A 56,685-nucleotide genomic window follows, 5' to 3' on the forward strand; every position below is an offset into this window, starting at 1 on the left:
GGCGTTGACGGATGTCGGCGAGCTGGTGTGGCGATGGCGCAACGACCATCTGGTCGCGACGCGGCGCGCCATGGGCTCGAAGACCGGCACCGGCGGCTCCGCGGGTGTCGCCTGGCTGGAGAAGCGGGCGCGCAAGAACGTCTTCCCCGAGCTGTGGACGGCGCGGTCCTATGTCTGATCTCGCGATACGGGCCGGCGAACTGGACGCGGCCGACGAACTGGCCAAGTTGCGCGAGCAGTTCGTCCTCGACGCTGCGTCCGATCATGCGGCTGACGCCGCGGGGGTCTACCTGGACGGCAATTCGCTGGGCGCGCTGCCGACGGCCGTACCCGCGCATGTCGCCGATGTCGTGGCGCGCGAGTGGGGGCAGCTGCGGATCCGGTCCTGGACCGAGTCCGGCTGGTGGGAGGCGCCCGAGCGGATCGGCGATCTGATCGCACCGCTCGTGGGTGCGGCGCCCGGCCAGATCGTCGTCGGCGACTCCACAAGCGTCAACGTTTTCAAGGCGGTTGTCGGTGCCGTACGGCTCGCGGGCGAGGGACGCGACGAGATCCTCGTCGACGAGGGGACCTTCCCGACGGACGGCTACATCGCCACGTCGGCGGCGCGGATGACGGGCTGCACGGTGCGGCCCGTACCGATGGACTCGCTCGCCGACGCCGTGGGGCCGCGCACGGCGGCCGTGCTCATCAACCACGTGGACTACCGCTCCGGACGCCTGCACGATCTGCCCGCGCTGACCGCCGCGGTGCAGGCCGCGGGCGCCCTGGTGGTCTGGGACCTGTGCCACAGCGCGGGTGCGCTGCCGGTCGGGCTCGACGCGCACGGGGTCGACCTCGCGGTCGGCTGCACGTACAAGTTCCTGAACGGCGGCCCGGGTGCGCCCGCCTACCTGTACGTGGCCGCACGCCACCAGGCCGCCTTCGACTCCCCGCTGCCCGGCTGGAACTCCCACGTCGAACCCTTCGGCATGCGCCCCGAGTTCGTCCCGGTGGACGGCGCGCGCCGCGGACGGGTCGGCACGCCGGACATCCTGTCCATGGCCGCCCTCGAAGCGGCGCTCGGCGTGTGGGACGGGGTGTCGGTCGAGGCCGTCCGCGCCAAGTCCCTCGCCCTGACGGACTTCTTCCTGGAGTGCGTCCAGGCGTACGTGCCCGCGGGCCGCGTGACCGTCTTGACGCCGCTCGACCATGCCGCGCGCGGCAGCCAGGTCGCGCTGCGGTGCGCCGACGCGTCCGCGGTGATGGAGGAGCTGATCCGCCGTGGCGTGGTCGGCGACTTCCGTGCCCCGGACGTCCTCCGCTTCGGCTTCACACCGCTCTATCTGGGCTTCGCCGATGTGGAGCGGGCGGCCAGGGTGCTGGCCGAGGTGCTCTGACTCTCCCGCTCTCAGTCTCCCGCTTGGGGTGGGAGACGGAGAGCGTTTCGGGGTACTCCTGCCTGACCGGGGGAAACGGAAGGTGGTCCCCATGAGTGATCAGGCCTGGGTGCTTGTACTGCTCGCGGCAGTCGTCCTCGCCGTGGTGGCGGGCTTCGCCGTCGTGCTGCTCGTCCGGCTTGTGCGCGCCAGGCGGGTGCTGCGCAGGGCGGGCGTCCCCGTGGAGAACACGCTCGCCTTCTGGGGCGCCCTGATCTACGTGATCTCCCCGGTGGACCTGCTCCCGGATCCGGTCTACCTGGACGACATCGGCGTCCTGCTGCTCGCGCTGCGCTCCTTGCACGCGGCGGCGGAACGGTCGGGTCTGCGCGAGCGCTGAACATTTCAGCCCACTTCCAGCCCCTGCGGCGTTTGAGCAGATCCGCACGAAGTGCGGATGCGGGGGCCCGGGGGGCGGAGCCCCCCCGGTTTCGGGAAGGGGCGGGGAGGGGGAAAAATCAAGCCACCCGCACCACCCCGAACCCGCCAGCACCGCACACCGCATCGCCACCGAAAGGCCGGACATGTCCGACGACACCGCCAAGAGAGCAGCCGAAGAAGAACACTCGGCGTTCTCGCACCCACCGGTGGAGCCGGACGCCACCGCCGCATACGGCGACCACCCCGACCAAGTCGTCGACTTCTACGCACCGAAGGGCCGCCAGGGGCCGTCCGGCGTCCCCCTCGTCGTCATCCTGCACGGCGGTGCCTGGCGGGCCCCATACGACCGCAGGCACCTCACCCCCTTCGCGGGCTTCCTCGCCCGCCAGGGCTTCGCCGTCGCCAACGTCGAGTACCGCAGGGGAAGTTCTATCCCCGCGCAGGGCGGGACCGGTCCCGTCGCGGGCCGGTGGCCGGACACCTTCGACGACGTGGCCGCCGCCCTCGACGCCCTGCCCGCACTCGTGAAGGAGCACCTTCCGGGGGCCGACCCGCGGCGCACCGTCCTCACCGGCCACTCCGCCGGCGGTCAGCTCGCGCTCTGGGCCGCGTCGCGGCATGTCCTGCCCGAGGACTCCCCGTGGCACGCCCCGTATCCCACGCATCTGCGCGGTGTCGTCGCCCTCGCTCCCATCGCCGACTTCGCGCTCTCGCGCGAGCTGAAGGTCTGCAACGATGCGGTGGTCCAACTGCTCGGCGGGGACGCCAGGTTCGAGGAGCGGGCCGCGCACACCGACCCCGCCGCTCTGCTGCCCACCGGCATCGCCACCGTCCTCGTGCAGGGCCGGGACGACGCCGACGTCCCGTACACGGTCGCCGAGGCGTACGCCGATGCCGCCGCGAAGGCGGGTGAGGTCGTCGGGCTCACGCTGCTCGAAGGCGTCGGGCACTTCCCGCCCATCGACCCCGCCGCCGACGCCTGCGCGGTCGTCGCGGAGGAGATCGCCCAACTGGCGTTCTAGGCGAGGAGATCGCTCGGCGGACGATCCAGCCGATGAGATCACCCGACTGGTGTTCCCATCGGGCGGTTACGATCGGCGCATGCCGCTGACGCTGACCGACGTGGACCGATTCGAGGCCGCGCGCCCCCGCCTGGAGGCCATCGCCTACCGGATGCTGGGCTCGGCGGCCGAGGCCGAGGACCTCGTACAGGAGACGTATCTGCGCTGGCAGGCGGCCGACGTCGAGCGGATCGAGGTCCCCGAGGCCTGGCTCACGAAGGTGCTCACCAACCTCTGCCTCAATCAGCTGACTTCGGCCCGCGCCCGGCGCGAGACGTACGTGGGCCAGTGGCTGCCCGAGCCGCTCCTCGAAGGCGACCCGATGCTCGGCCCCGCCGACACGGCCGAGCAGCGTGAGTCGGTCTCGTACGCCGTGCTGACCCTGATGGAGCGGCTCACGCCCAACGAGCGTGCGGTGTACGTCCTGAAGGAGGCCTTCGCGTACGGGCATCGCGAGATCGCCGAGATCCTGGACATCAGCGAGGCGTCCAGCCAGCAGATCTTCAGCCGGGCAAAGAAGCGCCTCGCAGACAGAACAGACGGCAAGGCCCGTACGGAGATCGACGAGGCGGCGGCCAAGCGGATCGTCGAGGAGTTCCTGGCGGCCGCGACCAGCGGGCAGACCGAGCCGCTGGTGAAGCTGCTGACCTCCGACGCGATCGCGATCGGTGACGGCGGCGGGAAGATCCCGGCGAAGGCGACCCCGTTCGAGGGCGCGATCGCGGTGGCCAAGTTCCTGCGCGGGATGTTCAAGCCGGCCGAGAGCAAGCGCCGCATGCTCGGCGGCGGCACCCCCGAGGCCTACGCGACCACGGCCAACGGCTCTCCGGCCCTGGTCATCACGGTCGACGGCCGGGTCTTCGGCGTCATGTGCCTGGAGCGCGGCGAGGACGGCATCGTCGCGGTCCGCACCCAGGTCAACCCGGACAAGCTGGAGCGCGCCACGCAGGTCTGGGCCTCGGCCGAGCACGGAGAACCGCTGGTCCTGGCCGACTGGTAGCCGCATGAAGAAGGTGTGACGCAGGTCACATCCCGCACCTGTCAGGAATCCCGGAGCTGCCCGGTTCAAGGGGCGTAACCGCGAAAGAGCGGATCCGGAAGCGGCCCCCGCCGCGCTAGACAGGAGCAGGAACATGACTGCTGGAAGCACCCGCAAGCACCGCATCCTCGTCCTCGGCGCCGGCTACGCCGGGACCGCCGCCGCGGGCCGCCTGGTCAAGCGGCTGCACCGCGACGACGTCACCGTCACCCTCGTCAACGACGAGCCGGACTTCGTCGAGCGGGTCCGCAACCACCAGCTCGCCGTCGGACAGGACCTGAAGCACCGGCCCTTCGACGCGATGTTCGAGGGCACCGGCATGGAGCTGAAGCTCGCGAAGGTGGCCGCCGTCGATGTGGACCGCAAGAGCGTGCGGGTCGTCTCCACCGCCGGCGAGGAGGAGCTCGCCTACGACACCCTCGTCTACGCGCTCGGCAGCCGCTGGAACGACCACGGTGTCCAGGGCGCCGTCGAGCACGCCGACGAGATCGCCAGCCGGGCCGGTGCGCTGCGGCTTCGCGCCCGCCTCGAATCTCTCGCTCCCGGCGGGAAGGTCCTGGTCGTCGGCGGCGGACTCACCGGTGTCGAGGCCGTCACCGAGATCGCCGAGACCCACCCGCACCTCGACGTGGCGCTCGCCGCCCGCGGCGAGCTCGGCGACTGGCTGAGCCGCAAGGGCGCCGCGCACCTGCGCAAGGTCGTCGACAGGCTCGGCATCACCACGTACGAGAACACCTCCGTCATCGCCGTGGCGGAGGACCAGGTGAAGACGGCGGACGGCGAGGCCATCGCGGCCGACGTCACGGTGTGGACCACCGGCTTCGCCACCCACCCGATCGCCGAGGCCAGCGGTCTGCAGGTCACCGAAGGCGGCCAGATCGTGGTCGACGGCATGATGCGCTCGGTCTCGCACCCGGACGTGTACGCCGTGGGCGACGCCGGCTACGCGATGGGCGACGCGGGCAAGCCGCTGCGGATGTCCTGCGCCACCGGCACCCCGATGGCCTGGCAGGCGGCGGACGCGATCACCGCGGACCTGACCGGTCTCAAGCAGCCCAAGATGCCGCTGCACTACTTCCAGCAGTGCGTCTCGCTGGGCCGCAAGGAAGGCCTGATCCAGTTCGTGCACGCCGACGACACCGCCAAGGAGCGGGTGCTCACCGGCCGCATGGCGGCCCGCTACAAGGAGCTCATCTGCAAGGGTGCGGCCTGGGGTGTGGCCAACCCGGGGGCGATGATGTTCTCGAAGGGCCGTCGCGTGGTCGGCGAGCAGGCCGCGGTGGCCCCGGCGGCCGCCTGATCCGGCCGCCGTCCGATGCGCCACGGGTCAAGGGCGCCTCCCTCGGTTCTGCGAGGTGGGGCGCCCTTTCCCTTACGCGTGCGCGTGCGTCCTGTCCCGTGCGTGTGTCCGCGGGCCCTTTCCCGTACGCGTGTCCGTGGACCCTTTCCCGTACGCGTAGTCCTTGAGGCGGACCCCGAAGGATCCGGCTCGCAGGTGACGACGCCGCAGGCCGCGCCGCATACCGTCATCAGCGTGACCGAGAGAGCAGAGAAGACCCAGGCCGCGCAGACGCACGGCGCCCCCACCGAGGCCCGCATGATCCGCGGCGGCCTCGGCGCCCTGCGTGCCGACCTGTTCAGCGGCGCGTTCGCGTTCCGCCCGCTGCCCCCGCTGCCGGCCGACCACCGGTTCCTCAAGCGGATACCTGCGCGTTTCCGTGACCGGGGGCGGTGGCTGCCGCATGCTTCGGTCGTTCTGGCGGCCGTACTGGTCTTCCTGCTCGGGCTCGCGGACGGCGGCTCGTCGGGCGACGACTTCGTGGGTCTGCTCCAAGGCTTCGCCGGAGCCCTGCCGGTCCTTCTCACACTGACCCGGCCCATCGCGGCCTTCTGGCTGTCCATGGCGATCAGCGTGTTCGGCGTGGCCATCGGCGGCGTCACCTACGACGGCGCCTTCCCGTGGACCGCCGCCGGCTTCCTCGGCCACCTGGTCGTCATGACCCAGGTCGCCCTGCGCAGCCGCCCTCGCGTGGCGGCCGAGATGTGGCTGATCACCGCGGCCTTCGGCGCCATGGTCGTCGGATACGAGGGCAACGGGGACGACGCCCTGGTCGCCATGGTGATCCTCTCCGCCTTCGCCCTCGCCGCGGCCGTCTCCCTCGGCGGCTGGAACTCCGCCCGCCAGGAAGTCGCCGTGAAGGAGGCCGAAGTGGCCGCCAAGGAAGAGGACACCCTGGCCGAGCGCTCCAAGCGGACCCGTCTCGAAGAGCGCACCAACATCGCCCGCGAGCTGCACGACGTGGTCGCGCACCACATGAGCGTCGTCGCCATCCAGGCCGAGGCCGCCCCGTACCGCGTCGAGAACCCGCCGCCCGAACTGGAGCAGGCCTTCGCGACCATCCGCGAGAACGCGGTGGCCGCGCTCACCGAACTGCGCCGCGTGCTCGGTGTCGTACGGGCGGAGGACTACGAGGCGCCGGACGCGCCGCAGCCGACGCTGGCCGACCTCGAAGGGCTGCTCGCCAACGTCCGCGAAGCGGGCCTGCGGGTGGGCCGGACCATCACCGGCTCGGTGCGCGAACTGCCGCCGGGCGTCGAGCTCTCCGCGTACCGGATCGTGCAGGAGGCCCTGAGCAACACCCTGCGGCACGCACCGGGCGCCTCGGCGAAGGTCGAAGTGTCCTATGTACTGGGCGGGTTGGGGATCCGTGTGGTCAACGGCCCCGCGACGGGTCTGATCAAGGCGTCGCCCGGCGCCGGACACGGCATCACGGGCATGCGGGAGCGGGTGGCGATGCTGAGCGGTGCGATGACGGCGGGCGAGACCGCGGACGGGGGCTACGAGGTGAGCGTGTTCCTGCCGGTCGAGCAGGCCTCGCCCGAGAGCGCCACGGGAGAGGGCGCATGAGCGCGATCCGTGTCGTCATCGTCGACGACCAGATGATGGTCCGCGAAGGCTTCTCCGTGCTTCTCAACGCGATGCCCGACATCGAGGTGGTCGGCGAGGCGGTCAACGGCCGCGAGGCCATCGCCCGCGTCGCCGAACTCCGCCCCGACGTCGTCCTGATGGACATCCGTATGCCGGAGCTCAACGGCATCGAGGCCACCCGCGAGATCGTCGCCTCCGACGCCGACACGAAGGTCCTGGTCCTGACGACCTTCGACCTCGACGAGTACGTCTACGAGGCGCTGCGGGCGGGAGCGTCGGGGTTCCTCCTGAAGGACGCCTCGGCCCGCCAACTCGCCGAAGGGGTACGGGTGGTGGCGCAGGGCGAAGCCCTCCTCGCCCCGGCCGTCACGAAGCGCCTGATCGTCGAGTTCACCAGACTGGGCAGCTCATCGGGCCTGAAATCCGCGTCCCAGTCCCAGATCGGCGAGCTGACCGAACGCGAGACGGAGGTCCTGGTCCTGATCGCCCAGGGCCTGTCGAACCACGAGATCGCCGAGCACTTGGTGGTCGCCGAGTCGACCATCAAGACCCATGTGTCCCGGGTCCTGGTGAAGCTGGGCCTGCGCGACCGGACCCAGGCGGCGGTGTTCGCGTACGAGGCGCGGCTGGTGACGCCGGGGTAGCCCCGACAGTGAGGCCCTCGAAGGGGCTGTGGTGCGGAACCGGCCCGCCTAGGGTCACGGTATGACGCCGTCCGCACCCAGTTCCTTCGCCCCGCAGTCACCGGCCTTCGCCGCCGATCCGTACCCCGTGTACGCCGAACTCCGCGCCGCGGGGCGTGCGGTGTGGTTCGAGGGGTCGGGGCAGTGGCTGATCCCGCGGCACGCGGATGTGTCCGCGCTGCTCAGGGACCGGCGGCTCGGGCGGACGTATCTGCACCGCTACTCGCACGAGGAGTTCGGGCGGACTCCGCCGCCCGCCGCGCACGAACCCTTCCACACGCTCAATGACAACGGGCTGCTCGATCTGGAGGCGCCCCGGCACACCCGGATCCGGCGGCTGGTCTCCAAGGCGTTCACGCCGCGTACGGTGCAGCAACTTCAGCCGTACGTGGAGGAGTTGGCCGGTGATTTGGTGGGGCGGCTCGTGGCGAACGGGGGCGGGGATCTCGTCGCGGAGCTCGCCGAGCCGCTGCCCGTGGCCGTGATCGCCGAGATGCTCGGTGTCCCGGAGAGCGACAGGGCGCTGCTGCGGCCCTGGTCGGCGGACATCTGCGGGATGTACGAGCTGAAGCCGTCCGAGGAGACGGCCCGGAAGGCGGTCGCGGCCTCGGTCGAGTTCTCCGCGTATCTGCGCGAGTTGATCGCCGAGCGGAGGAAGGAGCCGGGGGAGGATCTGATCTCCGGGCTGATCGCCGCGTATGAGGAGGACGAGCGGCTCAGCGAGCAGGAGATGATCTCCACGTGCGTGCTGCTGCTCAACGCCGGGCACGAGGCGACGGTCAATACGACCGGGAACGGCTGGCTTGCCCTGTTCCGTAACCCCGGGCAGCTCGAGGAGCTGAGGGCCGCTTACCGCTCCGCTCCGGAAAAGTTGTCCACAGCTGTGGAAGAACTCATGCGGTTCGACACCCCGCTCCATCTCTTCGAGCGCTGGGTCCTGGAGGACATCGAGGTGGGCGGGGTTCGCATTCCGAGGGGATCGGAGGTCGCGCTGCTCTTCGGGTCCGCGAATCACGACCCGGCGGTGTTCGAGGAGCCCGAGCGGCTCGACCTGACCCGTGCGGAGAACCCGCATGTCTCGCTCGGTGCCGGGATCCACTACTGCCTGGGCGCGCCGCTCGCCCGCCTCGAACTCACCGCTTCCTTCGGCCAGTTGCTGCGCCAGGCGCCTGCGCTGCGGCTCGCGGGGGAGCCGCAGCGCAAGGACGGGTTCGTGATCAGAGGCTTGGAGTCCCTGCCGGTGGAGCTCTGAGCGAACGGGATTGCCGACGAGCGGGATTACCGACGAGCGGCATGCCGGCGAACGGGATTGCCGACGAGCGGGATTGTCAGTGGGGGCCGATACCCTTGAAAGGGCTTCGGCCCCCAGGGAGGGCGGGGACTGTCCGGGCTCAGGACTGCATGTCCCGCCGCCGCAGCCCCACCAGACCCGCCACCGTGAACACCACCGCAAGCGCGAGCTGGACGAGCACCGGTGTCCACTCCATCGCGTTGCCCGGCAGCTTCGGCAGGTGCTCGAACGGGGACAGGTTCATGACGGCTGACGGCAGGTTGAGCGCGGCGCCCAGCCAGCCGAGGGCCAGGGACAGGCCCGCGTAGGCCCAGCCGAGGGCGGCGGCCTTCGGGAACAGGCCGTAGACCAGCACCGCGAACGAGCCGAGCAGCCAGACCGCCACGGACTGCACGAGCACCGCGCCCAGGATCGGTCCGAAGTCCTTGCCGTAGCCGGCCGCGAGGCCCGCGCCGCCGAGCAGCATGATCAGGGCCGCGCCGCCGAACGCCACGTACAGATGGCCCGCCGCCCAGGTGGTCCGGCCGACCGCGCCCGCGAGGATCGGTTCGGCGCGCTGCGAGGTCTCCTCGCCGTTCAGGCGGAGCACCGACTGCACGGCATACAGCGCGGCGAGCATCGCCAGCATGCCGATCATCGCGCCCAGGAAGGCGTTGGTGATGCCGGCCTGGCCGCCCATACGCTCCAGGATCTCGCGGGTGTTCTCGTTGTCGCCGACGAGATCCGCCGCGCCCTCCGTCATCGCGCCGAACATGATCCCGGCGAGCAGGAAGCCGATGCCCCAGCCGAGCAGCGAACCGCGCTGCAGCCGCCAGGCCAGCGAAGTGGCCGTGGCCAGGCGCCCGTTGGCGGGTCCGGGCCGGGCCGGCAGGAAGCTCATGCCCACATCGCGGCGGCCCGCGAGGTGGTACGCGACGGCGCCCTGGATCACGATCACGGCCGCGAACAGGAGCGCCACCCACCAGCGTTCACCGGCGAAGGCGCGGATGTTCTCGGCCCAGCCGATGGGCGAGAGCCAGGTCAGGACGTGCGAGCCGTCGGTGGAGGCCGCGTCGCCGGCCGCCTTGAGTGCCCAGGCCAGACCCAGTACGGCGGCGGTCAGGCCCTTGGCGAGCCGTGCGGTCTCGGTGAGCTGGGCCATCACGGCCGCCATGGTCGCGAAGGCCATGCCGACCCCGCCGATCGCGAGCCCGAGTGCGAGGGCGCCGGACAGGCCTTCGCTTGCGAGGCCGAGCGTGGTGAGCAGCGCGATCCCCGCGTTGGCGATCAGTGCCACCAGGAGCGCGGCCGTGAGCGGCGCGCGCCGCCCCACCATCGCGGACGACAGCATCTCCTGCCGGCCGGTCTCCTCCTCCTCGCGGGTGTGCCGTACGACGAGCAGCAGGCTCATCACCGCGGCGAACGCGCCCATGAACGCCACGTACCGCCAGGAGACGAGCGCACCGAGCGAGTCGTTGAAGACCGGTCCGTACAGCGAACGCAGCGAACTGTTCGTCTCCATCGAGGAGATGACGTTCGCCCGCTCCTCGGGGGTGTTGTAGACGGAGCCGAGCGAGCCCGCGGCGCCCGCCGTGGTCCCGCCGATGGCGAGCACCCACAGCGGCAGCATGATCCGGTCGCGGCGCAGCGCCAGCCGGAGCAGGGCGCCCGTGCCCGCGAGATGACGGTTGCCGCCGGTGCGCGGGGCGAAGTGTCCCTGGGCGGCTCCGCCGTGCGGGGTGGCCACGGCAGTCATCGCGCCATCGCCTCTTCCGTGCGTACGTCGTCCTGGTAGTGCCGCATGAACAGCTCCTCCAGGGTCGGCGGAGTGCTCGTCAGGGTCCGTACGCCGGAGTCGGTGAGCGACCTGAGCACCGCGTCGAGCTTGTCCGAGTCGACCTGGAGACGGACCCGGTTGCCCTGGATGTCCAGGTCGTGGACGCCCGGCAGCTGCGCCAACCCGTTGGGTGCGCCGGTGAGTTCGGCGCTGATGGCCGTACGGGTCAGATGACGCAGATCGGCCAGCGAGCCGGTCTCCACCGTCGCGCCCTTGCGGATGATCGACACCCGGTCGCAGAGCTCCTCGACCTCGCTGAGGATGTGGCTCGACAGGAGCACGGTGCGGCCGCGGGACTGCTCCTCGCGTACGCACTCCTGGAAGACCTCCTCCATGAGGGGGTCGAGCCCGGAGGTGGGCTCGTCGAGGATCAGCAGGTCGACGTCCGACGCGAAGGCCGCGACCAGGGCGACCTTCTGCCGGTTGCCCTTGGAGTACGTACGGCCCTTCTTGGTCGGATCGAGTTCGAAGCGCTCGATCAGATCGGCCCGCCGGGCCTTGTCGAGTCCGCCGCGCAGCCTGCCGTACAGGTCGATGACCTCGCCGCCGCTGAGGTTGCGCCACAGCGTCACGTCACCGGGGACGTAGGCGATACGGCGGTGCAGCTCCACCGCGTCGTGCCACGGATCCTTGCCGAGCAGCTGGGCGGCGCCCGAATCCGCACGCAGGAGGCCGAGCAGGACGCGGATCGTGGTCGACTTGCCGGCTCCGTTCGGGCCGAGGAAGCCGTGGACCTCACCGGTCTCGACCTCCAGGTCGAGGCCGTCCAGAGCGTGTGTCTTGCCGAACGACTTGTGCAGTCCGGAGACGGTGATTGCCTTCGTCATGTTTTTGAACGTACGGTACTTTCAGAAATTTGTGAAGTTAAGGAAGCGTATAAACTCAGAGCCGGGCCGGTGAGCAGGGGAGATGATCGGGACATGGCTGCAGGGAACGACCTCGAGAACGAGCCGGGCGTGCGGGACGAGCGGGTGGACCGGTTCGTGGAGACCTTCGCCGCGCAGCTGGCGGAGGCGGGGATGCAGCGGATGCCCGCGCGCGTTTTCGGTGCCCTGCTGTCGTCCGAGTCCGGCGCCATGAGCTCGGCCGAGCTCAGCGAGCGGCTCAAGGTCAGCCCGGCGGCGATCTCCGGTGCGGTCCGCTATCTGGCGCAGGTGCACATGGTCACGCGGGAACGTGAACCCGGTTCGCGCCGTGAGCGCTACCGGGTCCACGCCTCCAGCTGGTACGAGGCGCTGACCAACCGCGACCAGGTCCTGAAGCGGTGGGAGGGCACCCTCAGGGAGGGCGTCGAAAGCGTCGGCGCCGATACGGCGGCGGGGCGGCGGATGTCGGAGACGCTGGAGTTCTTCGAGTTCCTGGAGCAGGAGCTGGCCGGACTCCTGGAGCGCTGGCGGGCGCACAGGGATTCCGTGTTCGGCGCCTAGACGCTGCCGTGTCCGGCGCCTAGTGGGTGTTCGGCAGCGTCAGCGCCCAAGCCCCCGCCCGTACCGTCCACGTCCGTGTCCGTACCGGCCCCGCCGTCAGCGCGTCCGCGCGGTAGCGGAAGTCCGGGCCGGAGACCGTGACCGTGCGGGCGCGGGCGTGCAGCGCCTGAGTTGCCGCGCCCACCGAGGTCGGATGGACCTCGACCCGGGCGAAACCTCCCCGTGAGGTCGTCACGCAGACGTCCTCGACCGGCTGGTCCAGATCCACCAGCGTCACCCCGTCCGCCTCCACACGGAGCCGCGAGGGCCCGGGCGAGGACTGCGGAGAGGGCCGTACGAGCGTCCGTACGAGCGACTGGCAGGTCCGCAGCGGCGGCGCCCACCAGGGGTCCGGCCCGTGCGCGGAGGCCGGGAGCGCGGGGATCCGCAGATCGCCGACCACCACACCGTCGCTGTCGTCGACCAGGAGATCCAGCTGCCGGGCCTCGCCGTCCAGGACCGCGGAGGCCGCCGCGACCGTGCCTGCGGGCACCCCCAGCCCCAGTGCGAGCCGGGTCAGCGTGCCCACGGGGACGAGCGAGAGGACCGACGAGGCCAGCTCGCGCTCGCGGTGCAGGACGGAGACCGCCCGCAGCAGGGCACGGTCGTCGCCGACGACCACGGGTCTGCGCGAGCCCCGGCGCCGCAGCGCCCGGGCGAATTCCTCCGGTCCGTCCGGCAGACAGATCTTCACCGGTCCGCAGGCCCGTGCGCACAGCACGTCCTTGGCGATCCGCACGGACTCGCCGTCCATGCGTCTGGCGGCGGGATCGATGACGACAAGGAGCGGCTGGGAGCTCTTCGCAGCGGGCGCTGGAGCCGACACCTCGGTCCTTCCTCAAGGTACGGGGTAGCATCTTTGTGCAAGAGCCCCTTGCGCTATTGCGCCAGGGGCTTCGTCTATTCCGGGGCAACCGGTCCGACGGGTGCGGCCAACGAGGGTCGCGGTGTACGTATTCGCGTACGCCCCTGACCTTGGACATGCCCCGCCCGGAAGGGGTGTACGCCTGTGCCCGCACTTGTGCTGCTCGGTGCTCAGTGGGGTGACGAGGGCAAGGGAAAGGCCACCGACCTGCTCGGTGGCTCCGTTGACTATGTGGTGCGTTACCAGGGCGGCAACAATGCCGGTCACACGGTTGTCGTAGGCGACCAGAAGTATGCGCTCCACTTGCTCCCCTCCGGCATCCTCTCGCCTGGATGTACTCCGGTCATCGGCAATGGTGTCGTCGTCGACCCGGCCGTCCTGCTCTCCGAGCTGAGCGGACTGAACGACCGCGGTGTCGACACGTCCAAGCTCCTGATCAGCGGCAACGCGCACCTGATCACGCCGTACAACGTCACGGTCGACAAGGTGACGGAACGCTTCCTCGGCAAGCGGAAGATCGGCACCACCGGTCGCGGCATCGGCCCGACCTACGCCGACAAGATCAACCGCGTCGGTATCCGCGTCCAGGACCTGTACGACGAGTCGATCCTCACCCAGAAGGTCGAAGCGGCGCTCGAGGTCAAGAACCAGCTGCTCACCAAGCTGTACAACCGGCGTGCGATCGAGTCCGGCAAGATCGTCGAGGAGATGCTCCAGTACGCGGAGCAGATCAAGCCCTTCGTCGCGGACACCACGCTGATCCTGAACAACGCCATCGACGAGGGCAAGGTCGTCCTCTTCGAGGGCGGCCAGGGCACGCTGCTCGACGTGGACCACGGCACGTATCCGTTCGTCACGTCCTCGAACCCGACCTCGGGCGGCGCGTGCACGGGTGCCGGTGTCGGCCCGACGAAGATCTCGCGGGTCATCGGCATCCTCAAGGCGTACACGACGCGTGTCGGCGCAGGACCGTTCCCGACCGAGCTCTTCGACAAGGACGGCGAGGACCTGCGCCGCATCGGCGGCGAGCGCGGTGTGACCACCGGCCGTGACCGCCGCTGCGGCTGGTTCGACGCCGTGATCGCCCGGTACGCGACCCGCGTGAACGGCCTCACGGACTTCTTCCTCACCAAGCTGGACGTGCTCACCGGCTGGGAGCAGATCCCGGTCTGCGTCGCGTACGAGATCGACGGCAAGCGCGTCGAGGAACTCCCGTACTCCCAGACGGACTTCCACCACGCGAAGCCCATCTACGAGTACCTGCCCGGCTGGTCCGAGGACATCACCAAGGCGCAGACCTTCGCCGACCTGCCGAAGAACGCGCAGGCGTACGTGAAGGCGCTCGAGGAGATGTCGGGCGCGCCGATCTCGGCGATCGGCGTGGGCCCGGGCCGGACCGAGACGATCGAGATCAACTCGTTCCTGTAGGAGCCTGATCGGTAAGCGATCACTTGCTCACTCGAAGGGGTGGGTCGCACTGGGATGCGACCCACCCCTTCCGCGTGTCCGGACACACTGGCGCCCGTCAGGAAGGGAGTGCAGCATGACGGTTATGGCTGAGCGCACGGCACAGATGGACGTGGAGGAGTTCGAGCAGATCGCCTCCGCCGCGCCCGAGACCGTCACGTTGGAGTTCATCGACGGACGGATCGGAGTGAAGGCTGTGCCGGACGGGGATCACGAAACGATCGTGACGTGGCTGGCCAAGCGGTGCATGGCCGCCCGTCCGGATCTGGACCTGTACACCGGGCAGGGACTGATCGTCGAGGGATACCGCAAGGGGCGTGCCCGCCCGGACGGCTCGCTGGTGCCTGAGGCTCATTTCGCCGGGCAAGGGGAGTGGGCGGACCCTGACGGCGTACTTATGGCGGTCGAGATCACCTCGTACGACTCCGACACCGACAACCGGGACCGCGCGGAAAAGCCCGATGCCTACGCAGGCGCCGGAATCCCGGTCTATCTGCTGATCGACCGGGACAAGGGCGCACTCATCGTCCACACCGACCCGGATACCGAGCACGGTGGCTACCGCATCCAGCACACCGTCCACTTCGGTGGAACGGTTGCCCTCCCCGACCCCGTAAACATCACCCTCGACACCGAGATCCTCAAGAACTACGTCCGCTGACGCGCGGGCGCCCGCACCCCGGACGGGTACGGGCCCCACCGCCGCGAGCCTCACGCGTCGAACGTCGTCTCCCGCCCCACCTTGTCCCACGCCGTGAGGTCCGCGCGGACCTGGTCCAGGTGGGCGTGGATCGTGTCGATCGAGTCGGCGCCGAGGGCCAGACGCAGGGGAGTCTCGTCGGTGTCGAGGGCGGCCAGGACCGCGGCCGCGGCCTTCGCCGGGTCGCCCGCCTGGGTGCCGCCGCCCGTCTCGACGTAGGCGCGGGTCGCGCCCACCGTCTCCTCGTAATCCTCGATCGAGCCGGCGCTCAGACTGTGGTTGCCGAACAGGCTTGTGCGGAACGCGCCGGGTTCGACGATCAGGACGTCGATGCCGAGCGGCTTCACCTCCGCCCGCAGTGCTTCCGAGAGCCCTTCGAGGGCGAACTTCGTCGCGCTGTACGCGCCGAAGCCGGCCATCGACATCTGACCGCCCACACTGCTCAGCTGGACGATTGCGCCCGAGCGCCGGGCCCGCATGTGCGGCAGGACCGCGCGGGTGAGGGCCGCGGGCCCGAAGAAGTGGAGGTCGAAGAGCGAGCGGAGCTCCGCGTCGCCGTTCTCCTCGACCGAACCGACGTGCGTACGGCCCGCGTTGTTGATCAGGACGTCGATGCGTCCGTGGCGCTTGACGACATCCGCGACCACCGCGTCGATCGCGGGGAGGTCCGTCACGTCCAGCGTGACCGCCTCGACCTGGTCGGGGTGGGCCGCCACCAGATCGTCCAGCGTGTTGATACGCCGGGCCGCGGCCACGACCACATCGCCCGCGCCGACCGCCGCCTCGGTGAACGCCCGCCCGAAGCCGCTGTTCGCTCCCGTGATCAGCCAGACCTTGCTCATGGTATTCCCCCTCGAAGTGGCCTTCTCTGTAACGGAGTTCAGCCTCTCCCGGCAGCCCCTTCCCCGTCCAAGATCTGTCGTGATAGCCATGGGTTATGGATGTCCACGGACGGGATCTGCGCTACTTCGTGGCAGTGGCCGACGAGCTGCACTTCACGCGCGCCGCCGAGCTGCTCTACGTATCGCAGCCCGCGCTGAGCAAGCAGATACGGGCGCTTGAGAGGCAGTTGGGGGCCGAGCTGTTGGAGCGCGACCGGCACGGGGTGCGGCTCACGCCGGTCGGCGCTGAACTCCTGCCGCACGCAAGGCGGGTGCTCGCCGCGTGGGAAGCGGCCGAGGCGGCGGTCGAGGTGGCCAAGCGGCGCAGCCGCGCCACGCTGGTCGTCGGCATGAGCCACAGCCCGGCGCGCGGCGGTCTGCGGCCCGCGATCCGGTCGCGGTTCACGGAGGCGTATCCGACGGCCGAGGTGCAGATGCGTCAGGTCGGCTGGGAGGACCCGACGGCGGGGCTCGCGGACGGGTCCAGCGATATCGCCTTCGTCTGGCTGCCGCTCGCGGATCCGGCGCGCTACCGGTGGGTGGTGCTCGCGACCGAGCCGCGGCAGGTGGCGCTCCCCGAGGGCCACCCGCTGGCGGCGCGCGAGCGGATCGCCTTCGCCGACCTGCTCGACGAACCCTTCCTCGCCCTGCCGCGCGAGGCCGCCGAACTCCGGTATTACTGGCTCGCCTTGGACGAACGCGCCGGCCGACCGCCCCGTATCGGAGCGGAGATCGCGAGCGTCGACGAGACGTACGAGGCGCTGGTGGACGGGCGCGGGATCTGCCTGATCGCGACGGGGAACATCCCGCTGGTGGCGCGCGGCGGCGTGGTGACGCGGCCGGTGGACGGCGTGACGCCGAGCCGGTTCGCGCTGGCGTGGCGGGCCGATGACGCGCGGCCGCTGGTGAAGGGGTACGCGGAGGCGGCGCGGGCGGCGGTGGGGGTGTCTGCCTGAGCGGACACCCCCGGCCCCGAGTTCAGCTGCCCGTCCGCACCCGGAACGTGCTCAGCACGCACTTGTGGTCCGTCGGCCAGGTCCAAGTGGTCGGCTCCACAAAGGGATCGTCGCCCGTCTCCTCGACCCGCTCGTTGCGCACGATCGTCGTCGAAGGACCCACGATCACGCTGTCGACCAGGCGCAGCCGCCCGTCCGGGTGGTAGAAGACGAAGTCGATACGGTCCCGCTCGTCCGCCTTGGGCGCCCAGGTGAGCTGGCTCGGGTCCGCGCCCGCGTTGTCGCTGGGCCAGGTGAAGCCCGGCGTGCGGACGGGGTCGGGGTGGATCTCGCGGTAGCTGTCGCGGAACCCGGCGTCCTCGATGGCCTTGGTCGTCGACCACTCGATCACCGTGCCGTTGTGGTCGAAGAGGTTGCGGGTGCGGCCCGTCCAGTCGCGGTGCGAGGGCTCGTTGAAGTCTCCGGCGAGCACGACGAGGCGGCCCTTGGCGCGCTCCTTCGCGGCGTCCTCCAGCATTGTCTTCGTCACGGCAGTGCGGCCCGAGGCCTCGTTGAGGCGCGTGATGAGGCCGACGTCGGTGATCGGTCCGGTCGGGATCTCGTTCCAGCCGTACTCGGAGGTCTCGTACGGAGCCGGCACGCCGCCGCCGTAACCGCGCGGCAGGTAGTTGACGTAGAACGTGTACTTGAGGTGCCCGGAGTACGCCGCGATCTGGGTGCCGTCGACGTCGATGACGGCCTTCGACCAGGACGTGAACCCCTGCTGCTCGATGATCGGGTAGCGCGAGATCACCGCCGGGTCGGCCGCGTTCTTGTTGTCGTAGAAGGTCAGCCCGCGCTCGGCGAGATCGGCGAGCAGGTTGGCCACCCGCTCCGGGTTCGACTCGCTGAGCATCACCACGTCCGGCTGCGTGGCCACGATGGTGTCCGCGATACCGGCCCGGCCGCCCTCGACGCGGCTGCCGCCGAGCCAGATGTTGAACTGCAGCACCTTGAGCGTTTTGGTCGAACCGTTGGGCCCGCTGCGCGCGAGGGCGGGGGCCGCCCCTGCGATCCCCGCGCCCACTGCGGCCCCTGCCAAACCGAGCAACTCCCGCCGCCTGACTGCCATATGCAGCCTCCCCAGACTCAAACAGAAACCAAAAGATGCGCCCAAGATCGGACGTCATTCGACCAGGGGTGTACGGGAGTGTCCAGGGATTCGACCAACATGATCGAAACGAAAGCGGAACGGGGAACGAACCGCGCAGGACCTCAGCGCTGCGGGGTCGGAAACGCCACCGGACTGCGCAGCCCCGAACGCCCCACCGCCCGTACGCCGAAGAACACGTTGTCCTTGGACAGGTCGATCTCGTGCCGGGTCACATCACCCACCCGTACGAGATGGGTCCACTCGGGGGCCGTCGTCTCGCGCCACACCACCTCGTAGCCCGCGAGGTCCGCGTCCGTGCCGCGGTCCCAGACGAGTTCGGTGGAGTTGGTGAGGTTTGTCGTCACGATCTTCGTGCTCTTCGGTGTGCCGGGCGCGTTCGCGAGCGTCCACAGCGCGGCGCCGTTCACGCGGGCCACGCGCGCGATGAACGGGAAGTCGCAGAACTCGGGCAGGTCCCCGTACTGCTTGCCGTCCTCGACCCGTACGTCCTGGTGCTGGTGCGCGAAGTCCTCGGCGGGCTCGGTGAACCGGCAGGCGGCAAAGCCCCGTTCGAGGAACGGAATGTGGTCGCCGCCGCGCAGATAGCGGTCGCGGCGGTAGATCACGCGGACGTGCATACCGGTCGCGTCGTTGTCGGCGGTGTCGCGTACGAAGCGGGCGAGCTGGCGGGTGGCGGAGTCGTTCTCGCCGCCCACCGAGCGGCGCAGGGCGGCCTGTTCGGGGGTCTCGGAGCTGGGCACCCCCTCGGTGAACAGCCGGATCGTGTACGGGTCCGACGTCCCGTCGTCGGCCTTGGAGCTGCCGACGATGTCGTTGGTGAACATCCCCTGCAGATCGGCCCCGGCCGCCTTGAACCGCTCGGCCATGTGCGCCGCCCCGAACAGCCCCTGCTCCTCGCCCGCGACCGCGGCGAAGACGATCGTCGCGGCGGGGCGGCGTCTCGCCATCACGCGCGCGAGCTCCATCGCGACCGCGACCCCGGAGGCGTCGTCGTCGGCGCCCGGTGCATCGGATACGGCGTCCATGACGTCGGAGGCGCGGCTGTCGTAGTGCCCGGAGACCACGTACACGCGGTTCGGGTCGGTCGAACCCCGCAGCGTGGCGAGGACGTTGGTGATCCGCGTGGCGGTGGGGATCCGCGGGGTCGGCTCCTGCACGTACGACTGCAGCTCGGCGGTCATCCGGCCGCCGGACGCGGCGGCGTACGTTCTCAGCTCGCCGAGGATCCAGTCCCGCGCGGCGCCGATGCCGCGCGCGGGGTCGTCCTGGCTGGAGAGGGTGTGCCGGGTGCCGAAGGAGGCGAGTTTGCGGACGGTGGCCTCGATGCGAGCGGGGTCGATCTCCCTTAAGAGGGAGCGGAGTTCGCGGCTCGGAGGCTGAGTGGTGGCGGCGCGGCTGCCGGTGCCTTCGGCCGCCTGGGCGGGGGAGGCGGCGAGGGCGCTCGCGGTGGCGGCGGTGGCCGCGGTGGCGGTGGCGGTCGTGAGGACGGTGCGGCGAGTGGGCATGGGCGGGCTCCCTGATCCGTGGAACGGTGGGTGGTGCCTCTGCCCGTCCATCGTCATGGACATGTCGTACGGGTGGGAAGGGGGCGTTCCGGTCCCTCAGCTCCGGGACCGCACAGGCTCCGCCGCGTCGCTCCGCGCGGTGACCAGCAGGCCCGTCAGGGCGCCGAGCACCATGACGCCGGCCGAGATGTGCAGGGCCTTGCCGTAGGAGTCCGTCAGGTACTGGGCGAATTGGTCCCGGCCGAAGGAAATCCCGTCGGCGAGAAAGCCGCTCACCAGCGCGATGCCGAGGCCCAGACCGAGATCCCGCGCCGTGAGCGCGACCGCCGCGCCGCCCGCCGTGTCCTGCGGCCCGAGACCGCCGGTGGCAGCGGTGAACAGCGGGGCGAGTGCGAGCCCGAGGCCGAGACCGGACAGCACCAGGCTCGGCAGGATGCCGACGCCGTACGAGCCCGACGGCGTGAAGTTCCCGAGCAGGAACAGGCCGAGCGCCGCAAGGAGCAGTCCCGGCACGATGAGCCCGCTCGGCGCGACACGGACCTGCAGCCGGGGCGCGACCAGGAGACCGCCCAGAGCCGCCGCACCGACCAGAGGCAGCAGGAAGACACCGGTCTGCAGCGGAGAAGACCCCTGGACCTCCCGTAGATACGTGGCGGCTGACGGGAGCAGTGACGCCGCCGCGCCGCTCGCGAGCAGCAGGGTGAGCAGCGCGCCCTTGCGGCTGGGGTCGCGCAGCGCGTACGAGGGCAGGAGTGCGGAGGCCGACCGGGTCTGAGTCCACAGGAAGGCGAGCAACAGCACGCCACCGAGGGCGATTCCGCCCAGCGGGACGGCGGTCCATCCGCCCACCGAGACCTGGTCGAAGGCGAGGGCGAAGACGGACATGGCGAGCGTGCCGAGCAGCACGCCCGGCAGATCGAACCGGGCGCCCCGGCGCAGCGGCAGATCGTATACGGCCTTCGCGGCGACGATCAGCAGGACCAAGGCGAGTGCGGCGAAGGCGTACCGGGTCAGCCGCCAGGTGAACAACTCCTGGATGCTGCCGGCCGCGAGCCACCCGAGCGCCCCGCCGCCGGCCACGACCATGGCGTACACGCCGAAGGCGCGGGCGCGCTCGCCCGGTGCGGTGAAGTGCGCCGACACAAGCCCGAGGGCCGCCGACGAGACGAGCGCGGCACCCGTGCCGAGGAGCGCGTGGGCGCCGATCAGCATCCCGGCGCCGGGCGCGGTCGCGGTCAGCGCGGAGGCTCCGGCCAACGCGCTCAGGCCGCTGATCAGCAGCGGCTTGCGGCCGACGAGGTCCGCGATGTGCCCGGCGGGGAGCAGCAAGGAGGCGGAGGTGAGCGTGTACGCGAAGAACATCCAGCGGCCGGCGTCTCCGGAGAGGCCGACGTCGGCGTAGAGCTCCGTGTACGTCGCGCTCGTGAGCGCTATGTCGAGCAGGACGAGGAGCTGTGCGAGCGCGGCGACCACGAGCGCAGCCCAGCGCCGTGGGTGCGCGCCCGGCACGGCGGCCGGGGTGAGGGGTGCGGGCGGCACGGGGAACGGTGGTCCGTACCCCTGAGGTGGAGCCCCGAACCCCTGGGGCGCCGAGCCCGCGTGGGCCGTCGGCGTGTAGCCGGGCGGCGGGGGCAACGGCCCGGCGTCCGCATCATGTTGGGGGATTCCGGGGGAGCCCTGTGGGCCCGGGGTCGTGGGACCGGCCTGCGGTCCGGGCGTAGCGGGACCGCCCGGCGCCCCAGTGCTGCCCGGCCACCCCGGTGCCCGCGTCTCCGGCGCAAAATCCAGCAACTGCGCCGCATGCCGCCCCAGTTGCGCAAGCACCGCCCCCGGCAGCCACTCGTCCGCCCCCATCACGGCCGTCCGCTCCATGATCTGCGCGGGCGTGGGCCGCTGCGACGGATCCTTGGCCAGACATTCCCGTACGAGCGGAAGAAGTGAATCCGGTACGCCCGCAAGATCGGGCTCCTCCTCCGCGATACGGAACAGATGCGCGTTCAGGCCCGTCGTCCCCGCGCCGAACAGCATCCGGCCCGTGGCCGCGTACACGAGCACCGCGCCCAGGCAGAACACATCGCTCGCCGGAGTGAGTTCGAGACCGCGCACCTGCTCCGGCGACATGAAGCCGGGCGATCCGATCAGCATCCCCGTATGCGTGAGCAGACTGTCCGCGGTGAGGCTGTCCATCGCGCGCGCGATGCCGAAGTCGATCACGCGCGGGCCGTCCACCGTCACCAGGACGTTGGAGGGCTTCAGGTCGCGGTGGATCAGGCCCGCCGCGTGCACGGCGGTCAGCGCCTCGGCGAGCCGGTGCGCCAGGACCCGCACCGATGCCTCCGGCAGCGGGCCGAAGTCCTTGGCGACCACGGAGGTGAGATCGGGACCCGGGATGTACTGCGTGGCCACCCACGGCACCTGGGCATCCGTATCGGCGTCGAGCACCGCCGCTGTCCACGCACCGCCGACCCGCCGCGCCGCCGCCACCTCGCGCGCGAACCGCCGCCGGAACTCCTGGTGCGCGGCATGCTCCGCCTGCACCACCTTCACGGCCACGGTCCGGCCCGCTTCCGAGCGGCCGAGATACACCAGGCCCATGCCGCCGGCGCCGAGCCGGGCGATCAGACGGTAGGGGCCGATGTGGGTCGGGTCTTCCGTGATCAGCTGGTCCACAGAAAGGAAGGTAGACCAGGTGGCTGCGTCAAGAACCCTTGTTGCAGGGACAGTTCAGAGCACGGGGCCGCGGAACCGCTCACTCCGCCCGCACCAGCTCCGCCGGTTCGCTCCCAAGACCCCGCCAGTCCTCGACGAGCAGCTTGCCGCCCGCGTACGGCGTGACGCGCTCGCTGCCCCGGGCCCCGCAGTCGCCGCCGCTCGGCTTGGACGAAGGCCCGTACACCAAGCCCTTGTCCACCGAGGCGAGCACCTGGGTGGTCGTGCACGCGGTGCCGTAGCGCTTGTCGACGACGGTGATACGGGCCGTGCCGACCGCCCCCGCCTCGATCGTGAACCAGATCTTGTTGCGGTTGCCCTCCAGGTCGAGGGCCTGCCATTCGCCGACGTACGAGGAGGGGACGGACGTGCCGGCGCGACTCAGGCGCACGCTGCCCGCGGAGCTCTTGAGGTCGAGGACGTCGGCCGAGCCGATGGTCAGCGACATCTCGGTCGGGAACGCGCACTTGGCGGGATTGCGCTGCAACGGCACGTCCCCGCCGTTCAGTTCCAGGGTGGAGGCGTCGGCGGAGACGGCCACCGACTTCCGTACGCACATCCAGTCGTTGCCGACGTCCACGGACGTCGCGACCGTATCGCCCTCGCCGCCCGCGCCGATGTCGAGCCGCAGGATGCCGCCCCCGCCCGGGAGTTCACCCTCCCAGCCGCCGATGAACCCCTCGGCGACCTTGCCGCTTTCCCCGCCGCCGCCACCGCCGGAGGCGCCGCCCTTGCCGGACCCGGAGGCGGACGGATCCGGCGACTTCTTTCCCTTGTCCTTGTCCTTCTCGCCGGACTTGGACGGCGTCGGCGAGGGCGTGCCCGTCCCGCCGGGGGACTGGGTGACGCCTCCCGCGCCCTTGGCGTTCGTCCGCTCCCCGCCGTCGCCGGGATTCAGCACGTACGCGAGGGAAGCCACCGCGCACACGGCGAGCACGGCACCGGTCGCGACGAGCGCGGTCCGCTTCTTCCTGGGCGCCCGCGTGCGGGCGGGCTCCTGGGTGGGGGCGGGCTCCTGCGGGCGGGGCGGTGCCTCCGCCGAGAGGAGCGCCGACGCGTGCTGGGCCAGCAGCGCGAGCACCGGCTCGGGCAGCCAGGGGCCCAGCGGGGCCGGGTTGGTGAGCTCCAACAGCCGTTCTGCGTCCGGCCGTTCAGCGGGCTCCTTGATCAGACACTCCCGTACGAGACCGAGCAGCCCCTCCGGTACGCCCTCCAGATCGGGCTCCTCGAACGCCACCCGGAACATCAGCGCGTGCGCCCCGCTGTCCGCGCCCTCGAAGGGCCCGCGCCCGGTGGCCGCGAACACCAGCGCGCACCCGAGCGAGAACACATCGCTCGCCGGCGTGAGCCGCTCGCCACGCACCTGCTCGGGGCTCATGAACCCGGGTGAGCCGAGCACGGCGCCCGTCTGCGTCAGGTTGCCGCCCGTGACGGTGTCCAGGGCGCGGGCGACACCGAAGTCGATGACGCGCGGGCCGTCGGCGGTCACGAGAATGTTGGACGGCTTGAGGTCCCGGTGGATCAGGCCGGCGTCGTGGATGGTGCGCAGGGCCTGGGCGAGATGGTGCGCGAGGGTGCGCAGGGAGTCCTCGGGCAGAGGCCCGAACTCCCTTGCCACCAGCGCCTGGAGCGACATCCCGGCGATGTAGCCGGTGGCCACCCATGGCACGGCGGCGTCCGTGTCGGCGTCGATGACGGGCGCGGTCCACTCCCCGCTGACCCGCCGCGCGGCGGTCACCTCGCGCGCGAACCGCTCACGGAACTCGGCCTGCCGCGCGAGCTCACCGTGCACCAGCTTGAGCGCGACGGTCCGCCCACCGTCGGCCCGGGCGAGATACACCCGCCCCATGCCCCCGCTGCCGAGCCGCCCGATCAGGGTGTACGGGCCGACACGGGCCGGCTCGTCCGGGGTCATCGCTTCGAGGCCGTCCATGGGCTACTTGGCCCAGCCGAGGAAGGCTGCCCAGGACGGGGCGGGGAGTGTGTGGCTCGACTTGTGCCAGTCGTAGCCGACCTCGACGCACTCGCCTCCGGCGTCGCTGCTGTAGGTCGACTTGAACCATTGCAGTGCGCTGCTCATTGCTGCTCTCCTGCCAACCGCTCGATGAGGCCCAGCGATTCGTCAGGGCTCAGGGCCTGTGCGCGGATCTTCGCATAGCGCTGGGCCAGTTGGGACACCTTGGTCCGATTGCTCACGAGGTTGCTCTCGTCCTCGACCTCCATAGAGACGACGTGGTCGTGGTCCTTGGTTTCGCCCGCCTTCATCGGGCCCCGGTCACCGGCGTACGAACCGCGCGGGCCGCGGTCGAGGGGCAGGACCTGAACGGTGACGTTGAACCGCTGCGCGGCAGCACGTCCCACCGCACCTGGCCGCAGGGCGTCACCCGCCTGACCGCGGGCCCGGGCCACGTCTCGTACGTCCCGGTCCCGTCCGCCAACGGCCCGACCGCCCCACTCACTTGGCTGATCTACCCCACGTCACCGGATCGCTTCGTCCACGTACTGCTGCTGAGGAGTGCGCTGTCCGACTGGGATGCGCAGGGGTCTCAGGAGCCGCAGACCTTCAGGCCCTCCGGCGTATAGCAGGGCAGATGCCCATGCGTACGGACCACGTCCTGGCCCGAGCCGCGCATTGCGTAGTTGAGGAAGGAGGAGGCCAGGGAGTCCGCCGGGGGGCGGCCGTAGGTGTGGGCGTATTCGATTTCGCGGAAGGGGTATGGGGAGCGGGCGATGTCGTCGAGGGTCGGGGCGTGGCCGTCGAGGGAGAGGTGGTGGGCGCCCTTGGGGGCGGTGCCCGTGCGGAGTTCGCTGTAGCCGATCGCGCCCGGGATGTCGGCGACCGTGGCCAGGACCTGGTCGGTGGAGTCGAGTTCGCAGCGGAAGACCTTCGCGCGCCCGTCGTCCTTCTGGTGGCAGTCCGAGGACGAGGCCGCCGGTTCGAAGCCCCGCAGGATGCGGCGCTGGAAGACGCCGCGTGTACCGGAGTTGGAGTTGCGGCTGACCAGGACGACCGGCAGGTCGGGGCCGCCGAGCCGGGACCAGTTGCGGATCTCGCCGCGGTACAGGCGGCGGAGGTCGGTGACGGACAGGTTCTTCAGGGCCACCTTGTCGTTCAGGACCATGGCGAAGGCCGTGACCGCGACCCGGTTCTCGGTGAGCTTGGTGTCGGGGGAGGACGGGGGGCCGTCCGCGAAGGTCACGACGGCCGGCGAGCCGGTCTTCTGCTCCGCCCCGGCCTCCTTGAGCTCGGCGATGCCCGCCGCGCTGCCGCGGGCGTCGACCGTGATCTCCGAACCTGGGCAGTCCTGCTCGTACTTGGCCGCGAGCTCGTCCGCCACCGGCTTGAACGCCGTCGAGCCCACGACCTTGAGCGAGCCCTTCTCGCAGCCGATGGGCGGGGGCGTCTCGCCCCGCACCATGACCAGCGTGGAGAGCGTGACGACGCAGACCGTGAGCAGGACGGTGAGGAGGCGGGCCGGGCGGCTGAACAGGGGCGGGGTGTCGTCCACGGTGGTGGACTGGGTCTCCACCACATCGCCGCCGGCCAGATCGCCGATCATGTGGATCGGGCTGCCCGTCGCACCGCCGCCGAGGAGTACGAGCAGTTTGAAGTGCCGGCGCGAGTTGAGCGGGACGCGGGGCAGGTAGAGGCGGCTGCCCTCGTGGCGCAGCGTCCCCGGCTGCTGGGGCGGAGCGCCCGGCGGCCGCGAGAAGTAGCCGAGCAGGTGGGAGCCGCCCTGCGGCAGCGATACCGCTATGCCGCGCACGGTCCGGTTCTCGAACTCGACGATCAGGCCGTCAGGGCCGCCGCTGTCGTAGTCGGTCGCCGCGATGGCCTGTGAGCCGTTGTTCTCGAAGCGGAGGAGGACGAGGGTGGCGTCCGCCATGTCGCCGGCGCCGTCGAAGTCGAACAGCCCCTGCCGTACGTTGGGCTGCCCGGCCGCTCCGTCGCTGCCGATCGGCGAGTCCAGCTGGACGCGGTAGCCGAGCCGTTTGCGCCGCGGCACGCGCCGCTCGTACCAGAGGACGCCGATGGAGGCGAGCACACCGAGGACGGCGGTACCGACGGCGATGAGGTTCTCGGCGCTCAGCCACTCCATGCTGCTGCTCTGCTCTCGGCTCCTCGTGCGTGCGTACACGCGCCCGTACGTACGGATGGACGGGCTCATACCGTACGAGCGCGGGGGCGCGTGCAGGGGCGCAGGTCAGGAGCTTCGGCTGAAGTTCTTCTGGCGTTCAACAAGCCTGGTGTGCAAGGGAGTTCAGCGTCATCCGGTACGTGTGTACGTGAGCGGCTCGCCGCCGCTGCCGATCAGCTCGCGCGAGAGGTGGTTGTCGTCCGTCAGGCGCAGCTCGCTGGTCTCGCCCGGTTTGCACTCCGTGGCCTTGCCGAATGTGACCTCGGACGGGCTGAGCACCAGGACGTTGTCCGTGGACTGAGCGGACTGCAGGGTCGCAGTCCAACGGCAGTCGTGGGTGGGGCCCTTGCCCGTCAGGCTCATGACCGTGTCGCCCTGGTTGCCCTGCTGGATTCTCAGCACACGGGTGTTGGTGCCGCCGCCCGACTCGAACTCGGCCTCCCACGTGCCCAGGAACTCCTGGGGGATCTCGCCTTCGCCCGACGGCGACGGGGTGGTCGGTGCCTGCGAGGGGCTCGGCGATTCCGTGGTCGGCGGCGGGGTGCTCGTGTCCGAAGTGCCCTGTGTCGTGGTGACGGTGGGGTTCGGGGAGCCGCGGTCCTTGCGGTTGCCCTCTTCGCCCTTCATCACGGCGTACACCGTCCCGCCGGCCCCGATCGCCACGATCACGGCCACGGCGACGAGGAACACGGTGGCCCGGCCGTTGCGGCGCGCTGGGGCCGGGGGTCCGTAGGGCGGGGTGCCGCCGCGACCGCCCGAGTCCCAGCCGTTGTGCGGCGCGAAGTGCATTCCGGGTGGTGTGGGCTGCGCGGCGCCACCCGGGTACGGGTGACCCTGAGGGGCCGGCTGCGGATATCCGTACGCGGGGGCATGGCCGTGCGGCGGCGGTGGGGTGGTGTGCGCGGGGGAGCCCGGAGGGGGTGTGGCGCCCTGGGGCGGAGGCGCGGCGTTCTGCCCGACGATCACGGTCGGGAGATGGTCGACGCCCGCATCGCCGGGGGCGCCGGGGGCGGGTGGGGATGCGGGAGGCACCTGGCCGGGCGTGGGTGAAGCCGCGTCGGCCGCTCCGGCCGGGCCACCCGCTCCGGCCGGGCCCGGGCCGCCCGCTCCGACCAGGCCACCCGCTCCGGCCGGACCCGCCTCGCCCCCCGCCCGCTCCTCCGGGTCCTCCGAATCCAGCAACTCCACGGCATGCCGCCCCAGTTGGGCTACCAGCATCCCCGGCAGCCAGGGTTCGAGGCTCCGCCCGCCGCTCACCGTGTCCTCGGCGCCGGCCTGTTCGAGCACCTGGTCGAGGGTGGGCCGGGTGGCCGAGTCCTTGCGCAGGCAGGCGGCGATCAAGTCGTGGAGGCGCTCGGGAAGTTCGGAGAGATCGGGGTCCTCCTGGGCGATACGGAACATCAGGGCGTGCACCCCGCTGCTCTCACTGCCGAACGGCAGCACCCCGGTCGCCGCGTACGCGAGCACCGAGCCGAGGCAGAACACATCGCAGGCCGGTGTGATCCGGTCGCCGCGCACCTGCTCAGGCGCCATGAATCCGGGCGAACCGATCAGCGCGCCGGTCCGGGTGAGCCCGCCGTCGGTGACCGTCTCCAGGGCACGCGCGATACCGAAGTCGATGACGCGCGGACCGTCGATCGTCACCAGGACGTTGGAGGGCTTGAGGTCGCGGTGGATCAGACCGGCGGCATGGATGTCCTTGAGCGCGTACGCCAGTCCCGCGGCCAGGACCCGCACCGAGCGTTCGGGCAGCGGACCGTGCTCGACGGCGACGACCTGCTGCAGCGAGGGGCCCGCGACATACCCGGTGGCGACCCAGGGGATCGCGGCCTCGGTGTCGGCATCGAGCACGGGCGCCGTCCACTGGCCGCCGACCCGCCGCGCGGCCTGCACCTCCTGCCGGAAGCGCGCCCTGAACTCCTCCTGCTCCGCGAGCTCCTGGCGCACCAGCTTGACCGCGACCGTGCGCCCGCGCTCCGAACGGGCCAGATACACCTGCCCCATCCCGCCCGCGCCGAGCCGGCCGAGCAGCCGATAGGCCCCGATCCTCTGCGGATCGCCCGCCCCGAGTGACTCCATGGCCGCCGCCCTCCCCCGTACCGGCCCGACAAGTCGAGGATAGTGCGGGGAAGTTGAGGTCTCTGCTACTGCTTCGCAACGCTTTCCAATGCTTTGGACAAGCGGTCGAGCACCGCGGCGGTTTCGGCGAAGGCCTCCGGGCCCAGTTCGGCGGCGAGTGCGGCCGCGAACTCCGCATGGCCCGGCTCGAGCTTCGCGATCGCCGCCCGCCCCTCGGCGGTCGGGGCGAGCAGCTTCGCGCGGCGGTGCGCGGGGTTCGGCTCGTATGCGGCGAGTCCCTTGTCCACGAGCAGATCCGCGATCCGCTGCACGCTCTGCCGGGTGATGCCCATGGTGCGGGCGATCGCGGCGACGGGCAGCGGTTCGTGCAGTACGGCCCCGAGGACCTGCCACCACGCGGCGGTCAGGCCCCCGGGAGCGGCCAACTTCTCGCTGATCGCGAGGAATTGGCCGTTCAGCCGGAAGACGCCGAGGGCGGTCCGGCTCAGCACATCCTGTTCGGCGCGGCTCATCCCTGGGCCGGCTGCTGCGATTCCTGTTCGGCCGGCTGCTGCGACTCCTGCTCGGCCGCCTGCAGGACCTCGTACGCGGAGGCATCCGAGTCGTGGAACAGTCGGTACCACGCGTCGAGCACCTCGCCCTCGTACACCTTGAGCAGCGCGAACACCTCGCGCGCGAAGGCGACGGGCTCGGTCGGACCGGCCGTGATCAGGACGCCGTCGGTGACCGCGTCCGTCTCCACGTACCGCTCGCCGCCCTTGTAGCCGGTGGCGTCCAGATAGAAGGAGACGGCACTGGTGTGCGCCCGGTCGTCGAGCAGCCCCTCACGGGCGAGCCCGGCGGTCGCCCCGCAGATCGCGGCGACGGGCACACCCGCGTCGAGGAACTCCCGCGCCTTGCGCGCGAAGGGCGCGAGGTCGTCTCCGCTGTCCCAGAGGTCGGCTCCGGTCAGGATGAGGAGCGAGCTGTCCTCGGGCTTCAGGTCCGCGAGGGCCATGTCGGGCAGGATCCGCAGCCCACCCATGGTGGTGACGGGCTCGGCGTTCGGCGCCACCGTCCGCGTCTCGAATCCGGCCCCTACGAGACCGGTGGTCGCGTGTCCCGTCTCCCAGTCGGCGAACGTGTCGTAGACGGCGATGTGCACGGGCTTGCGGTTCATGGCTGCCTCCCGGTGGTGACGGCTCCCTGCCGGTCACTTGACAGTATCTTGTCGTAATGACAGTACGCTGTCAATAGAGTGCCGGGGCCGCATTGGGTCGACGCCCTGTCGAGACACACCCCCCGACCCCGGACAGGACGCCGATGGAATGTCCGTATCGCGGACACTTACCCTCCCCCCATGACCCCTCACGAAGCTGCTGACCTCGCGAAAGGCGCAGCCGTCAAGGCCGCCGACCGCGCGCATGTGTTCCACTCCTGGTCCGCCCAGGAGCTCATCGACCCGCTCGCCGTGGCCGGAGCCGAGGGCGTGCACTTCTGGGACTACGAGGGCAACAAGTACCTCGACTTCACCAGCGCGCTCGTCTACACGAACATCGGCTACCAGCACCCCAAGGTCGTCGCCGCGATCCAGGAGCAGGCGGCCACGATGACCACCTTCGCGCCGGCCTTCGCGGTCGAGGCGCGCTCCGAGGCCGCACGCCGCATCGCCGAGCGCACGCCCGGCGACCTGGACAAGATCTTCTTCACCAACGGCGGCGCCGAGGCCGTCGAGCACGCGGCCCGGATGGCCCGTCTGCACACCGGCCGCCCGAAGATCCTGAGCGCCTACCGCTCGTACCACGGCGCGACCGCGCAGGCGATCAACCTGACCGGGGATCCCCGGCGTTGGGCCTCCGACAACGGCTCGTCCGGCGTCGTGCGCTTCTGGGCGCCCTTCCTCTACCGCTCGCCCTTCTACGCCGAGACCGAGGAGCAGGAGTGCGCCCGCGCGCTGCAGCACCTCGAGGACACCATCGCGTTCGAGGGCCCGCAGTCGATCGCCGCGATCATCCTGGAGACCGTGCCGGGCACGGCCGGGATCATGGTGCCGCCGCCGGGCTATCTGCCGGGCGTACGGGAGATCTGCGACCGGTACGGCATCGTGCTCGTCTTCGACGAGGTCATGGCCGGGTTCGGCCGCACCGGCAAGTGGTTCGCCGCCGACCACTTCGACGTCGCGCCCGACCTGCTGACCTTCGCCAAGGGTGTCACCTCCGGATACGTGCCGCTGGGCGGCGTGGCCATCAGCGGGGCCATCGCGGAGACCTTCGCGCGCAGGCCGTACCCGGGCGGACTCACCTACTCGGGCCACCCGCTCGCGTGCGCCGCCGCCGTCGCGACGATCGACGTGATGGAGGAGGAGGGCATCGTCCAGCACGCCGCGAAGATCGGTGCGGAGGTGATCGGCCCGGAGCTGCACGCGCTCGCCGAGCGCCACCCGTCGGTCGGCGAGGTGCGCGGGCTCGGCGTCTTCTGGGCCCTGGAGCTCGTACGCAACCGTGAGACGCGCGAGCCGCTCGTGCCGTACAACGCGACGGGTGCGGACGCCGCGCCCATGGGCGCGTTCGCGGCGGCGTGCAAGAAGGAGGGCCTGTGGCCCTTCGTCAACATGAACCGTACGCACGTGGTCCCGGCCTGCACGATCACCGAGGCCGAGGCCAAGGAGGGCCTGGCGGCCCTGGACGTGGCGCTGTCGGTGGCGGACGAGTACGTCACCGGCTGAGCCGCCGGACATTCCGCGAACACCGGGGCGCCCCCGCACGGGCGCCCCGGTGTTCTATTTGCATAAACGCGCAAGTATCTGCCATCCTGCCTTGGGCCGCACGCCTGGGCTCCGGCCCGCCGGCCCCGTACGTATCCCCGCGAGATCTCGCGACGCAGGAGAGTGAGGAGGCAGTCATGAGTGACGACGACGCGCACAGTACGAACTGCCTCCACGGCACCCGCTGACCCCCGCCGCCCCTGGGATCCGTATGTCCTCTGCAAGGGTGGCCCGCGCCACCCTCATCGTGGCGATTTCTCCGCATTCATCCCGACCCGTGGTCCGCTGAACCCTGCGCGCGCACAGCGCCCGGCTACGCAGCGGTCCCACAGGGGGTACACGCATGACCACCATCACCAGCCGCCCGAACGGCCGCGCCGAACGCCGTGGCCTCACCTGGGTCGACTTCGCCGTCGCCGCCGGCGTGCTCGTGCTCGGCTATCTGATCCTCCAGGTCGGCAAGGGCACGACCGTCAACGTCGACCCGGCCGATGTCTCCGGTGTCAACACCGACCCCACCGAGCTGCCGTACTACGCGGCCCGCAGCCTCCTGCGCATGTTCGTCGCGCTCGGCGCCTCGGTCGTCTTCACCTTCGTCTACGCGTACGCCGCGGCCCGCAGCCGCCGCCTGGAGCGCATCCTCATCCCCGCGCTCGACATCCTGCAGTCCGTCCCCGTGCTCGGCTTCCTGACCATCGCGGTCACCGGCTTCATCGCGCTTTTCCCTGGCTCGATGCTCGGCCTCGAACTCGCCTCCATCTTCGCCATCTTCACCTCGCAGGCCTGGAACATGACCTTCGGGTTCTACTCCTCGCTGACCAGCCTGCCGCGTGAACTCGACGAAGTGTCACGGTCGTTCGGCTTCACGAAGTGGATGCGCTTCTGGCGTATCGAACTGCCCTCCGGCGCCATCGACCTCGTCTGGAACGGGATGATGAGCTTCGCCGGCGGCTGGTTCTTCCTCGTCGCCTCCGAGGCCATCAGCGTCGCAAACCACGACTACACGCTGCCGGGCGTCGGTTCGTACGCCGGAGCCGCGATCGGCGACGGCGACCTCGGCAAGGTCGGCTGGGCGATCCTCACCATGGCCATCATGGTGATCTCGGTGAACTTCCTGTTCTGGCGCCCGCTCACGGCCTGGTCGGAGAAGTTCAAGAACGAGCAGTCGGAGGCGGGCGAGGTCCAGCGCTCCTTCGTCCTGGACTTCCTGCGCCGCTCGCACTGGCCCGAACTCCTCGGCCGCTTCCTGGCCCCCGTCCGCGAGGGCATCAACCGCGCGGGCCGGATCTTCGGCCGCGACGACCGCCCTTTGAACGTCGACCCGGCCAAGCGCCGCCTGGGCGACATCCTCTTCGGCGTGGTGGCCACGGGCCTGATCGCGTGGGGCCTGTTCGACCTCCTTCGCTACCTCAGCGACAACGTCGGCCTCGGCGTCTTCGGCGAGCCGCTCGTCCTCGGCCTCGTGACCCTGCTCCGTGTCGTGGTCCTGGTCGCCGTCGCGACCGTCATCTGGGTGCCGATCGGCGTGAAGATCGGCTTCTCGCCGCGGCTCGCGAAGATCGCCCAGCCGATCGTCCAGGTCCTGGCGAGCTTCCCGGCCAACTTCCTCTTCCCGCTGGCCATGTGGTTCTTCCTGCGCACCGGCCTCGACATCAACATCGGCTGCATCTTCCTGATGGCGCTCGGCGCCCAGTGGTACATCCTCTTCAACACCATCGCGGGCGCCATGGCCATCCCCTCCGACCTCAAGGAGGCGATGGACGACCTGGGCGTGCACGGCTGGCAGCGCTGGAAGCGCCTCATCCTGCCGGGCATCTTCCCCTCGTACGTCACCGGCGGCATCACCGCGTCGGGCGGTGCCTGGAACGCCTCGATCGTCTCCGAGGTCGTCACCTTCTCCGGTACGACGCTGAGCGCCACCGGACTCGGCGCGTACATCTTCAAGGCCACCGAGGACGGCGACTTCCCGCGCCTGCTCGCCGGTGTCGCGGTGATGAGCCTGTACGTCGTGGCCCTCAACCGCCTGTTCTGGCGCCGTCTTTACCGCCTGGCGGAGACCCGCTACAGCCTTTGATCTTCCTTCTGCTCAACGACCCCGAGGAGGGGCCATGACCACCGCAACCCCCACCCGCGACGTACTGCTCGCCGCTCGCGATGTCACCAAGTCCTACGCCGGCGCCGACGGCGAACTGCCCGTGCTCGGCGGGATCGACCTGGAGATCCACGAGGGCGAGATCGTCGCCCTGCTCGGCAAGTCGGGATCCGGCAAGTCCACGCTCCTGCGCTGTCTGGCCGGCCTGATCCCGGCGAGCTCCGGCTCCGTCACGTACAAGGGGGAAGAGCTGCACGGCGCCAACCCCGGTACGGCGATGGTCTTCCAGACCTTCGCGCTCCTTCCCTGGCTGACCGTCCAGCAGAACGTCGAACTCGGCCTGGAGGCCAAGGGAGTCGGCGCCAAGGAGCGCGCCGAGGCCGCCGTCCAGGCCATCGACCTCATCGGCCTCGACGGCTTCGAGTCCGCGTATCCGAAGGAGCTCTCCGGCGGTATGCGCCAGCGCGTCGGCTTCGCCCGCGCCCTGGTCGTCGAGCCGGACGTCCTGATGATGGACGAGCCCTTCTCGGCGCTCGACGTGCTGACCGCCGAGAACCTGCGCGGCGAGCTGATGGAGCTGTGGGAGTCCGGCCAGTTCCCGACCAAGGCGATCGTCCTCGTCACGCACAACATCGAGGAGGCCGTCCTGATGGCCGACCGCGTCGTGGTGCTCGGCTCCCGCCCGTACGGCACGATCCGCGAGACCTTCGACGTCTCGCTCGTGCGGCCGCGCGACCGCCAGTCCGCCGAGTTCGAGCAGGTCGTGGACGCCGTCTACCAGGTCATGACCGGCCGTACGAAGGACAGCCCCAAGCTCTCCGAGCCGGCCCCGGCCAAGCGCACCCCGGCCACCACCCCGCTGCCCGCCGCATCCGTCGACGGCCTCTCCGGACTCGCCGAGCTCCTCGCGCAGTACGAGGGCGGCGCCTGCGAACTCGCCGATCTGGCCGATGACTTGGGCCTTGAGGTCGACGACATGCTGCCGCAGGTCGACGCGCTCGAACTGCTCGGTCTCGCCGAGGTCCAGGCCGGCGACCTGCGGCTCACCGAGCGGGGCGCGGTATTCGCCCGGGCGGACGTCCAGGCCTCGAAGAAGCTCTTCGCCGAAGCGGCCCTGGAGGCGGCCCCGCTGGTGCATGTCATCACCTCGACGCTGCTCCGCTCGGTCGAGGGCGTCCAACGTGCCGGCTTCTTCCGGGACTTGCTCGCCCACCACTACACCAGCGAGCAGATCGACCAGCAGCTGGACACGGCCACGGACTGGGGCCGGTACGCCGAGCTGTTCTCGTACAACGCGGACTCGGAGGAGTACCGGCTCGACGAGGAAGCCCAGTTGAGGGTGGCTCCCGCGGTTGAGTAGGGAACGGGCCGTTCCTGAGTACACGTACTCAGGGACGGCCCGCCGCCCGGCACAAGACTGACGGGCATGAGAAGACTTCCGGTCCTGGTCATGGTGGCGGCGGGCGCGCTGGCGCTCGGGGCGTGCGGTACGCAGAGCGCGGGCTCCTCGCGTACGGAGGGGGCGGCGGCGAAGCCGAAGGCGTCGGCCTCGGCTCCGGCGGCGGGGGACTCGATGCAGGACGTGGTGGACGCGTTCACGATCCCCGAGGCGTTGCTCACGATCGAGAAGGACTGCAGCAGCGACGAGCAGCTGAAGCAGCTGCAGGAGTACCTGGACGCGCTGGAGGACCTGAAGTCCCTGCCGCAGGACTCCCGGCCGCAGGACGGTGGCGCACCGCCCACCGGCCCCGAGGGCGGCGAGGAGCCCCCGGCGGCCCCGGTCCCGCTGCCGGACGGCCAGGGGAGCGAGGCTCCGAACCCGGAGGACTTCGGGCCGCCGCAGAAGGGGGAGCCCGAGCAGTGGGAGAAGGACGCCGAGCAGCGTGACAAGTGCGTCTTCGACGCCCACACCGAGCGCGTCAGCAAGGCGCTGAAGTCCCGCGCCGGCCTGACCCCGGACGCGGTCGCGAACTCACTCGCGGACCTCGGCTACCCGGCCAAGCGCGTCCTCGCGCCCGCGGAGAAGAACGGCGCGATCCAGTTCACCGTGGACCTGAGCGTCCCGTTCGGCCCGCGCTGCCTGTCGATGGGCGTCGCCGAGGGCAAGGTCGCGGCGGTCCCGCACCACGACTACCTGGCGGGCGACGGGATCCCCGAGTCCGAGGAGCGGTGCGTGCAGCGCAAGGTGGTGCCGTAACCCCGTACCCTGTTTGCGTGGAGACGCAAGAAGAGCACCCCGATGTGGCCCGGGCCGTGGCCGTCCTGAAGGCCGTGGCCGATCCGACCAGGTTCACCATCCTGTGGGATCTGACGCAGGGCGAGCGGCCCGTCGGACAGCTCGCCGAGCTGACCGGCGCGCACGTGGCCGCCGTCTCCCAGCACCTGGCCCGGCTGCGCACCGCGGGCCTGGTCAGCTCGCGCCGCGAGGGCACCCGGATCTACTACCGGGCCGCCGGGGACCACGTCCGTGCGCTGCTCGAGGACGCGTTCCTGACCGCACGGGCTCTGGGCGAGGAGACCCCCGCGGAGGCGGCGGCGACCGCGAAGTCCCGTACGGCGAAAGCGCCCGCCGAAGCCGCCGCGAAGACCCCCGCCCGCACCCGTAAGGCCCCGGTCCGCAGGAACGCGGCCGCACCCCGCCCGGCACCGGGCGCGTAAGGTGACCGCGCACCCCTAGACACGGGTGCGCAGACAGCGTCACCCCGGGGAGGGAAGTCCACGATGAGCACTGCGGTCACCCGCAGCACGCTGCGCCAGCAGATCGCGGACGCGCTGCGTGACGAAGTGCTCGCGGGGCGGCTCGCGCCCGGCCAGGAGTTCACCGTCAAGGAGATCGCCGAGCAGTACGGGGTCTCCGCGACGCCCGTGCGCGAGGCCCTCGTCGACCTCTCCGCGCAGGGCCTGCTCGACAGCGCACAGCACCGCGGCTTCAAGGTCCACGAGTACTCCGTGGCCGACTACCACGGCATGGTCGAGGCCCGCGCCCTCGTCGCCGAGGCCATCTTCCGCGGGATCGCCGAGCGCGGGATCATCAGGCCCGAGGACGGCTTCCTCTCGGTCCGCCGCCGCGCCGAGGAGTCGGCCCGCGCCGCCACCAGCGGCGACCTCAACGTCCTGATCGGCTACGACCTGCGGTTCTGGCGCGAGCTGAGCGCGCTGTTCGGGAACGCCTATCTGACCGACTTCCTGCACCGCCTGCGCGTCCAGGCCTGGGTCTTCGCCGTCCCGCTGCTCCGCGCGGCGGGACCGCTCGAAGGCCGCCTGTGGAGCGGGCACACCGAGCTCGTGGACGCGGTCGGCCGGCGTGACGCCGCGGGTGCGCGCGAGATCATCACCGCGTACAACAAGCACTCGCTCGACCTCGTCGACAAGCTGGTGGGGTGAGCACCGTTGGCCATGGAGCTGACGGTCGTCGTCCCCGCCTACAACGAACAGGACAGGCTGCGGCCCACCCTGGACGCGATCACCGCCCACCTCGGCGAAAGCCGTTCCTGGGAACTGATCGTCGTGGACGACGGCTCGACCGATGACACCCGCCGTATAGCGCTCGAAGCATCCATAGCCGAGCCGCGCATCCGCGTCCTGCCCGGCGACACCAACCACGGCAAGGGCCACGCCCTGCGCCGCGGGGTCGCCGCATCGCGCGGCGGGCGCGTGCTGATCACCGACGCCGATCTCGCCGCCCCGATCGGCGAGATCGACCGCCTCGACAAGGCGCTGGCCGACGGCCACGCCGCCGCGATCGGCTCCCGCGCCGCCGACGGCGCCCGGATCGAGAAGCACCAGCATCCGCTGCGCGAGACCCTCGGCCGGGCCGGCAATCTCCTCATCCGGATGCTCGCGGTGCCCGGCATCCGCGACACCCAGTGCGGCTTCAAGCTCTTCGACGGCGAGCGCGCCCGCGCCGCCTTCGCGGCCTCCCGGCTCGACGGCTGGGCGATCGACGTCGAGGTGCTGCAGTTCTTCCGACGTCATCACCTGCCCGTGGCGGAGGTCCCGGTGCGCTGGTCCCACCAGGACGGCTCGAAGGTACGCGCCCGCGACTACCTCGCCACGCTGCGCGAGCTCACCGTGCTCAAGGCACGCTCCCTGGACCGCGGTTCGCTCGCGGTGCTCGGCCTCTACCTGCTCGCGTCCGTGCTGCTCTACTCCCGCCGCTGGATCGACCCCGACGGCCGCTATCTGCCGGACGCGCTGCAGGACCAGAACCAGTGGGAGTGGTTCTTCGACGTCACCGCGCACAACGTCCTGAATCTGCAGAACCCCCTGTTCACGGACCTGCAGGGCTTCCCCGACGGCGTGAACCTGATGGCGAACACGGTGATGCTGGGGCTCTCCGTCCCCTTCACGCCCGTCACGGCGCTCTTCGGCCCGGCCCTCTCGCTCCAGCTCGTGATGACGCTCGGCCTCGCCGCGACCGCGTACGCCTGGTACTGGCTGATCCGCCGCCATGTGGCCCGCGGGCACGTACCCGCGGCGATCGGCGGCGCGCTCGCGGCCTTCGCGCCCCCGATGATCAGCCACGCCCACGGGCACCCCAACTTCATCGTGCTCTTCATGATCCCGCTGATCATCGACCGGGCTCTACGGCTTGTCGGCGGCGAGCAGGTCGTACGGGACGGGGTCGTGCTCGGCCTGTTCGCCGCGTACCAGATCTTCCTCGGCGAGGAGCCGCTGCTGCTCGCCGTGATGGGGCTGCTGCTCTTCGCCGCGGGCTACTCGCTCGTACGACGGGACGTCTTCGCCGCCGCCTGGCGGCCCGTGCTGCGGGGCCTCGGCATCGCGGCGGCCGTGAGCGTGCCGATCGTGGCGTTCCCGCTGTGGTGGCAGTTCTTCGGGCCGCAGAGCTACTCGGGCGTCATGCACCCGCCCAACACCGCGAACAGCCCGCTCGCCCTGGTCTCCTTCGCCGAGCGCTCGCTCGCCGGCGACCGCGAGAACTCCCAGTCCCTCGCGATGAACATCACCGAGCAGAACGCCTTCTACGGCTGGCCGCTCGCCGCCCTCTCGGTCGGCATCGTGGTCCGCCTGTGGGACCGCGCCCTGGTCAAGGCGCTGGCCTTCACCGGCGTCGGGGCGGCGCTGCTCTCGATGGGCCCGCGCTTCGACCTCCCGGGTACGGCGATCACCGTCACCGGGCCGTGGCGCCTGTTCGCCAACCAGCCCCTGCTCTCGGCGGTCATCGAGTCCCGGCTCGCGATGATCTGCGCGCCGGTGCTGGGCATGCTCATCGCGCTGGCCCTGACCCGGCTCGGCGCGGCCCGCCGCTCGCACCGCCGCATCGGATACGCGGCGGTCGCGGTGGCCCTGATCCCGATCCTGCCGCTGCCGCTGAAGGCGGTGGACCGGGTCCCGGTCCCCGAGTTCATCGCCAAGGGCACGTACCGCACGTATGTCGGCCCGGGCGAGACCCTGGTCCCGGTGCCGCTGCCGGACCCGGCGGTCGCCGAGCCCCTGCACTGGCAGACGGCCGCCGACCTCGGCTTCAAGCTGCCCGGCGGCTACTTCAACGGTCCCTGGGGCCCCGAGCGCCAGGGCATCTACGGAGCGGTCCCGCGCCACACCTCCAACCTCCTCGGGGAGGTACGCGGCACCGGCAAGGCCCCCGTGCTGGGCGAGGCCTGGCAGCAGCAGGCCCGCGAGGACCTCGCGTACTGGAAGGCCGGCGCCCTGGTCCTCGCCCCGCAGCACCACGACCAGGCGCTGCGGGAGACGGTGACCCAGCTGCTCGGCGGGCAGCAGCCGGAGTTCGTGGACGGGGTGTGGGTGTGGGACCTGCCGCCGGTGGGCTCCGGGGCGTGACGCCCGCGGGCGTCAGCTGAAGACGATCATCGATCCCTGACCGAGGCTGCGGGTCGCGGCCGCGTGCAGGCCGAGCCAGACATGCCGCTCCCGCGCGAAGGGGCTTGCGTCGAACGGCGCGGGCGCCGCGGGCTCCTCCAGCTCCGTGGGACCCGGCGGCGGCGCGGGCGCGGCCGGCGGCGCGGCCGGATCGATCCCGATCACGGGAGCCACGAACTCCAGCTCCCTGAGCAGCCCCTGCGCGGAGCCCAACGGACCGCCGGACTCCAGGAGTTCATCGCTCACCAGCGGCGCCTGGAAGTCGACCGGGACATAGGCGCCCGCATGGTCGAAATGCCACACCAGATGCGACTGCTGCGCGGTCGCCTCGAACATCTCCAGCAACTGCTCGTAGTCCCCGCCGAGTTCGTCGACCGGGGTCACGGCGAGCCCGCACAGCTGCAGCAGATAGGCGCGCCGCAGGAAGTGCAGCGCGTCGTAGTCGAACCCGGCGACCGGGGCCACGTCACCACTCAGGCCGGGCATGTACGAGAACACCGGTACCGGTGGCAATCCCGCCTCGGCAAGGACCTTGTCGTAGAGAGCGAGCTCTTCGGAGAAGGGGTTGTCGGGGCTGTGGCACAGCACGTCGACGAGGGGGACCAGCCACAGGTCACAGGCCAAGAGACGCTCCTCGGATCAGCGTTCAGGTCCGGGCAGCGTAGTCCTTGCGGGCAACCGTGTGCAGGGTCTCGGCCGACAAGCGGCAGCGGATACGGGGATTCAGATCGGCTACGCGCCCGGGCTCCGGGATGCCACGGGAGATTCGACGGACCAGAAGTCGGAGTGGACATTGGGGCGGGGGATCACGTCGGCGTTCTCGTAGGAGGGGCCATTGGGGGGTGCCGTGGGGGGCTTCACCTTCGACTCTTCGGCGCGGGGGGTCTCGACCTCGATGTGCGCCTGCCGCTGCTCGCCGATGATCAGGGCGATCCCGAAGCCGTCCTTTGTCTTGGCGTAGATCGCGGGGAGTGCCGGGTCCTTGTCCACGGACTTGATCCGGTAGCCGCTCTTCTCCCACGCTCGCTGGACCAGTCCGAGGAAGGCACCCAGCCGCTCTTCGGAGATCTTCGTCATGACGATGCGCTCGCGGTGCACCGAGGTGGTGCCGAAGTTGTATCCGTGCGCCCACTGCACTTCGGGCTTGAAGGAAGCGTTGCGCCCCGAAGGTCTCGCTCGCCGGGTCCTTGCCGAACCAGACGTTGTCGTCTCCCTGGTCTGCAAGGTCGCCGAAAGCCCATGAGACGAGGGGCCCGCCATGGTCCTTGCCCACGTTGAGATCTGACGCCTTGTCGGCACTCGTGCCGGGGCTGCCGACGAGGACGATGTCGTCGGCTCCCGGGATGCCCCCTTCCCGTTGGGCCGCGAGGCCGACCGTCAACGAACCGTAGGAATGCCCGACCGCAGTCACGTGAGGGTCCGCATTCCGATTTGTGGCCGAGACGCCCGCCATGAACTCGTTGTAGGCGGGCGCGCCCTTTGCCGCCTGAGCCTCGCTCATGACGGACTCGCCACTGACCAGGTCTCCCGGGCTGGTCTGGGGCGCGTCGTAGCCGAGCCACACGATGGAGGCGCTGGACGGGTCGTACCGCCTTGCTCCAACGGCAGTGTGCAGAGCACGGTCGACCGTCCCGTTGGCGAACTCCTCGTCCAACTTGGTCCCCAGCCCCGGCACATACGCCGACACGTTCCGGGCCTTGTCCGGATCTCCGAAGGACACGATCGCCCGACCGTTTCCCTCAGCGCCCACGCCGAGGAGGAACATCGGCGGTCGCGTAGGCTCGTGCAGGCGCTCCTCGATCCGCCGTAGTCCGGTCAGCATGGTCTTGGCGTCCTCGCCGCCTGCGGCTTCCATCTGGTCGATGAGCATGGGCAGGTGCGCACGGTTGGCTTCGTCCCGTGCGGTCGCCGGAATGCCGTCAAGGTTGCCGATGACCTCCGGAGCGAGCGCCAGAAACTCGTCGCGCTGCGCCGGCGACAGCCCATCCCACCAGGCCTTGCGCTCTGCCGGTGACTTGTCCACCGGCACTTGGCTCTCGATGTACCGGCTGATCTCCCCGCTCACCACCCCGGCGTCCAGGGCCACGTCCTCCCAGGTCCTGGCATTCACGGTGAGGCCGGGCGCCGCCCTCAGCTTGCGCAGCGCCGAGTTGTAGCGCTCGTCGATCCTGATCGCGTCGGCCACGGCACGGGCGATACGGTCCGCTACCCCTTCGGCGAAGGCGCGTTGAGGGTTGGTGCCGGCTATGAGGTCCTCAGAGCCGGAGTCGAGCCGACCCGAGGCCGAAGGGCGTGGGCTGAGGGGGTCGATGCGGCCCACCACCGTGCCGCCGGGGACCTCGGCATCCCCGTATTTGCTACGCGACGACGGATAGGTCACCCAGCCCTTCGCATCGACGGAGAAGCCTCGCTCGGCCGCTTCGTCCAGTGCCTGCTTGAGATCCCGCTGAGGTGTGCGCAGTTCGAAAGCCAAGCTGTCCAGGGTGCCGCGGATGAGGGCCGCTTCTCTGTGCACGTAGCGGTAGTTGTCGCTCAGTCGCCGTAGACGCTTGACGGCAGCTTTGGCTGCCTCACCTTCCTGCGTCTTGCCGACCCTCGCGACCATGTCCGTGTCCACACGGTCCCGGGCATCGTCGGCTGTGCGGCTCAGCGATGCCCACCCGTCGGCGGCGTTGTCGAGTTTGCCGCAGTCCAGGTCACGGAGTTGCTGCCAGGTGAGCACTGGATCACCGCCCGCTCTCGGGCACCGCGACGGAGTTCACGGACGCCTTGCCCTCCGCGTCCGTACCCGTCAGTTCCTTCGCGGCGCTTCGCAGTACAGGGCCGAGCGCATCGCATTCATCGCGTACCGCTTCGAGCCGTTCTTCCCAGGAGGTGAGCACAGCGCTGAGCGCGTCGAAACTGTCGAGCCCATGGTCCCGCTGGAGACTCCGTAGTGCTCCAGCTCGTACCTGTCCTTGATCCCACTGTGTGCCCCGCCGAGGCTGCGCAGCGCATTCTTGGTGCCGGTCAGGAGGTCGTCGGCGACCCCGGCGGCGTCATTCCACGGCTTGGCCGCGTGCTTCAGGCCAAGGCCGGCCGCCTCGGACGGACCTGACCGGTTCAGACGCATTTGTTCGGAAGGTCGTGCCGTCGCCGCGGCCTTCAGGTCCTCTCACTCCGCCCACGCCATCCGCAACCCCCACTTCCCGTCTGCAACGACTCTCCGCTCTTTCCCTGGGCGGAAGTCATGGTACGGACGGTGCGAGAGCAACGGATGAGTAGGAGTACCTATCCCGCCCCGGTCTCAGCGCGCCTCCGGCGGCCGCTGCCGGGGCATGTTCGGGCGGGGCAGGGGGAATCGGGTCGGGGGCGGGCCCTCCGTGCGGGACGGGGCGACGCCCGCGGACTGCATGACCAGGGGGGCCGGGCCCGAGCGGAACTCGACCATCCAGTCCGCGGTCTCCGAGCGGACCAGCTCCGTCACGTCCTCCGAGAAGCGGCGCAGGATGCCCAGGCAGCGCTCCGCCGCCTCGCCCGCCGTGCCCTCGGTGGGGCCGAGCACCTCGCGTACGGACTCCGAGGCCCAGTCGAACTGGAGCGTCTGCAGCCGGCGCTGCACCGCCTGCGCCGTGGCCACGTCCCTTATCCAGCCGGAGGTCAGGCCGAAGTAGCGGTCGCAGCCGATGCAGGCCACGGACAGGAGCAGCGCCAGATAGCCCCAGGGCGCAGCGCCCCGGACCGCCGAGGTCAGGTCGAGCAGCGGCAGCGCCGCGCCCGCGACCGCGCCGAGCGCCGAGCCGAGCCGCAGGGCCCGGGCGCCGCGGCGCTTCCAGCCGCGGTCGGTCAGATACCAGGCCGCGGTCTCCCGCGCCCCGTCCTCCACCCACCGGTACAGCTCGTCGAGCCGCTCGGCCGGCTCGCCCCAGTCGCCGAGCGGAAACGGCCGTGCGGTGAGATCCTTCGCCCCCGCCTCGCCCCGTGCCGCGGGCACGCCCCCTGCGCTCGCGGCCTCGCCGGCCCCGCCTTCAGGCGGCACCTCGGGCTGCATCCCCGGCTGGCTCACCCGGCACTCCCTTGCTGGTACGGCTGGGACAGATGTGCAGGCATCTTCCTACCGCCCAATGGGTGGCCATGGTGGGGTTCCGGCGGGTTTTCCGCCCGTACGTGGGTGTTCATCGGGTATAGGGCACTCTCCCGTCACTCGAAAGAGTGCCAGGGCGTGTCACGTGGCGAGCACGTAGGCTCGTGCCAGACCGAGAATGTGTCCGAGAACCCAGGAGCTGATCGTGATTCCCGGTGGTGGCCAGCCCAACATGCAGCAGCTGCTCCAGCAGGCCCAGAAGATGCAGCAGGACCTCGCCCAGGCGCAGGAAGAGCTCGCGAGGACCGAGGTCGACGGGCAGGCGGGCGGGGGCCTGGTGAAGGCCACCGTCACCGGCTCCGGCGAGCTCCGCGGCCTCGTGATCGACCCGAAGGCGGTGGACCCCGAGGACACCGAGACCCTCGCCGACCTGATCGTCGCGGCGGTCCAGGCGGCGAACGAGAACGCGCAGACGCTGCAGCAGCAGAAGCTCGGCCCGCTCGCCCAGGGCCTCGGCGGCGGCAGCGGCATCCCCGGACTGCCGTTCTAGGACGGCTCCCCCCCGGTGCGCCCGTCCAAGTGACATACCGGCTCTGCTCTTCTGCGGGTCCGGCGCACCAACTACCGTACGTCTCAAGGAATCTCAGGAAGGCAATCCGTTGTACGAAGGCGTGGTCCAGGACCTCATCGACGAGTTGGGCAGGCTGCCCGGCGTCGGTCCCAAGAGCGCGCAGCGGATCGCCTTCCACATCCTGCAGGCCGAGCCGGCCGATGTGCGTCGGCTCGCGCACGCCCTGCTCGAGGTCAAGGACAAGGTCCGGTTCTGCAGCGTGTGCGGCAATGTCGCGCAGCAGGAGCAGTGCGGGATCTGCCGTGACGCCCGGCGCGACCCCTCGGTGATCTGTGTCGTCGAGGAGCCCAAGGACGTCGTGGCGATCGAGCGGACCCGTGAGTTCCGCGGCAAGTACCACGTGCTCGGCGGGGCGATCAGCCCGATCGAGGGCGTGGGCCCGGACGATCTCAGGATCCGCGAGCTGCTCGCGCGCCTCGCGGACGGCACGGTCACCGAGCTGATCCTGGCGACCGACCCGAATCTCGAGGGCGAGGCCACGGCCACGTATCTCGCCCGCATGATCAAGCCGATGGGCCTGAAGGTCACCCGCCTCGCCAGCGGCCTCCCGGTCGGCGGCGACCTGGAGTATGCCGACGAGGTCACTCTGGGGCGGGCCTTCGAGGGGAGGAGACTCCTCGATGTCTGAGAAGTACGAGAAGTCTGAGATGCCTGAGTTGTCCGACGACGTTACGGCGCCTCAGCACGGCGCATCACGGGAGGTCGAGATCGCCATGTCTTCTTCGGTGGAGAGCCCGCTGCACGCCACAGCGCCGGACCCGGACGACTTCGCGGTCCAGATCGCGGACCAGGTCGAGTCGTTCATCGTCGCCGTGACCGAGGTCGCCAAGGGCGACGAGCCGGACTCGGCGGTGCCGTTCCTGCTGCTCGAGGTCTCCCAGCTGCTGCTCGCCGGCGGCCGGCTCGGCGCGCACGAGGACATCGTCCCGGACGAGCGCTATGAGCCCGACCTGGGTCCCGAGCCGGACGTCGACGACCTGCGCGAGCGGCTCGCCCTCATGCTCGACCCGGTCGACGTCTACTCCGAGGTCTTCGACCCGTACGAGCCGCGCAAGGCGCCCGTCGCCTGCCGTATCTCCGACGACCTCGCCGATGTCATCACCGATCTGCGGCACGGCATGGCCCACTACCGCGCGGGCCGCACCACCGAGGCCCTGTGGTGGTGGCAGTTCTCCTACTTCTCCAACTGGGGCTCCACCGCCTCGGCTTCGCTGCGCGCCCTGCAGTCCCTGGTCGCCCATGTCCGCCTCAACCAGCCCCTTGAGGAGCTGGACGGCCTGGACACCGACCAGGACCTCGGTGAGGACGCGCTCGCGGAGGAGGCCGGCAAGGTGATGGCGGAGGAGATCGCGGGTCCGCTGGGGCTGCGCCCCGTCAAGTAGCCGTCATCAAGCAGCCGTCATCAAGTAGCCGTCCGCGTAAGGCCGGTGAGGGTTCAGGTCCTCACCGGCCTTACGCATGGCTAGGACGTCACCACATCACAGGCAAGCGCTCCGGCAGCCGCTTCATGAACCCCGTGCGCCACACCAGCTGCTCGATCGGCACGGCGAGACGGAGCTCCGGCGTGTGCTCGATCAGTGCCTCGATGGCGATCTCCGCGTGCTTCTTGCCGAGCGCGGTCGCCGGGCAGTAGTGCTGACCGCCGCCGAACGACAGATGCTGCGCGTTGTTCGGCCGCTCCAGGTCGATCTTCTGCGGATCGGCAAAGGCCTCCGGATCGAAGTTCCCGCCCTCCGGCAGGACGAGGACGAGCTCCCCCTTCCGTACGAGGACCTCGCCGACCTGGATGTCCTCGGTGGCAAGGCGCGGCAGTCCGTCCGCGATCGAGAGGTTGATCCGCAGCAGCTCGTCCACGGCCGCGGGGATCTTCGAGCGGTCCTCGCGCAGCTCTGTCCACAGCTGTGGATTCTGGAACAGCGAGACGACCGCCATCACGAGGAAGCCCGCGGTCGAGATCACGCCCGCGCCGAACATCGTGACGCCGACCGTCGCCAGCATCTCGTCCGTCAGATGCGCGTACTCGGGGTCCTCGCGCAGGGCCGCCAGCTCCGCCATCAGACCCGTGGTCGCCGGGTCGTCGAGCCGCTCGACCATGTAGGCCATGTCGCGGTCCCAGTTGAGCTTGGCGCCCGTGATGGGGCAGGCCGAGTTCATGAACGCGATGTGCAGGCTGCGCATCAGCTTCGCGCCGTCGGCGGGCGGTATGCCGAGGATGTGGCAGTGCAGGCCCGAGGAGTACGGGTCGGTGAAGTCCTCCCGCAGATCCGCCGGCGCCCCCTCTGCCGTGAACGTGCCGATCAGCTCGGCCGCGTACGTACGCAGGAAGTCCTGCAGTCCGGGCGCCTTCGGGTTGAGCGCCTTGAGGACGGCCTTGCGCAGGCCGGCGCCCGTGATGTTGCCCATGTTGTTGACGACCTCGGGCGGGATCGTCAGCGCGTACTGCCGCGGTACGCCGGGCGCCGAGGTGTCCTTGAGGCTGAAGCGGCGGTCCTCCAGGACCTGCTTGCACAGCGCGTACGAGGAGACCAGCCAGGCCTCGTCGCCGGCGATGGTCCGCACCCGGCGGATCGGCGTCTTCTCGCGCAACTCCTCGACCTGGTACGGGAGTCGGTCGCCGCGCGCGGAGAAGGGGAAGTCGAGCAGGTCGTACGCGCCCGAGGGCGAGGCGAGTGTCGGCGCGGTCATGCGGTCTCTCCTTGGGCGGGCTCGGCGGGCGTCACGATCGCGTGCCCCTGGTTGCGGGAGGCGCGCAGACCGTGGCCGCGCGAGTAGAGCAGCTCCGCCATCGGAAGGAGCTGGTGGTAGCAGTTGAGCGAGGACGGGACGCCGAGGATCGCGGGCGTGTCCAGGAACAGCGGCGCCTCGGCGCACACGTACTCCAGGCACACCTCGCGCTGGTGCTCGGTGGCCTTCTTCCCGTCGAGGACCTTGTCGGACAGGAAGGAGTCCACGAGCGCGTCGCAGGTGGCGCGGAAGTCCTCGTCGTGCGCGAGACGTCCGCGCAGATGGTCGTGGATCTCCTTGTACGCCGGGTTGTCGGTGAAGGAGGACATGGGGTGGGCGCGCAGCCTTCTGCCGTCGGGATCGACGGCGGCCACGGCGTTGTTCACCTTGGCCCGTACGCCGCGCAGGTTCTTCACGAACTTGCGGCGGGCGTCGTCGGGCTCGTAGCCGAAGGCCTCGTACATCTCGGCCACGTGCAGGTCGGTATAGACGAAGTCCACCCGTCGGAAGAGGGCGAGCCCCCACAGCGCCAGATCCTGGATGCGCTGGGCGGAGAAATAGGAGTTGCCGGGGGAGACCCCGATGACGGCATGGTCGCCGTCCTCGCAGATCACCTGGCAGTGGGGGGTGTAGGGCTCGACGCGGAATTTTCGTGCCGCATCCGATTGCGGCGAGATGAACGGCTGGAGCTCGAGAACGGTCACAGCGGTCAACTGGACGAATTCCTTTGGCCGTTGCTATCCCCGATGGGGCCTTGTGCCCCTGGTGCGGCAACGGCGACGCACAGTTAATACCGGGCTACTGAGAGGCGTCAACGGATACTGACCGGCCGGTGAGTCGGTGTCCGTGCGGCCCGTACGCGATCACCTCGTGTGAAGCAGCACACGTTCCGGAGTGCGCCGCGAAGCCCTGGGCAGATGCCTGTCCGGAGCGGACGGCAGCCCGGATGATCACGGAGTGAGCGGGACATCTCACGATGTGACCCGTCCGGGGCAAGGGCTGTCCGCTCGTTAAACTGAGCCGACCACCAGTGGACTGAGCGAGGAGCGCACGTGAGCCTTGTCGTGCAGAAGTACGGAGGCTCCTCCGTAGCCGATGCCGAGGGCATCAAGCGCGTCGCCAAGCGGATCGTGGAAGCCAAGAGGAACGGCCATCAGGTCGTCGCCGTGGTTTCCGCGATGGGCGACACGACGGACGAGCTGATCGATCTCGCCGAGCAGGTATCCCCGATCCCTGCAGGGCGCGAGCTCGACATGCTGTTGACCGCGGGAGAGCGGATCTCCATGGCCCTTCTTGCCATGGCGATCAAAAACCTGGGCCACGAGGCCCAGTCGTTCACCGGCAGCCAGGCAGGTGTCATCACCGACTCGGTCCACAACAAAGCGCGCATCATCGATGTCACGCCGGGCCGCCTTCGCGCCTCCCTCGAGGAGGGCAACATCGCGATCGTCGCCGGCTTCCAGGGTGTCTCGCAGGACAGCAAGGACATCACCACCCTCGGCCGCGGCGGCTCCGACACCACCGCCGTCGCCCTCGCCGCCGCGCTCGACGCGGACGTCTGCGAGATCTACACGGACGTCGACGGTGTGTTCACCGCCGACCCGCGGGTGGTGAAGAAGGCGAAGAAGATCGACTGGATCTCCTTCGAGGACATGCTGGAGCTCGCCGCGTCGGGCTCGAAGGTCCTGCTGCACCGCTGCGTCGAGTACGCACGCCGTTACAACATTCCGATCCACGTACGGAGTTCCTTCAGCGGACTTCCGGGTACCTGGGTCAGCAACGAGCCGCAAGGGGATCAGCAGGTGGAGCACGCGATCATCTCGGGCGTCGCGCACGACGTCTCCGAGGCCAAGGTCACCGTCGTCGGCGTCCCCGACAAGCCGGGCGAGGCCGCGCACATCTTCCGCGCGGTCGCCGAGGCCGAGATCAACATCGACATGATCGTGCAGAACGTGTCGGCCGCCTCGACCGGTCTGACCGACATCTCCTTCACGCTGCCGAAGGCCGAGGGCAAGAAGGCCACCGCCGCCCTGGAGAAGATCAAGGCGACGGTCGGCTACGACTCGCTGCGCTACGACGACCAGATCGCCAAGATCTCCCTCGTCGGCGCCGGCATGAAGACCAACCCGGGCGTCACCGCGCAGTTCTTCGAGGCGCTGTCCGACGCGGGCGTGAACATCGAGCTGATCTCCACCTCGGAGATCCGTATCTCGGTCGTCACCCGCGCCGACGACGTCAACGAGGCGGTGCGCGCCGTGCACACCTCCTTCGGCCTGGACAGCGACTCCGACGAGGCCGTGGTCTACGGCGGCACCGGCCGATGAACAAGGTCCACGGAGGCCTGACCCGATGAACGAGGTCTACGGAGGCCTGGCCCGATGAACGAGGTCTACGGAGGCCTGACCCGATGACCGTACGCCCGACGCTCGCGGTCGTGGGAGCGACCGGGGCCGTCGGCACGGTCCTGCTCCAGATCCTGTCCCAGCACGCGGACATCTGGGGCGAGATCCGCCTGATCGCCTCCCCGCGCTCGGCCGGCCGCAAGCTGGCCGTGCGCGGGGAGGAGGTCGAGGTCCTCGCGCTGAGCGAGGACGTCTTCGAAGGCGTCGACGTCGCGGTGTTCGACGTGCCCGACGACGTCTCCGCCCAGTGGGCGCCGATCGCCGCCGCCAAGGGCGCGGTGGTCGTGGACAACTCGGCGGCCTTCCGCATGGACCCCGACGTGCCGCTCGTGGTGCCCGAGGTCAATCCCCATGCCGTACGGGTACGTCCGCGCGGCATCGTCTCCGTGCCCAACTGCACCACCCTCTCGATGATCGTCTCGGTGGGCGCGCTGCACGCCGAGTTCGGCCTGCGCGAGCTGGTGGTCTCCTCGTACCAGGCCGTCAGCGGGGCCGGGCTCGCCGGCATCGCGGCGCTGCGCGAGCAGCTGAAGCTCGTCGCGGGGACGGAGCTCGGCACGACGCCGGGCGATGTGCGCCGCGCGGTCGGCGACGCCACAGGACCGTTCCCCGAGCCGGTGGCGCTCAATGTGGTGCCCTGGGTGGGCTCGGTCGCGGACGACGGCTGGTCGTCCGAGGAGATGAAGATCCGGGGCGAGTCCCGCAAGATCCTGGACCGGCCCGACCTCCGGGTCAGCGCCACCTGCGTACGGGTGCCCGTGGTGACCACGCACTCGCTCGCGGTCCATGCGCGGTTCGAGAACGAGATCACGGTGGAGCGTGCGTACGAGATCCTCTCGACCTCGCCCGGTGTGGTGCTCTTCGACAATCCGGCGGCCGGTGAATTCCCGACGCCCGCCGATGTGGTGGGCACCGACCCGACCTGGGTGGGGCGGGTGCGGCGCTCGCTGGACGACGCGTTCGGTCTCGAGTTCTTCGTGTGCGGGGACAATTTGCGCAAGGGCTCGGCGTTGAACGCGGCACAGATCGCCGAATTGATCGCCGCCGAATGGTCCGCTTCATAGGGCTTTCGACCCTTTTCGGTGCCCGAATTCTCCGTTTGCTTCCGTGAATCCGAATGGTCAGCTGGTGCGCCGGTATGCGGCCACAATGCCCGTTTTCAGCGGCAGTTCGAGTCCCCTCTGCCCTCCTGTCGGCCATCACTTCTGTGTAAATTGTGTGTGCGGACCACAGGTCCAGTCCAGCGGGGCAGGCCTGTGCGGGCGTCCGGATTCCCTCCCCGTCGAAGTGCAACCGCGCGCGCGACGGGGAGCGTCTATGCGGTCGCCCTCTTCAAGCGCCGCAGCAAAATGGGGCATAGGGGAAGAGCTGGTACGTATGACGGCATCTGACACCACGTCAGGGGCGAAATCCGCCGCAAACGTGATGCCACACACGTACAACCCTGACGGGGGGAAACGTGTCCAACAGGCGTGGCAGAGGTACTCGAGTTCTCATTGGCCCTCGCGGGGCCGCGGACGCAGCGACGGCGGCCCGCGCGGCCTGTCGTGGCCGGCGGCCCGCCGAAGCGCCGCAGCACCGACAGTGGCATGCCGGTGATCGCGCCCATGCCGGCGACCCGGCCGACCGGCCTGCCGGGTCAGCGCGAGGGCGCTGACGACGTCATGGCTGCGGGCACCGACGCCACCGCTGCTGCGGGCACGACCGTCGACCATCTCACCGAGACCTACCGACAGCACTACCGCTCCCTGCTCGGGCTCGCGGCGCTGCTCCTGGACGACACGGCCTCCTGCGAGGACGTGGTCCAGGAGGCGTTCATCCGCGTGCACTCCGCGCGCAAGCGCGTACGCGAACCCGAGAAGACCCTCGCGTATCTGCGCCAGACCGTGGTGAACCTGTCGCGGTCGGCGCTGCGCCGCCGCATCCTCGGCCTGAAGCTTCTGTCGAAGCCGATGCCGGACATGGCGAGCGCGGAGGAGGGGGCGTACGACCAGCTGGAGCGCGATGCCCTGATCAAGGCGATGCGCGGTCTGCAGCGCCGCCAGCGCGAGGTCCTCGTCCTGCGCTACTTCGCGGACATGACCGAGGCGCAGGTCGCCGAGACGCTCGGCATCTCGCTCGGCTCGGTCAAGGCCTACGGCTCCCGCGGCATCGCGGCACTGCGCGTCGCCATGGAGGCGCCCGCATGAGCGAGCGCCGAAGCGGCGACGAGCCCGGCGGGCTCCCCGATGAGGGGATGCCGGGCCACAACCGGTACGGTCGGGGCGGCCCCGGCGGGGACCGTGACGAACGCGGCGCGTCCTGGGCGGGACGCGACCACGGGCACGGGCAGCACGGACAGCATCAACAGCATGGTGGGTACGGAACGGTGAACGGCGCGAGCGGACCCGAGAACGACCCGGACCTGCGAGGGCAGGACCTCGAACCGGACGAGCTCGCACTGCGCCGCATGATGCGCGGTGCGGTCCAGGACATCGCCCCCTCGGGCGACGCGCTCGACCATCTGCGCCGTGCGGTCCCCGCGCGCCGGGCCCGCAAGCGGCAGGCCCTCGTGGGGATGGCGGCCGCGGCCCTCCTGATCGGCACCGCGGTGCCGGCCGTCTTCCACGTGGCCACGTCACCGGCGTCCGACGACCAGTTCTCCAGCGCCAACGACTCCTCCGACGTACCGGGCGAAGGCTCCGACGAGGGCCCCGGCTCCGAGAGCGGCGGAGGCGGCACGCCGTCGGGCAAGGACGGCGACAAGGACAAGGGCAAGGACGGCGAGAAGGACAAGGACAAGGGCGAGGAGGGCGAGACTGCCACCGACGGTGCCACCGTCGGGACCAGCCCGTCCGGCGACGTGATCGCGGGCGCGCCGGTGTGCGACGCCTCGATGCTGACCGATGCCTCGGCCACGACCGGAGCCCCGCAGTCCGACGGCAAGGTCTACGGCAGCTTCAAGGTCGCCAACCAGTCCGGCGCCGAGTGCACCCTCGGTGGTTCCGGCAGTGTCACCTTCGCCGCCCAGGGCGCCGCCCAGGACTCCAAGATCACTGTCGTGGAGCACACGGCCGGCGACCCGGCGGCCGGGCTGCCCGCACCGTCCGCCGAGCCGACCGCGATCCTCCTGAAGCCGGGAGAGTCCTACGAGGTCCAGTTCGCCTGGGTGCCCTCGGGCTCCTGCCCGACGACGAACCCCTCGCCCGACCCGTCGCCCACCGAGAACAACGCGGACACCGGCGGTACGGGAGACACGGCGACCGGCGAGGGCATGCAGACCCAGCTCGTCACCGCGGAGGAGACCGCCGACGGCAGCGTCTCGATCACGCACACCGCACAGCCGGGTGCGCCCGCCGCGGACGCGACCATTCCCAATGCGTGCGAGGGCACGATCTACAAGACCGAGGCGATGCCGGCGTCGTAGGCGCGTGGGCGGAGTGTCAGTAGCGCTCCGCCAGGTGCTCGCGGCCCGCCGGCGGCTCGTACGGCTCCGGCCAGAAGTCGGTGATCGCCACGATGCGGCCGGACTCGTCGGCCGTGAACAGATTGACCGCGTACATCTCCTTGATGCCCTCCGTCACCTGGATCCAGCTGACCGCCTCGTCGCCCTCGGCGACGATCCGCAGCACGTGGACATGCCAGTCGCCCGGGTACTCCCGGTTGAACTGGAGATAACGCTCCTTGCCGCGGATCCGCTCACGGGACTGCGGCATCTCGTACACCACGTCATCGGCGAGCACCTCGCCGAACGCCGTCCAGTCACGGGCCTCGGCCGCGGCCCAGTACGTCTCGACTGCCTTGCGCAGCGCGTTGGATGAGGTCATGCCCGCAGTCTGCACGCTGCCACTGACAACGCCATCCCACCTGCGAAGATCGTGAGTTTTCCACAGGCTGCCCGGAAATCTCCGGGATCGGCTTTGATGGAGCCATGAACGACGACGCCCGCACCTCCGCCGGCTCCGAGGCCTCTGCCGCAGCAGCGGCCTCCGCCGGGTCCGCCTCCGGCCTGCCCGTCTGGGAGCAGCGCTTCCGCGCGCCGCGTGTCTCGCTGCCCGACTGGGCGGAGGACGCTCCGGAGCGAGCGCTGTTCGTGTCCAATGCGACCGGCACGTATGAGCTGTACGCCTGGGACCGCGACAGCGGCGAGCAGCGTCAGGTGACGGACCGGCCCAATGGCACGACGGACGGGGTGCTCACCCCGGACGGCCGGGCGATCTGGTGGTTCGCGGACACGGACGGGGACGAGTTCGGGGTGTGGATGCGCCAGCCTTTCGAGGGCGGCGCGGACGAGCCCGCGGTCCCGGGGCTCGACCCCTCCTATCCGGCGGGTCTCGCGCTCGGCCGGGACGGCTCGGTGGTCGTGGTGGGCCGCTCGACGGACGAGGACGGCACGACCGTCCATGTCGTACGGGACGGGGGAGAGCCCACTGAGATCTATCGGCACGAGGAGTCGGCCGGCGTCGGCGACCTCTCCCATGACGGGACGCTGATCGCCCTGGAGCACACGGAGCACGGCGACGCGATGCATGCCGCGCTGCGGATCGTGCGGCTCGACGGGTCCATGGTCACGGAGCTCGACGACTCCAAGGGCGGCACCGAGGATCTCGGCCTGGAGGTGCTCGGCTTCGCACCGGTGGACGGCGACCCCCGGCTGCTCGTCGGACATCAGCGCCGGGGCCGCTGGGAGCCGCTGATCTGGGACGTGACCACGGGCGAGCAGACCGAGCTGCTCCTCGACCTGCCCGGTGACGTGAGCGCCGAGTGGTACCCCGACGGCTCGGGGCTGCTCGTCGGCCACAGCTTCGAGGCCCGCAGCGAGCTGTACCGCTATGACCTGGCCACCGGCGGTCTCACCCGGATCGACACCCCGCCGGGCTCGGTGGGCGGCGCGACGGCGCGGCCCGACGGGACGGTCGAGTATCTGTGGTCCTCGGCGGCCGTCCCGCCCGCGGTCCGCTCCACGACCGGCGAGGTGGTCCTCGACCCGCCGGGCCCGAAGGCCCCTGGCTCCGTCCCGGTGGAGGACGTCTGGGTGGAGGGCCCCGGCGGCAAGGTCCACGCACTCGTGCAGCGCCCTGCCGGAGACGGCCCCTTCCCGACCGTCTTCGACATCCACGGCGGGCCGACCTGGCACGACAGCGACGAGTTCGCGGCGGGCCCGGCGGCCTGGGTGGACCACGGCTATGCGGTCGTGCGGATCAACTACCGCGGCTCGACGGGCTATGGCCGCGAGTGGACCGACGCCCTGAAGCACCGGGTCGGCCTGATCGAACTCGAGGACATCGCGGCGGTCCGCGAATGGGCCGTGACCTCCGGCCTCTCCGACCCCGCTCGCCTGATCCTCGCGGGCGCCTCCTGGGGCGGCTATCTCACGCTCCTCGGCCTCGGCACCCAGCCGGGCGCCTGGGCCCTCGGCCTCGCCTCCGTCCCGGTCGCGGACTATGTCACGGCTTACCACGACGAGATGGAGAACCTGAAGGCGATGGACCGCACGCTCCTGGGCGGCACGCCGGAGGAGGTCCCCGAGCGGTACGAGGCCTCGTCACCGCTCACGTACGTGGACGCGGTCAAGGCCCCGGTCTACATCGCGGCCGGCGTCAACGACCCCCGCTGCCCCATCCGCCAGATCGACAACTACGTCGCCCGCCTGGCCTCCCGCGGCGCGATCCACGAGGTGTACCGCTATGACGCGGGCCACGGCTCGCTGGTGGTGGAGGAACGGATCAAGCAGGTCCGACTGGAGCTTGAGTTCGCGGAGCGGCATCTCTCCGGCCCGGCGGGCGTTTGAGGCAGAGCGCGTTCAGCGCGAAGGGGGGGGGCAGGGGGCGGAGCCCCCGCGGTCCCACCCAACTGGGGGCTCCGTCAACGAGGGTCTGGGGTGCAGCTCCAGGTGGGTCCTACCCGCCCGGGGTCTGGGGTGCAGCTCCAGGTGGGTCCTACCCGCCCGGGGTCTGGGGTGCAGCTCCAGGCGGGTCCTACCCGCCCGGGGTCTGGGGTGCAGCTCCAGGCGGGTCCTACCCGCCCGGGGTCTGAGGCGGAGCCCCGGTTTTGGGAAGGGGCGGGTAGGGGAAATCCGCCCGCCGCAGGCGTCCCACCCGCACCCCCACTCACCCGCGCCCGACTACGCACCGCACCCGACAACGCGCCGCATCGCGCCACACCGCACCGCACCCGACAACGCACCGCATCGCGCCACACCGCACCCGACAACGCGCCGCATCGCGCCACACCGCACCCGACAACGCACCGCCCCCTCCGACAGACCGCCCACCGGAACCGGACCGCGCACGGGGGCCGGGACCCGGGGCCGGGGCAACCGGCACGTGCCCGTACCGTGGAGGGCGTGTACCGCTTCCTGCTGACGCCACGCTGGTGGGGCATCAACGTCTTCGTCCTCCTCGCCATCCCCTTCTGCATCTTCATGGGGTCCTGGCAGCTCGGCCGCTTCGAGGACCGCGTCGAGGGCCACCGCACAGCGGAGGAGCACAGCGAGCAGGCCGGCAAGGGCGCCGCGACGCCCCTCACCGACCTGCTCCCGGTCACCACGGAGACCTCCGGCAAGCGCGCCGAGGTCAAAGGCACCTGGGCCGACCAGTTCACCGTGCCCGACCGCGAGCTCGACGGAAAGCGCGGCTTCTACGTGCTCGCCCTGCTCAAGACGGACGGCGGCAAGGCCATCCCCGTGGTCCGCGGCTGGCTCCCCGCCGGCGAGCAGGCCCCGCCCGCACCGACCGGCGCGACCACCCTGACCGGTTCGCTCCAGGCCTCGGAGAGCTCGGGCAGCAGCGGAGTGAGCGCGGCCGGCGGGCTGCCCGAGGGCCAGCTCGGCATCATCAGCGCGGCCTCGCTCGTCAACCTCGTCCCGTACGACGTGCACGACGCGTGGATCACCGCGGACCGTGCCACGGACGGACTGCGCACGGTCCCGCCCAAGGCCCCCCAGGGCACGGGCCTCGACCTCAAGGCCTTCCAGAACCTCGGCTACACCGGCGAGTGGTTCATCTTCGCGGGCTTCGTGCTCTTCATGTGGTTCCGGCTGCTGCGCCGGGAGATCGAGTTCGCACGCGACGCGGAGCTGGGCCTCGACCAGCCGGCCGCCGCCCAGCCCGACGGCTCACCCGTCGGGCAGGGCGGCCCCGAAGAGGACAGGGCAGCCCCGGAAAAGGCACCGGCCCCGTAGACGCGACAGAGCCCCGGCCCGCAAAGGCCGGGGCTCACGCATGGGGGCCGCAGGGATCAGCGGTTGCCCTGGCGGCGGGACTGGGCCTTCTGCTGCAGCCCTCTCGTCTTCGCGCTGATCGACTGCACATCGGGCTTGGTGCCCTTGGTGCGCGCCTGAGCGGCGGAGATCTTGGAGTGCTGCGGGTCCTTGGGGTGGTCGTGGGCATGCTTGGCCATGAGCCACTCTCCTCCTTGTGCCGGACTGGCATACGTCCTCCACTTTCCCCCCGGTCCAGGGGTTCGGCCACTTGGCGCAGTGGGCGACACTGGGGCCATGGGATTCGTCGTGATGGCCACACTGCCGGGGCTCGTCATCCTGCTCACGCTGACCGCGTTCGTGGATCAGCTGCTGCTGCGGGCCGGCCGGGCGGGCATCCTGCCGTGGCGCAACGGAGCGCGCACGGGGCAGGTGTCCGCCACCGGTTTCGAGCAGTTGCACGGGGCCCTG

Annotated in this window: 51 protein-coding genes and 1 pseudogene (2 of these 52 cut by a window edge); 30 read left to right on the top strand and 22 right to left on the bottom strand. The window is 70.5% G+C overall.

All coding sequences use genetic code 11. The features are described 5' to 3' along the window. The 9 genes from H9Y04_RS18445 to H9Y04_RS18485 form a co-directional block, all read left to right on the top strand. A protein-coding gene (locus H9Y04_RS18445) for a tryptophan 2,3-dioxygenase family protein (RefSeq protein WP_187814959.1) crosses the window boundary here: on the top strand, nucleotides 1-178 show its final stretch. Its footprint begins 677 nt before the window's first position; 178 of the gene's 855 nt are visible here — the last part of the coding sequence; its start codon lies beyond the left edge, outside the window; the stop codon is at nucleotides 176-178. After that, nucleotides 171-1,379, top strand: coding sequence for a kynureninase (gene kynU, locus H9Y04_RS18450; RefSeq protein ID WP_187814960.1), 1,209 nt, complete (start codon nucleotides 171-173; stop codon nucleotides 1,377-1,379). The genes H9Y04_RS18445 and kynU overlap by 8 nt, the downstream gene beginning before the upstream one ends. A gap of 91 nt (nucleotides 1,380-1,470) precedes the next feature. Further along, nucleotides 1,471-1,758 carry a YkvA family protein gene (locus H9Y04_RS18455; protein ID WP_187814961.1) on the top strand — a complete coding sequence of 96 codons (288 nt, stop codon included), beginning with the start codon at nucleotides 1,471-1,473 and terminating at the stop codon, nucleotides 1,756-1,758. Between the two features lie 184 nt (nucleotides 1,759-1,942). Beyond that, nucleotides 1,943-2,821: an alpha/beta hydrolase gene (locus H9Y04_RS18460; RefSeq protein WP_187814962.1), complete on the top strand. Its 879-nt coding sequence runs from the start codon at nucleotides 1,943-1,945 to the stop codon at nucleotides 2,819-2,821. 79 nt (nucleotides 2,822-2,900) lie between these two features. Further along, entirely contained in the window at nucleotides 2,901-3,860 is a 960-nt protein-coding gene (sigJ, locus tag H9Y04_RS18465) for an RNA polymerase sigma factor SigJ (protein ID WP_187814963.1), read from the top strand. A 133-nt stretch (nucleotides 3,861-3,993) separates the two neighbouring features. Further along, entirely contained in the window at nucleotides 3,994-5,199 is a 1,206-nt protein-coding gene (locus H9Y04_RS18470; RefSeq protein WP_187814964.1) for an NAD(P)/FAD-dependent oxidoreductase, read from the top strand. 234 nt (nucleotides 5,200-5,433) lie between these two features. Next, nucleotides 5,434-6,807, top strand: a complete 1,374-nt coding sequence (locus H9Y04_RS18475; RefSeq protein WP_438818118.1) for a histidine kinase — start codon at nucleotides 5,434-5,436, stop codon at nucleotides 6,805-6,807. Next, nucleotides 6,804-7,472 (top strand): response regulator, encoded by a 669-nt coding sequence (locus tag H9Y04_RS18480; protein ID WP_187814965.1) that lies wholly within the window; start codon nucleotides 6,804-6,806, stop codon nucleotides 7,470-7,472. Before H9Y04_RS18475 ends, H9Y04_RS18480 begins: the two co-directional genes overlap by 4 nt. Before the next feature lie 61 nt (nucleotides 7,473-7,533). Next, on the top strand, nucleotides 7,534-8,763 hold the full coding sequence (locus H9Y04_RS18485) for a cytochrome P450 (protein ID WP_187814966.1): 1,230 nt from the start codon (nucleotides 7,534-7,536) through the stop codon (nucleotides 8,761-8,763). A 139-nt stretch (nucleotides 8,764-8,902) separates the two neighbouring features. Here H9Y04_RS18485 and H9Y04_RS18490 read toward each other — a convergent pair whose 3' ends face one another. Together H9Y04_RS18490 and H9Y04_RS18495 are read right to left on the bottom strand one after the other, a co-directional pair. Then, nucleotides 8,903-10,537 (bottom strand): ABC transporter permease, encoded by a 1,635-nt coding sequence (locus H9Y04_RS18490; RefSeq protein WP_187814967.1) that lies wholly within the window; start codon nucleotides 10,535-10,537, stop codon nucleotides 8,903-8,905. Further along, nucleotides 10,534-11,445, bottom strand: coding sequence for an ABC transporter ATP-binding protein (locus H9Y04_RS18495; RefSeq protein ID WP_187814968.1), 912 nt, complete (start codon nucleotides 11,443-11,445; stop codon nucleotides 10,534-10,536). The genes H9Y04_RS18490 and H9Y04_RS18495 overlap by 4 nt, the downstream gene beginning before the upstream one ends. A 93-nt stretch (nucleotides 11,446-11,538) precedes the next feature. Here H9Y04_RS18495 and H9Y04_RS18500 point away from each other — a divergent pair, with 93 nt between their 5' ends. After that, entirely contained in the window at nucleotides 11,539-12,045 is a 507-nt protein-coding gene (locus H9Y04_RS18500) for a GbsR/MarR family transcriptional regulator (protein ID WP_187814969.1), read from the top strand. Between the two features lie 19 nt (nucleotides 12,046-12,064). Here H9Y04_RS18500 and H9Y04_RS18505 read toward each other — a convergent pair whose 3' ends face one another. Next, nucleotides 12,065-12,838 carry a diacylglycerol kinase gene (locus H9Y04_RS18505; protein WP_214661378.1) on the bottom strand — a complete coding sequence of 258 codons (774 nt, stop codon included), beginning with the start codon at nucleotides 12,836-12,838 and terminating at the stop codon, nucleotides 12,065-12,067. 255 nt (nucleotides 12,839-13,093) lie between these two features. Here H9Y04_RS18505 and H9Y04_RS18510 point away from each other — a divergent pair, with 255 nt between their 5' ends. Together H9Y04_RS18510 and H9Y04_RS18515 are read left to right on the top strand one after the other, a co-directional pair. Then, nucleotides 13,094-14,377, top strand: a complete 1,284-nt coding sequence (locus H9Y04_RS18510; protein WP_165333245.1) for an adenylosuccinate synthase — start codon at nucleotides 13,094-13,096, stop codon at nucleotides 14,375-14,377. A gap of 115 nt (nucleotides 14,378-14,492) precedes the next feature. Further along, a complete protein-coding gene (locus H9Y04_RS18515; RefSeq protein WP_187814971.1) occupies nucleotides 14,493-15,077 on the top strand; it encodes a Uma2 family endonuclease in 585 nt (194 codons plus the stop codon). 50 nt (nucleotides 15,078-15,127) lie between these two features. Here the strand turns inward: H9Y04_RS18515 and H9Y04_RS18520 are convergent, their stop codons facing one another. After that, the gene (locus H9Y04_RS18520) at nucleotides 15,128-15,958 is read right to left on the bottom strand and encodes an oxidoreductase (protein ID WP_187814972.1); all 831 of its coding nucleotides are present in this window, start codon (nucleotides 15,956-15,958) and stop codon (nucleotides 15,128-15,130) included. Nucleotides 15,959-16,053: 95 nt separating this feature from the next. Here H9Y04_RS18520 and H9Y04_RS18525 point away from each other — a divergent pair, with 95 nt between their 5' ends. Further along, nucleotides 16,054-16,953 carry a LysR family transcriptional regulator gene (locus H9Y04_RS18525; RefSeq protein ID WP_187814973.1) on the top strand — a complete coding sequence of 300 codons (900 nt, stop codon included), beginning with the start codon at nucleotides 16,054-16,056 and terminating at the stop codon, nucleotides 16,951-16,953. 22 nt (nucleotides 16,954-16,975) lie between these two features. On the opposite strand, the gene H9Y04_RS18530 is transcribed toward H9Y04_RS18525, so the two are convergent. From H9Y04_RS18530 to H9Y04_RS18575, 10 genes and pseudogenes are all read right to left on the bottom strand, one after another. After that, the gene (locus H9Y04_RS18530; RefSeq protein WP_187814974.1) at nucleotides 16,976-18,064 is read right to left on the bottom strand and encodes an endonuclease/exonuclease/phosphatase family protein; all 1,089 of its coding nucleotides are present in this window, start codon (nucleotides 18,062-18,064) and stop codon (nucleotides 16,976-16,978) included. A 143-nt stretch (nucleotides 18,065-18,207) separates the two neighbouring features. Beyond that, complete coding sequence (locus H9Y04_RS18535; protein ID WP_187814975.1) at nucleotides 18,208-19,611, bottom strand: M20/M25/M40 family metallo-hydrolase; 1,404 nt, start codon at nucleotides 19,609-19,611, stop codon at nucleotides 18,208-18,210. A gap of 96 nt (nucleotides 19,612-19,707) precedes the next feature. Then, nucleotides 19,708-22,281, bottom strand: coding sequence for a bifunctional serine/threonine protein kinase/MFS transporter (locus tag H9Y04_RS18540; protein ID WP_187814976.1), 2,574 nt, complete (start codon nucleotides 22,279-22,281; stop codon nucleotides 19,708-19,710). A 79-nt stretch (nucleotides 22,282-22,360) separates the two neighbouring features. Next, nucleotides 22,361-24,253: a serine/threonine-protein kinase gene (locus H9Y04_RS46165; RefSeq protein ID WP_236070963.1), complete on the bottom strand. Its 1,893-nt coding sequence runs from the start codon at nucleotides 24,251-24,253 to the stop codon at nucleotides 22,361-22,363. A 48-nt stretch (nucleotides 24,254-24,301) separates the two neighbouring features. After that, nucleotides 24,302-24,400 (bottom strand): annotated as a pseudogene (locus H9Y04_RS18550) (DUF397 domain-containing protein); the annotation flags it as partial. Further along, nucleotides 24,397-24,681: a Scr1 family TA system antitoxin-like transcriptional regulator gene (locus H9Y04_RS18555; RefSeq protein ID WP_187814978.1), complete on the bottom strand. Its 285-nt coding sequence runs from the start codon at nucleotides 24,679-24,681 to the stop codon at nucleotides 24,397-24,399. The gene H9Y04_RS18555 and the pseudogene H9Y04_RS18550, both read right to left, overlap by 4 nt. A 185-nt stretch (nucleotides 24,682-24,866) precedes the next feature. Next, nucleotides 24,867-26,420, bottom strand: coding sequence for a substrate-binding domain-containing protein (locus H9Y04_RS18560; protein ID WP_187815128.1), 1,554 nt, complete (start codon nucleotides 26,418-26,420; stop codon nucleotides 24,867-24,869). Nucleotides 26,421-26,588: 168 nt separating this feature from the next. After that, a complete protein-coding gene (locus tag H9Y04_RS18565) occupies nucleotides 26,589-28,538 on the bottom strand; it encodes a serine/threonine-protein kinase (protein ID WP_187814979.1) in 1,950 nt (649 codons plus the stop codon). A gap of 65 nt (nucleotides 28,539-28,603) precedes the next feature. After that, nucleotides 28,604-29,050, bottom strand: a complete 447-nt coding sequence (locus H9Y04_RS18570; protein ID WP_187814980.1) for a MarR family winged helix-turn-helix transcriptional regulator — start codon at nucleotides 29,048-29,050, stop codon at nucleotides 28,604-28,606. Continuing rightward, on the bottom strand, nucleotides 29,047-29,697 hold the full coding sequence (locus tag H9Y04_RS18575; protein ID WP_187814981.1) for a DJ-1/PfpI family protein: 651 nt from the start codon (nucleotides 29,695-29,697) through the stop codon (nucleotides 29,047-29,049). The genes H9Y04_RS18570 and H9Y04_RS18575 overlap by 4 nt, the downstream gene beginning before the upstream one ends. A gap of 180 nt (nucleotides 29,698-29,877) precedes the next feature. On the opposite strand from H9Y04_RS18575, the gene H9Y04_RS18580 reads away from it, so the two are divergent. The 7 genes from H9Y04_RS18580 (at nucleotide 29,878) to H9Y04_RS18610 (ending at nucleotide 39,175) form a co-directional block, all read left to right on the top strand. Further along, a complete protein-coding gene (locus tag H9Y04_RS18580) occupies nucleotides 29,878-31,242 on the top strand; it encodes an aspartate aminotransferase family protein (RefSeq protein WP_187814982.1) in 1,365 nt (454 codons plus the stop codon). 382 nt (nucleotides 31,243-31,624) lie between these two features. Beyond that, a complete protein-coding gene (locus H9Y04_RS18585) occupies nucleotides 31,625-33,355 on the top strand; it encodes an ABC transporter permease (RefSeq protein WP_187814983.1) in 1,731 nt (576 codons plus the stop codon). A 34-nt stretch (nucleotides 33,356-33,389) separates the two neighbouring features. After that, nucleotides 33,390-34,733: an ABC transporter ATP-binding protein gene (locus H9Y04_RS18590; protein WP_187814984.1), complete on the top strand. Its 1,344-nt coding sequence runs from the start codon at nucleotides 33,390-33,392 to the stop codon at nucleotides 34,731-34,733. 66 nt (nucleotides 34,734-34,799) lie between these two features. Continuing rightward, entirely contained in the window at nucleotides 34,800-35,570 is a 771-nt protein-coding gene (locus tag H9Y04_RS18595; RefSeq protein WP_187814985.1) for a hypothetical protein, read from the top strand. Between the two features lie 17 nt (nucleotides 35,571-35,587). Further along, on the top strand, nucleotides 35,588-36,031 hold the full coding sequence (locus H9Y04_RS18600) for an ArsR/SmtB family transcription factor (RefSeq protein ID WP_187814986.1): 444 nt from the start codon (nucleotides 35,588-35,590) through the stop codon (nucleotides 36,029-36,031). A gap of 63 nt (nucleotides 36,032-36,094) precedes the next feature. Beyond that, entirely contained in the window at nucleotides 36,095-36,757 is a 663-nt protein-coding gene (locus H9Y04_RS18605) for a GntR family transcriptional regulator (RefSeq protein ID WP_187814987.1), read from the top strand. Nucleotides 36,758-36,769: 12 nt separating this feature from the next. Beyond that, entirely contained in the window at nucleotides 36,770-39,175 is a 2,406-nt protein-coding gene (locus tag H9Y04_RS18610) for a dolichyl-phosphate beta-glucosyltransferase (RefSeq protein ID WP_187814988.1), read from the top strand. A gap of 12 nt (nucleotides 39,176-39,187) precedes the next feature. Here the strand turns inward: H9Y04_RS18610 and H9Y04_RS18615 are convergent, their stop codons facing one another. The 4 genes from H9Y04_RS18615 to H9Y04_RS18630 form a co-directional block, all read right to left on the bottom strand. Further along, entirely contained in the window at nucleotides 39,188-39,838 is a 651-nt protein-coding gene (locus H9Y04_RS18615; RefSeq protein ID WP_187814989.1) for a putative DNA-mimic protein, read from the bottom strand. A 22-nt stretch (nucleotides 39,839-39,860) separates the two neighbouring features. Continuing rightward, nucleotides 39,861-41,936 (bottom strand): alpha/beta hydrolase, encoded by a 2,076-nt coding sequence (locus H9Y04_RS47750; RefSeq protein ID WP_187814990.1) that lies wholly within the window; start codon nucleotides 41,934-41,936, stop codon nucleotides 39,861-39,863. Between the two features lie 69 nt (nucleotides 41,937-42,005). Continuing rightward, on the bottom strand, nucleotides 42,006-42,326 hold the full coding sequence (locus tag H9Y04_RS18625; protein ID WP_187814991.1) for a hypothetical protein: 321 nt from the start codon (nucleotides 42,324-42,326) through the stop codon (nucleotides 42,006-42,008). Nucleotides 42,327-42,500: 174 nt separating this feature from the next. Then, complete coding sequence (locus H9Y04_RS18630) at nucleotides 42,501-43,259, bottom strand: SLATT domain-containing protein (RefSeq protein WP_308801022.1); 759 nt, start codon at nucleotides 43,257-43,259, stop codon at nucleotides 42,501-42,503. 223 nt (nucleotides 43,260-43,482) lie between these two features. Between H9Y04_RS18630 and H9Y04_RS18635 the strand changes: the two genes are divergently transcribed. The 3 genes from H9Y04_RS18635 to H9Y04_RS18645 all read left to right on the top strand — a co-directional run bounded on the left by H9Y04_RS18635 (nucleotide 43,483) and on the right by H9Y04_RS18645 (nucleotide 45,290). Then, nucleotides 43,483-43,827 (top strand): YbaB/EbfC family nucleoid-associated protein, encoded by a 345-nt coding sequence (locus H9Y04_RS18635; RefSeq protein WP_187814992.1) that lies wholly within the window; start codon nucleotides 43,483-43,485, stop codon nucleotides 43,825-43,827. A 109-nt stretch (nucleotides 43,828-43,936) separates the two neighbouring features. Next, the gene (gene recR, locus H9Y04_RS18640) at nucleotides 43,937-44,536 is read left to right on the top strand and encodes a recombination mediator RecR (RefSeq protein ID WP_187814993.1); all 600 of its coding nucleotides are present in this window, start codon (nucleotides 43,937-43,939) and stop codon (nucleotides 44,534-44,536) included. Between the two features lie 85 nt (nucleotides 44,537-44,621). Beyond that, on the top strand, nucleotides 44,622-45,290 hold the full coding sequence (locus H9Y04_RS18645; protein ID WP_187815130.1) for a DUF5063 domain-containing protein: 669 nt from the start codon (nucleotides 44,622-44,624) through the stop codon (nucleotides 45,288-45,290). An 88-nt stretch (nucleotides 45,291-45,378) separates the two neighbouring features. Here H9Y04_RS18645 and H9Y04_RS18650 read toward each other — a convergent pair whose 3' ends face one another. Both H9Y04_RS18650 and H9Y04_RS18655 read right to left on the bottom strand, forming a co-directional pair. Beyond that, the gene (locus H9Y04_RS18650) at nucleotides 45,379-46,593 is read right to left on the bottom strand and encodes a cytochrome P450 (RefSeq protein ID WP_187814994.1); all 1,215 of its coding nucleotides are present in this window, start codon (nucleotides 46,591-46,593) and stop codon (nucleotides 45,379-45,381) included. Then, nucleotides 46,590-47,336, bottom strand: a complete 747-nt coding sequence (locus H9Y04_RS18655) for a cyclodityrosine synthase (RefSeq protein WP_308801029.1) — start codon at nucleotides 47,334-47,336, stop codon at nucleotides 46,590-46,592. Before H9Y04_RS18655 ends, H9Y04_RS18650 begins: the two co-directional genes overlap by 4 nt. Nucleotides 47,337-47,684: 348 nt before the next feature. Here H9Y04_RS18655 and H9Y04_RS18660 point away from each other — a divergent pair, with 348 nt between their 5' ends. From H9Y04_RS18660 to H9Y04_RS18675, 4 genes are all read left to right on the top strand, one after another. Further along, nucleotides 47,685-48,956 carry an aspartate kinase gene (locus H9Y04_RS18660; RefSeq protein WP_187814996.1) on the top strand — a complete coding sequence of 424 codons (1,272 nt, stop codon included), beginning with the start codon at nucleotides 47,685-47,687 and terminating at the stop codon, nucleotides 48,954-48,956. An 83-nt stretch (nucleotides 48,957-49,039) separates the two neighbouring features. Beyond that, complete coding sequence (locus tag H9Y04_RS18665; protein ID WP_187814997.1) at nucleotides 49,040-50,098, top strand: aspartate-semialdehyde dehydrogenase; 1,059 nt, start codon at nucleotides 49,040-49,042, stop codon at nucleotides 50,096-50,098. Between the two features lie 525 nt (nucleotides 50,099-50,623). Then, nucleotides 50,624-51,223, top strand: coding sequence for a SigE family RNA polymerase sigma factor (locus H9Y04_RS18670; RefSeq protein WP_187815131.1), 600 nt, complete (start codon nucleotides 50,624-50,626; stop codon nucleotides 51,221-51,223). Continuing rightward, nucleotides 51,220-52,440, top strand: coding sequence for a hypothetical protein (locus H9Y04_RS18675; RefSeq protein WP_236070966.1), 1,221 nt, complete (start codon nucleotides 51,220-51,222; stop codon nucleotides 52,438-52,440). The genes H9Y04_RS18670 and H9Y04_RS18675 overlap by 4 nt, the downstream gene beginning before the upstream one ends. A 16-nt stretch (nucleotides 52,441-52,456) precedes the next feature. Here H9Y04_RS18675 and H9Y04_RS18680 read toward each other — a convergent pair whose 3' ends face one another. After that, complete coding sequence (locus H9Y04_RS18680; RefSeq protein ID WP_187814998.1) at nucleotides 52,457-52,840, bottom strand: nuclear transport factor 2 family protein; 384 nt, start codon at nucleotides 52,838-52,840, stop codon at nucleotides 52,457-52,459. 104 nt (nucleotides 52,841-52,944) lie between these two features. On the opposite strand from H9Y04_RS18680, the gene H9Y04_RS18685 reads away from it, so the two are divergent. Beyond that, nucleotides 52,945-54,804: a S9 family peptidase gene (locus tag H9Y04_RS18685; RefSeq protein ID WP_187814999.1), complete on the top strand. Its 1,860-nt coding sequence runs from the start codon at nucleotides 52,945-52,947 to the stop codon at nucleotides 54,802-54,804. A 555-nt stretch (nucleotides 54,805-55,359) separates the two neighbouring features. Further along, a complete protein-coding gene (locus H9Y04_RS18690) occupies nucleotides 55,360-56,196 on the top strand; it encodes an SURF1 family protein (protein WP_187815000.1) in 837 nt (278 codons plus the stop codon). 56 nt (nucleotides 56,197-56,252) lie between these two features. Here the strand turns inward: H9Y04_RS18690 and H9Y04_RS18695 are convergent, their stop codons facing one another. Continuing rightward, nucleotides 56,253-56,414, bottom strand: coding sequence for a hypothetical protein (locus H9Y04_RS18695; protein ID WP_187815001.1), 162 nt, complete (start codon nucleotides 56,412-56,414; stop codon nucleotides 56,253-56,255). A gap of 97 nt (nucleotides 56,415-56,511) precedes the next feature. Here H9Y04_RS18695 and H9Y04_RS18700 point away from each other — a divergent pair, with 97 nt between their 5' ends. After that, on the top strand, nucleotides 56,512-56,685 hold the 5' portion of the coding sequence (locus tag H9Y04_RS18700; protein WP_187815002.1) for a DUF6191 domain-containing protein. It continues 141 nt past the right edge of the window; only the first 174 of its 315 coding nucleotides appear in the window; the start codon lies at nucleotides 56,512-56,514; its stop codon lies beyond the right edge, outside the window.

The organism is Streptomyces polyasparticus, from assembly GCF_014493765.1.
Taxonomy (GTDB): domain Bacteria; phylum Actinomycetota; class Actinomycetes; order Streptomycetales; family Streptomycetaceae; genus Streptomyces; species Streptomyces polyasparticus.

Coding starts and splice junctions, on each gene's coding strand:
- H9Y04_RS18500 (WP_187814969.1), top strand. CDS start 11,539: ATGGCTGCAGGGAACGACCTCGAGAACGAGCCGGGCGTGCGGGACGAG.
- H9Y04_RS18460 (WP_187814962.1), top strand. CDS start 1,943: ATGTCCGACGACACCGCCAAGAGAGCAGCCGAAGAAGAACACTCGGCG.
- H9Y04_RS18590 (WP_187814984.1), top strand. CDS start 33,390: ATGACCACCGCAACCCCCACCCGCGACGTACTGCTCGCCGCTCGCGAT.
- H9Y04_RS18585 (WP_187814983.1), top strand. CDS start 31,625: ATGACCACCATCACCAGCCGCCCGAACGGCCGCGCCGAACGCCGTGGC.
- H9Y04_RS18560 (WP_187815128.1), bottom strand. CDS start 26,420: ATGGAGTGGCTGAGCGCCGAGAACCTCATCGCCGTCGGTACCGCCGTC.
- H9Y04_RS18665 (WP_187814997.1), top strand. CDS start 49,040: ATGACCGTACGCCCGACGCTCGCGGTCGTGGGAGCGACCGGGGCCGTC.
- H9Y04_RS18515 (WP_187814971.1), top strand. CDS start 14,493: ATGACGGTTATGGCTGAGCGCACGGCACAGATGGACGTGGAGGAGTTC.
- H9Y04_RS18570 (WP_187814980.1), bottom strand. CDS start 29,050: ATGAGCCGCGCCGAACAGGATGTGCTGAGCCGGACCGCCCTCGGCGTC.
- H9Y04_RS18530 (WP_187814974.1), bottom strand. CDS start 18,064: ATGGCAGTCAGGCGGCGGGAGTTGCTCGGTTTGGCAGGGGCCGCAGTG.
- H9Y04_RS18680 (WP_187814998.1), bottom strand. CDS start 52,840: ATGACCTCATCCAACGCGCTGCGCAAGGCAGTCGAGACGTACTGGGCC.
- H9Y04_RS18455 (WP_187814961.1), top strand. CDS start 1,471: ATGAGTGATCAGGCCTGGGTGCTTGTACTGCTCGCGGCAGTCGTCCTC.
- kynU (WP_187814960.1), top strand. CDS start 171: ATGTCTGATCTCGCGATACGGGCCGGCGAACTGGACGCGGCCGACGAA.
- H9Y04_RS18685 (WP_187814999.1), top strand. CDS start 52,945: ATGAACGACGACGCCCGCACCTCCGCCGGCTCCGAGGCCTCTGCCGCA.
- H9Y04_RS18470 (WP_187814964.1), top strand. CDS start 3,994: ATGACTGCTGGAAGCACCCGCAAGCACCGCATCCTCGTCCTCGGCGCC.
- H9Y04_RS18575 (WP_187814981.1), bottom strand. CDS start 29,697: ATGAACCGCAAGCCCGTGCACATCGCCGTCTACGACACGTTCGCCGAC.
- H9Y04_RS18535 (WP_187814975.1), bottom strand. CDS start 19,611: ATGCCCACTCGCCGCACCGTCCTCACGACCGCCACCGCCACCGCGGCC.
- H9Y04_RS18495 (WP_187814968.1), bottom strand. CDS start 11,445: ATGACGAAGGCAATCACCGTCTCCGGACTGCACAAGTCGTTCGGCAAG.
- H9Y04_RS18565 (WP_187814979.1), bottom strand. CDS start 28,538: ATGGAGTCACTCGGGGCGGGCGATCCGCAGAGGATCGGGGCCTATCGG.
- H9Y04_RS18580 (WP_187814982.1), top strand. CDS start 29,878: ATGACCCCTCACGAAGCTGCTGACCTCGCGAAAGGCGCAGCCGTCAAG.
- H9Y04_RS18695 (WP_187815001.1), bottom strand. CDS start 56,414: ATGGCCAAGCATGCCCACGACCACCCCAAGGACCCGCAGCACTCCAAG.
- H9Y04_RS46165 (WP_236070963.1), bottom strand. CDS start 24,253: ATGGACGGCCTCGAAGCGATGACCCCGGACGAGCCGGCCCGTGTCGGC.
- H9Y04_RS18610 (WP_187814988.1), top strand. CDS start 36,770: ATGGAGCTGACGGTCGTCGTCCCCGCCTACAACGAACAGGACAGGCTG.
- H9Y04_RS18605 (WP_187814987.1), top strand. CDS start 36,095: ATGAGCACTGCGGTCACCCGCAGCACGCTGCGCCAGCAGATCGCGGAC.
- H9Y04_RS18520 (WP_187814972.1), bottom strand. CDS start 15,958: ATGAGCAAGGTCTGGCTGATCACGGGAGCGAACAGCGGCTTCGGGCGG.
- sigJ (WP_187814963.1), top strand. CDS start 2,901: ATGCCGCTGACGCTGACCGACGTGGACCGATTCGAGGCCGCGCGCCCC.
- H9Y04_RS18485 (WP_187814966.1), top strand. CDS start 7,534: ATGACGCCGTCCGCACCCAGTTCCTTCGCCCCGCAGTCACCGGCCTTC.
- H9Y04_RS18490 (WP_187814967.1), bottom strand. CDS start 10,537: ATGACTGCCGTGGCCACCCCGCACGGCGGAGCCGCCCAGGGACACTTC.
- H9Y04_RS18595 (WP_187814985.1), top strand. CDS start 34,800: ATGAGAAGACTTCCGGTCCTGGTCATGGTGGCGGCGGGCGCGCTGGCG.
- H9Y04_RS18625 (WP_187814991.1), bottom strand. CDS start 42,326: ATGCGTCTGAACCGGTCAGGTCCGTCCGAGGCGGCCGGCCTTGGCCTG.
- H9Y04_RS18670 (WP_187815131.1), top strand. CDS start 50,624: ATGCCGGTGATCGCGCCCATGCCGGCGACCCGGCCGACCGGCCTGCCG.
- H9Y04_RS18505 (WP_214661378.1), bottom strand. CDS start 12,838: ATGGACGGCGAGTCCGTGCGGATCGCCAAGGACGTGCTGTGCGCACGG.
- H9Y04_RS18525 (WP_187814973.1), top strand. CDS start 16,054: ATGGATGTCCACGGACGGGATCTGCGCTACTTCGTGGCAGTGGCCGAC.
- H9Y04_RS18480 (WP_187814965.1), top strand. CDS start 6,804: ATGAGCGCGATCCGTGTCGTCATCGTCGACGACCAGATGATGGTCCGC.
- H9Y04_RS18645 (WP_187815130.1), top strand. CDS start 44,622: ATGTCTTCTTCGGTGGAGAGCCCGCTGCACGCCACAGCGCCGGACCCG.
- H9Y04_RS18675 (WP_236070966.1), top strand. CDS start 51,220: ATGAGCGAGCGCCGAAGCGGCGACGAGCCCGGCGGGCTCCCCGATGAG.
- H9Y04_RS18650 (WP_187814994.1), bottom strand. CDS start 46,593: ATGACCGCGCCGACACTCGCCTCGCCCTCGGGCGCGTACGACCTGCTC.